The organism is Sphingomonas sp. NFR15 (genome assembly GCF_900103265.1).
GTDB classification, from domain to species: Bacteria; Pseudomonadota; Alphaproteobacteria; order Sphingomonadales; family Sphingomonadaceae; genus Sphingomonas; species Sphingomonas pollutisoli.
In genome coordinates this window covers 1-57,113 of the sequence record NZ_FMWX01000001.1, presented here as the reverse complement: position 1 = coordinate 57,113, position 57,113 = coordinate 1, and the positions used below count along the sequence as shown (strand labels likewise).

The following is a 57,113-nucleotide window of genomic DNA, read 5'->3' as shown; positions in this document are numbered from 1 at the left end:
GCTGCTTCGGCATAGATCGGCAACGGCTTTCCGTCCGGCCCGACCAGCGAGCCGTGGAGTGTCTCCTGCCCGTTGAGCGCGTTGCGCCATTGCCAGAACAGCACCGCATCGGCGCCATGCCCCACCGTCTGCCACGCCAGCGCGCGCGTTTCGCCGGGATAGAGCATATTGCTGACCGGAGCCCAATTCACGAAGCCGGGCTGGGTTTCCATCACCCAGAAGTTCTGCCGCTTCCAGCCGCGCACCAGATCGTTGACCGCGCCGTTGCGCGCGGCGTCGAGATGGCCCGTGCCGACGTAATCGTCCCACGACGCGACATCGAGCCCGGTGTTGATCGCGTAGCGATCGAACCGGTTTGCCCAGCCGAGTCCGCCAAGATTGGTGGTGATGAACGCGCGCGCGGGCAGTTTGGCGCGCAGCACTTCGGCCTGGTTAGCCTGAAACGCGACCCACTGATCGGTGATGAAGCGCTTGAGATCGAGCATCAGTCCCGGATTGTTGATTCCGGCGTTGAACGGCACCTGATCCCACTCGCTGTACGTCTGGGACCAATACGCCGTCGCCCAGAGCGCGTTGAGCCTGTCGAGGCTGCCATATTTCGCCTTCAGCCACGCGTGCCAAGCGTCGCGCGCGGCGGGGTCGTAGCTCTCCTCGGTATGCTCGTTGCCGATCTGCCAGCCGATCACATTGGGTTCGCCCCCGACCGCATCGGCCATGCGCGCGACAACCTCGCGCGCCATCGCTCGATAGCGCGGCGACGTGATCGAGAACTGCCGCCGCCCGCCATGTCCCGCGCGCACGCCATTGGTATCGACCCGCAGCGTGTCGGGATACTTGCTGGTCAGCCACGCGGGCGGGGTGTCGGTCGGCGTGCCGACCACCACCTTGATGTCATACCGGGCGGCGAGCCGCACCGCGCGTTGGAGCCAGGCGAGATCGTACGCGCCCTCCGACGGTTCGATCCGGCTCCACGCATATTCGCCGATCCGCACGACATTGGCACCGTGCGCCTTCATCAGCCGCAGGTCTTCGGCCCAACGCTCCTCGGGCCATTGCTCGGGATACCAGGCCGAGCCCAGCCAGAGCCGCTCGGAGGCGGCCTTGGGGGCAGGCGCCTGCGCGAGCGCCGGAGTGGCGACGCAGACGAGCCAAAGTGCTGCCAGGCGCTTCATATCGTCCAGCCGCCGTCGATTATGTGGATCTGGCCGGTCGTGTAGGTCGCACCGGCGAGATAGACGACGAGGTCGGCGATCTCTTCGGGGGTGCCGATCCGGCCGATCGGCTGGCGCGCGATGAAGGTGGCGCGCGTCGCCGCATAGTCGCCGCCGGCGCCGAGCCGCTGGTTGAGCGACGGGGTCTCGACCGTGCCGGGGCAGATGGCGGTGACGCGGATGTTCTGGCCGACGAAGTCGGCGGCGATCGCCTTGGTGAGCCCGATCACCGCGGCCTTGGTGACACCATAGGCGAACCGATCGGGCACGCCCTTTACGCTGGAGGCGACCGACGCCATGTTGATGATCGCGCCGCCGCCGCGCGCGACCATGCCGGGCAGCACCGCGCGGCACGTTCTGGTCATCGCCTTGACGTTGAGCGCCCAGGCGAAATCGAGATCGTCTTCGCTGGTGGTGAGCACGGTGCCGCCATGCACGACGCCAGCACAGTTGAAGAGAATGTCGATCGCCTCGCCAGCATAGGCGGCGACCGCGTGCGGATCGAGCACGTCGAGCGCGCGTGTCTCGATCCGCTCGCCGGCAAGCCCGTCCAGCGCGGCGGCGTTGATGTCGGTAGCGATCACGCGCGCGCCGGCGGCGGCGAGTGCGAGCACCGCCGCGCGGCCGATGCCCTGTGCGGCGGCGGTGACGAGGGCGGTCTGTCCGGTCAGGTCGGTCAACGGTCTGTCCTTTGGGTCGGCAGCGGCGTGCCGGGTTGGTCGTTCGATCGGTACAGCGCCTCGACGAGCGCCATCGTCTGCCAAGCATCATCGACGGCGGTGGCGAGCACCGCGTCCTGGCCGGCGGCGAAGCGTTGCAGGTTGGCCATCGGGCCGATGAAGGCGTCGGGGAACCACGCGCCGGCAAGCGGCACCCGCGCCCACGGGCCGCGGCGCGGTGTGATCCACAGTTCGTCGCCTTCGCCTGTGGGATAGTCGAGCAGCGCGCCCAGCTTGGCGGTCGCGGCGCCGGTGACGCCCTCGACGCGGAAGCGCGCGTCCTGAAACCGCCGACCGAAATCATGGTGATGGTTGATCGACAGCAGCACCCGTAGCATGTCGCCATAATCGAGGATCATCGAGGTACGCGTGTCTGCCAAGGCGCTGGTCGGGTGGCCGAAACTGCGCGCGAACACGCCGCGCGGATCGCCAACCAACGCCCGGATCGCGTCGAGATAATGGATCGAATGGCTGACGATCTCGACGCGCGGGTTTGGCTTGAGGTGGGGAAAAAGCTGCCACGGCGTGACGAGGTTGATGTGGACCTCGATCTCGGTCAGCGTGCCGAGCCGCCCCTGCCGGATGGCGTCGGCGATCGCCAGCATCATCGCCGAGTAGCGCAACTGGAAGTTGACCGAGGCAATCAGCCCGCGCGCGTGACAGAGATCGCGGATCGCGGTCGCGCCGGCGAGATCGAGCCCCATCGGTTTCTGGAGCAGCACCGTCGCGCCCTTCGGGAGCGCGGCGAGGATGCTGGCGTGCGCCACGGGCGGCGCGGCGATGTCGAAGACGGCATCTTGCGCGGCAGCCTCGGTGAGCGAGCCGAACACGCGCAGGCCACCCCATCCGCGCGCGAGTGTGTCCGCCCTGACCAGATCGGGATCGTACAGCCCGGCGACGGTGAAGCCTGCTTTTCGATAGGCGGGCAGGTGCGCGTCGCGGACGATTCCGCCAGTGCCGATGATGACGATCGGGCGGGGCGCCGACGGCATCGGCCAGGCTTGTTGCAGGTCGGTCATTGCGTCGCCTCCGCTTGCGCTTGCGCCAGCAGTTCCGCGGTGCCGCGATCGGTGGTGACGGCGGCGGTGGTCATCCGATCGACGATGTGGCTGATCCGGGCGAGGTCGGGCGTGATCGGCATCGCGCGGGCATGGTCGTGCAGCCAGCCGAGCCGGTGGTAATAAGGAATGGCGGCGTTGATCGCGGCATCGTCCCACGTCGAGCGGCGCACCCCGATCGCGCCCTCGGTGGTGGTGCGCCGGTCCATCGGCGCGGTCGCGCAGTGCCGCAGGAAATCCCACGCGAGGGGCTTGTTGCGAGACCCGGCGCCGATCGCGAGCACCCAGAAGACATTGAGCGACACGCTCGTCCCGCCCGGACCCGCCGGCAGCGGCGCCACATCGACCAGGCCCTTCACCTTACTGTCGGGCGCAGTGTCGCAATAGGCGGCGAACCCGAACCAGTTGGGCATCAACGCGACCTTGCCCTGCGCGAACAGCATCCCCGACGCGACGCTGTCGAGCGCGGCGCAATTCGGTGCGATCGCGCGCGTGTCGCGTGCGAGCGCGCGCAGGAAATCGAGCGCGTCGTGCGCGTGCCGGGTTGTGAAAGCTGGGCGGCCGGCGCCGTCGAACGGTTCGCCACCACGCGACCAGATCTGGATGCAGAAATCGTAGAGGCCGTTGTGCCCATCGGGGTACAGCGCCAATACCGTACCGAAACGCCCCGCCGCCGGATCGTGGTGCGCGCGCGCGCAGGCCTGGAACGCCTCCCATGTCGTCGGCGGGGTCGCGATCAGATCCTTGCGGTAGATCAGGCATTCGGGGCCGTCATGATACGGCATGCCCCAGAAGCCGCCGCCGAAGCGCTGCAAACCGGTGAGCGAAGGGCTCCACGCCTGTGGGAAATCGTCGATCGGTGCGCGGGCAAGGTGCGGCCCGAGATCTTCGAGCAGCCCGCGAGCGACGGCTTCGGCGAGCCAATCGGTGTTGAGGAACGCGATATCCCATTCGCCCGAGGCAAGGCCACCATGCCCGATCAGCGTTGCATGGAGTGGGTTTAGGTCCATTTCGACCGCATCGAGCGTGGCGTCGCTGCCGGTTGCGCGCACGAAGTCGGCGAATTGCGCGGCGATGGCGCGCGCGAACGGGTCGAAGCGGCGAACGGCGATGCGCAAGCGGGTCATGCCGCGGCTCCGGCGGGGCGCGTGCGGCGGCGGTCGCCGCCGACGGTGTAGATCGCCGCCGCGGCGATCACCACGACGCCTTCGATGAGCCCCTGATAGCTTGCACCGAGGTTGAGCACGTTGAAGCCGTTGGTGAGCGTGAACAGCAGCAGCGCGCCCGCGACGGTCTTGATGACGCTGCCCGCGCCGCCGAACAGCGAGGTGCCGCCGAGGATCGCCGCCGCGATCACCGTCAGTTCGGTGCCTTGCAGCGCGGTCGGGTTGATCGCGCCGAGGCGGCAGCCGAAGAGCACGCCGGCAAAGCCCGCCGCAAGGCTCGACAGCACGAACGCGCCGAGCTTGTAGGCGTGGACGTTGATACCGGACAGCCGCGCGGCTTCGGCATTGCCGCCGACCGCATAGACACGGCGGCCGATCACGGTGAAGCGCAGCACCGCCCATACGACCGTGGTGAAGATCGCGAGATACACCACCGGTGCGGCAACCGCGACGCCTGGCCCGGCCAGCAGCGCAAGCGCTGCGACCACCAGCGCCGCGCCGATCTGGAGGAGGGAACGGCGGAAGACGCCGAGCGCGAGCAGCGCGGCGGCGATCCCCAGCACCGGCCAGAACAGCGCGACGCGCGTGCTTTCGAAGGCGAGCATCTGCGCGAGCGTATCGGCGCGCTCGACCATCAGCGAGCGCCCGTCGGTCAGAACCAGCACCAGCCCACGCACCGCCGTAAGCGTGCCGAGCGTGACGATGAACGCGTTGATGCCGACGAACTGAACGATCGCGCCATTGAGCAATCCGATCGCGGCGGCGGTGATGAGCGCCGCCAACGCGGCGAGCGGGAAGCCCACCTGCGGCGCCAGCCCGACCAGCACCGCCGCCGCCAGCGCCGCCACGGAGGCAACCGACAGGTCGAACGCGCCGGTGATCAGCATTAACGTCATCGCCACGCCCATGATCCCGACCAGCGACGCCTGATAGGCGATGTTGCCGAGGTTCTGCGGGGTCAGATAGCCGGGCAGGCCATGCGCGTGCGCGAGCGTCGCCAGCACGCCGAGCAGGATCAGCAGCGCGTAATAGACGCCCGCCTCGCGCAGCCCGAAATGCCGCCGCCAGTCGATCCGGTTCATGCGGCCACTCCCATTTCCGCCTGTGCGCCCCCGGTCATCCGGATCAGAGCGGCCTCGTTGAGCGCGCCGGGGTCGGTGATCTCGCGCACCACCGCACCGTCGCGCAGGACGAGGATGCGATCGGCGATGGCGAGCAACTCCTCGAACTCGGAGCTGACCAGCATGACGGCCAAGCCGTCGTCGGCGAGCGCGCGGACGGCGCGGAGGATGTCGATCCGCGCGCCGATATCGATCCCGGCGGTCGGCTCGTCGAGCAGCAGCACGCGCGTGTCCGGTGTCAGCCATTTGGCGAGCACGACCTTCTGCGCGTTGCCGCCCGAGAGTTCGCTGACCAGCGCGTCGGGACCATCGGCCTTGATGGCGAGCCGCGCGATTGCGTCGCGTGCGGCGGCGGCTTCGGTGGCGCGATCGAGCAGGCGGTGACGCTGCGGCAGCGCGATGTTCTCGGCGATCGTCATCTGTGGCACAAAGCCTTGGCGCGCACGATCCTCGGGCACCAGCGCGATGCCGGCGGCGACGCTCTCGTCCGCGAACAGGCCGATGCGTCGCCCGTTCACCCAAACCTCGCCGCGCGCGGTGGGGTCCGCGCCGAAGATCGCGTGGAGCAATTCGCTGCGGCCTGACCCAAGCACGCCGGCGATGCCGACGATCTCGCCGGCACGGACGCTGAGGCTGGTCGGCGCCAGCCGGCCGGGAGCGCGCAAACCGCGCACGTCGAGCAGGACGTCGCCGGGTGGCGATAGGCGCGGGGTACGCGTGAGCGCCGCCACCGAACGGCCGGCGATGGCGGCCGCAATCGTGGCTTCGTCGAGCGTCGCGGTCTCGGCGTGCAGCACCGCGCGGCCGTCGCGCAGCACGGTCACCGCGTCGGTCAGTGCGAGGATCTCGTCGAGGAAGTGCGACACGAACAGCACCGCGCGTCCGGCGTCGGCGAGCTGTCGGATCGTGCGATAGACGGTCTCGCGCTCGTGCCCGGCGAGCGCGGCGGTGGGTTCGTCCATGATGACCAGCGCCGGATCACCGACCAGCGCCTGCGCGATGGCGACCATTTGCCTCGCGCCGATCGGCAGATCGCCGACGATGGCGTCGAGCGCGAACGGATCGCCGAGCATCGCCGTGACCGCCACCGCGCGCGCCCTTGCCGCAGCGGCGTGGCGCAGCCAGCCGCGCTGTTCGAGCAGGATGTTGTCGGCGGCGCTCAGCGTCGGCACGAGCGGGATGTGCTGGTACAAGGTGGCGACGCCCGCGGCGCGAGCCGACCGCGGCGAGGTCCAGCGTGCGCTCTGGCCGCGCCAGATGATGTCACCGCCGGTCGCCGGGATCGCGCCTGACAGAATCTTGATGAGGGTGGACTTGCCCGCGCCATTCGCGCCCAGCAACCCGTGGACCCGCCCCGGAACGACGGTGAGGTCGACCCCGCGCAGCGCGACGGTGCCGTTCGGCCAGGTCTTCGTCACCCCGGCGAGCGTCAACAGCGGCGTTACCATTGCCCGACACACTCCCCAACGGTGGCGCGCGTTACCGCCGGAATGGGATAGGTGCGGAAGCGCGGACCACGATCCCCCCGCAAGGCCGCGAAGGCGAGCGCCCCCAGCGCTTCGGGCTTGAAGCACACCGTGCCATCGACCGCGCCCGCCTTGATCGAGGCGATCGCCAGCTTAGACCCGCCGACGCCGATCAGCCGGGCGTGCGACCCGGCGGCCCGCACCGCGCGCGCGCAACCGATCACCATGTCGTCGGCTTCGTTGTAGAAGAGGTCGATGTTCGGATGCGCGGCGAGGATGTTCTGGCATGCGGCCTCGCCGCCCTCGCTCGTCCAGTTGCCCGGTTGCGTCGCGACCACGCTGTAGCGCATGCCAGCCGAATCGAGCGCTTCGCGAAATCCGCGCGCGCGCTGCTCGACCTCGGGAAACCCGGCCGCGCCCTCGATGATCGCGATCCGCGCCGGGCGTGTGGCGGGGAGCAGACGCGCCGCCAAGCCACCGGCGGCGCGCCCGGCCGCGACTTCATCCTGTGAGGCCAGCGCGACCAGCCCGGGATACACATCGTCCACGCGTCGTGTGCGCGGATCGCCGACCAGCGCCGCGACCGCCGCGATCGGAACGCCGCCCTTGTCCGCACGCGCGACCCAGCCTTGTGCTACCACCGAATCGAGCGGCATCACCGCGATGCCCGCGACATGCTGCGCGATCAGATCGTCGATATCGTTGGCTTGCTTCTGCACGTCGCCCTTGGCGTCGAGCACGATCGCGGTCGCGCCGGCGCGCGCAGCCGCGTCGCTGAAACCCTTGGCGATCGCGGCAGCGAACGGGAAGCTGAGCCCGACGGTCGAGAGTCCGTAGCGCTTTCCGCCGCCGGGGCCGGTCGCGTTCACGCCATTCCCCGCGCGAGCGGCGCTGCGCACGCCGACCAGCGAGGCGATCGCGACGATCGCGACCAGCAGCGTCAGTGCGAGGGGCAGGGGGCGCCAGCGCATCGGATCAGCCGGCCGGGCGGCGATCGACGAGGTAGAGGTGTTCGCATGCCAGCACGGTCTCGCCATGCTGGTTGCGGATATCGACGTTCTCGGTGACCACGCCTTGGGCGGCGCGCTTGGGGTGATCGCGTTTGTCGGCGATGCGCGTGATCGTGGTCAGCGTGTCGCCGATATGCACCGGTCGGACGAAGCGGAGCCGGTCGTAGCCGTAGGACATGGCATGCGGATTGATCGTCGTCGCGGTCAAGCCGATGCCGATCGCGAACACCATCGTGCCATGCGCGATGCGTTGGCCGATCGGCTGCGTGGCGCACCATGCCGCATCCATGTGATGCGGGAAGAAGTCGCCGGTGTGCCCGGCATGGACGACGAAATCGGTCTCGGTGATGGTGCGGCCGAAGCTGGTCCGCTCCGATCCGATCTCAATATCCTCATAATATTGCGCGACGATCATAACGTCATGTCCTCATCGATCCGCTGCTGGTCCGCGCCGAGCCGCGATGCCGGCCGCGACGACCGCAGGATCGCGCCGTCGATCCGGATCGGGCAGCGGGTCGTCATCATGCTCGCGCCGCCCGGCGCGACGATGCGCTGCGTGGCGTCGAGTGCGGCGAAGGCCGGCTCCGCCAGCAATGCCGGCCAGTCGAGCACCGGCGCGCACCAGATGCCGGCCGGCTCGAGCGCGGCAAGCCAATCGGCGGTGCCGCGCGTCAGCAGATGGTCCCGCAGCAGCGCCTTGATCGTGTCGCGTTCGGGGTACCAGCTCTCGGGCGGGAAGGCGTCAAGCGCGCTCATTCCGAGCAGAGTGCCAAGCTGATCGACCGGCGCCATCGCCAGCGCGAGATGCCCGTCCGCCGTCGCGTACAGCCCGTAAGGCGCGGCGAGATAGACGTTTCCGCCCGCCACGCTGCTGCGCGGCGGCATCGGCTCCTCCTGATTGAGATGGACCGACAAATGCTCGAACTGCAGATCGATCGCGGCCTCCATCAGGCTGACGTCGACACGGCCGCCGCGTCCGCTCACGCCGCGCCGTAACAGCAGCGCGAGGATGCCCTGGCAGAGTTGCGCGCCAGCCATCATATCGGTGACCGAAAACCCGGCCGGGATCGGGGGATCGTCGGCGTCGCCGGACAACCATGCCATTCCCGACAGCGATTGAACGAGCAGATCCTGTCCCGGCCGATCGCGCCACGGACCATCCGGGCCATAGCCGCTGACACCGGCATAGACGAGCCGGGGATTGAGCGCGCGGACCGCATCCCAGCCGAGACCGAGCCGGTCCATGATGCCGGGCCTGAAATTGTGGATCAGCACGTCGGCGCGCGCCACCAGCCGCTTGACCGCGGCGAGATCGTCCGCATCCTTGAGGTCGGCCGCGTAGCTCTCCTTGCCGCGGTTGATTGCATGGAACAGAGCGCTGGTGTCGTCGAACGTCGTGCCGGCCAGCAACAGGCTGCGGCTCGCGTCGCCACCTGCGCGACGCTCGACCTTGATGACGCGCGCGCCGAGGTCGGCCAGTCGCAGCGCGCACGAGGGGCCGGCGAGAAACTGGCTGAAATCCAAGATCATCAGGCCGGACAGCGGCAGCCCGTCATGGGCGTCCAGGTCGGCCTGCGGCTCCGTCTCCAAGCGCTTATCCTTACTGCATTATGTTTATCGAGGGATATTCCCACACGCTATTGTTGCCGCTATGGGGTGTCAACCGGATTTTATATATGAACCGGATATTTGTAGAGGAATAAATATGCGCGGTATGACGTGGGACCACCCAAGAGGTTTCGACCCGCTTGCCGCAGCATCCGCGCTCTGGGAACAGCAGACCGGCGAAACGATCGCTTGGGACCGCCGTTCGCTGCAGGACTTCGAAACCTACCCGGTAGAGGATCTCGCGCAGCGCTACGATCTGATCGTGATCGATCATCCGCATGTCGGTGAAATCGCCGAATCGGGGTGCCTTATCGCGCTCGACGAGGCGGTCGAGCCAGCGGCGCTGGCCGCGATCGCGGCGGGATCGATCGGAGGATCGTATGAAAGTTACCGTTGGGCGAGGCACCAATGGGCGCTGCCGATCGACGCGGCCGCGCAGGTGCAGGCATGGGTGCCGAGCCGCATCGCAGCGCCAGTTGCCGACTGGACCGATCTAACCGCGCTGGCGCTGGCGGGGCGGGCGGCGTTGCCGTTGCGTCCGCCACACAGCCTGATGAGCCTTTTCACGCTTTGCGGGCTGACCGGCGTGCGCCTCGACGCGACGGGCGAGACGCTTTTCCCGCCGGAAGCCGCGCGCGCCTTCGCGCTTCTCGAAAGGTTCGCCGCCGCGCTGGACCCCTGTGTTTACGACATGGACCCGATTGCGCTGCTGGAGGAGATGGCCCGTCCCGGCGCGACGCTCGCTGTGGCGCCGTTGATCTACGGTTACGTCAGCTATGCGATGCCTGGGTTCCGATCGGAGACCATTGGCTTCGCCGACGTTCCAACGCTTGAACACGGCCCAAGCGGATCGGCGCTTGGCGGAACCGGGATCGCCGTTTCGGCCCGAGGCCGCGATCCGGCCGCGGCGGTGCGCTTCGCCACGTGGATCGCAGGAGGCGCGGTGCAGCGCGATGTCATCGCGACGCATGGCGGTCAGCCCGCGCATGCGGCCGCGTGGGACGCGGATGCGGCCAACGCCGCGACGCGGGAATTCTACCGCGCGACGCGAGCGACGCTCGATGCCGCTTGGCTGCGTCCGCGCCACCGGGGTTACATGGCGTTCCAGCACCTCGCGTCGCAACGTCTCAACCTCGCGCTGCAACGGCAAGAGAGCGCAGACGAGGCCATCATGGCGCTTAACCGTCTGCACGCCGCGAGCCGGTGATCCATCAGCCCGTATCGGGGAGAATCCTCATGATCCGTCATCTTATCGCGCTTTCCTCCGGCTTCGCGCTTGCCGCGCTTTGCGCCACCGCCGCCCCGGCCGATATTCTGCCGAGCGAAGCCGCGTTTCGCACCCCGCCCGCCGAGGCGCGGCCTAAGACATTGTATTTCTGGATGAACGGCAACGTCACGCGCGAGGGGATCGACGCCGATCTCGCCGCGATGCGAGAGGCTGGGCTGGGCGGACTGCTCGCGTTCGACGGCAGCAGCGACATTCCCAAAGGACCGGTCGATTATCTCAGCCCGAAGTGGCTCGACCTGATGACCCATATGATGAAGCGCGGTGACGAACTGGGGCTGACGGTGGCGATGCAGAACGCGCCGGGCTGGTCGTCGAGCGGCGGCCCCTGGATCAGCCCCGCGCAGGCGATGCAGCAGATCGTCTGGACCGAAACGACTGTGGAGGGTGGCCGGCGCCTCATGACGCGGCTGTCGCAACCCTATACCAAGCTCGGCTTCTATCGCGATGCGATCGTCGTGGCCTATCCGGCTTCCACCAGTGACGAAAGCGTGTGGCGCGAGGCGGTGACGGTGATGTCCGTCGGCGGGCGCAGCGTCCCGGCCGCGACGCTGGTCGATCGCGATCTGCATTCGACCGTCGAGATCGGCCCGGAAGCGCCGCTCGTCATCACGACCAAGGGCGCCTTTACCGCGCAGGCGGTGACGCTCTACGCCGACAAGGACCAGCCTGCGTTCTCCGCCGTGATCGAGGCCTCGGATGATGGCCGCGCCTGGCGTCCGGTCACGCGGGTGGCGGTGGGCGCCGAACGCGGGATCGAGGCGCCCGGAACGGCGAATTTCGCGGGTGTCTCGGGACGCTACTTCAGGGTGACGCCTTCCGCCAAGGCGAAGCTCGCCGAGGCGCTGTTCTACGCAACGCCGCGCCTCGCCGATTGGGACATCAAGGCGGAACATGGATTCCGTGCCTTGCCCGCGAACGGTGCGGGCGCGGCGGGGGCGCCCGTGAGCCCGCCGGCGATCGACCCGGCCACCGTGATCGACCTCACCGGCAAGGTCGCGGCGGACGGTTCGCTCGACTGGCGCGCGCCGAAAGGGCGCTGGACGATCCTGCGGCTCGGACACACGCCCACCGGCAAGCTCAACGTCGCCGCATCGGATTCCGGGCGCGGTCTCGAGGTCGACAAGTTCGATGTCGCCGCGGTCGATCACCAGTTCGACAGCAGCATCGGGCGCGTTCTCGCCGCTGCCGATGGCCAAGCGCGCAAGGCGTTCAAGCGCATCGAGATCGACAGCTACGAGGCCGGGCTGCAAAACTGGAGCGAGGGCGTGCCCCCCGCATTCGCCAAGCGCAACGGCTATCCGCTGACCACCTTCGCGCCCGCGCTGATCGGTCGTGTAGTGGGCGACCGCGAGACATCCGACCGGTTCCTGTTCGATTTCCGCCGCACGCTCGCCGATCTGATGGCGGACAATTACTACGGACGGATGGAGCAGCGCGTCCGCGCCGCTGGGCTCGAGTTCACCGTCGAGGGCTATGGACCGGGGCCATTCGACGAGTTGCAGGTGTCCGGGCGCGTGCAGTTCCCGATGACCGAATTCTGGACCCGTACGCCGTGGACCGACAATCGCTCGGTCAAGATGGTGAGTTCCGCCGCGCACGTCTACGGCAAGGATCTCGTCGCAGCGGAGGCGTTCACCGGCGAGGCGCAGACCAGCCGCTGGTCCGATTACCCCTATGCGATGAAGGCGCTGGGCGACCTGATGTTCTCCCAGGGGGTCAATCGCCTCTATTTCCACCGCTACGCGATGCAGCCTGACCCGAAGGCCGCGCCCGGCATGACGATGGGCCCGTGGGGGATCAACCTGGAGGCAAGCAACACCTGGTTCAAATCGGCCAAGCCTTGGCTCGATACGCTGGCGCGCAGCCAGTATCTGCTCGGCCTCGGCCACCATGCCGCCGACGTGCTGTATTTCGTCGGCGAGGACAGCCCCAACCAGGCCGAATATCTCCGGCCCGACATTTCGCCCGACAGCAATCCGCGGATCGGCACGCATTTCACACCAGCGATGCCTGCCGGCTATCAATATGACTTCGTCAATGCCGAGGTGCTGCTGACCTCGGCAGAGGTGCGGGACGGGCGCATCGTTCTGCCCAATGGCGCCAGTTATCGGATGCTGGTGCTGCCGGACGGGTTGACCGGTATGACGGGCGCGCTCGCGGCACGGTTGCGCGATCTGGTTTCGCGCGGGCTGGTCGTGCTGGGCGAGCGCCCGCGCGGGTTGCTGTCGCTTGCCGGCGGCGCGCGCGCCGAGGCGGCGTTTCGCGCCGACGTCGATGCCCTGTGGGGCGCGGGGAATGGCGCGCACACGCTCGGTAAAGGCAAGGTCTACACGACCGGCACGATCGCGGGGGTGCTTCGCGATCTCGGCGCCGGGCCGGACGCCGATTGCCGCACGGGCGCCCCGGACGGGCAGGTGGTGTGGCAGCATCGATCGCTGGCCGATGGCGACATGTATTTCGTCGCGAACCGCCAGCGCCGCGCCGAGACGGTGACGTGCAGCTTCCGTGTCGCCGGCAAGGCGCCCGAGCTCTGGAATCCAGAGACCGGTACGGTCGCCGCGCCAGCACTGTACGATGCCACGGGCGACCGCACGCGCGTATCCTTCACGCTCGACCCGGCGGGATCGACGTTCGTGATGTTGCGCAAGCCCGCAGCCGCCAGCGTGCGATGGGCAGCACGAGACGGGGTGCGGTTCGCCGATCTAGGCGCGGCGACGCCGCCCACCACCCCAGCGCCGTCCGACAGCTTCACGCTCTCGGTTTGGGCGAAGCCCGACATCGATCTGCGCCTGATGCCGCCGGAGCGCACGGAAGGGCGGATCAATGAGACGGGCAAATTCTACGTCATCCCGGCGCGCTCGGGCGCCGACATGCATGGCGCCGGAACGGCGGTGGCGGGGCTCGCGGTCGGACGGAACGGTGCGTATGTGATCGAGCGGGTGTCGCCCGACTCCGCGCCGGCGGTGCTGGTCTCGCACCAGCCGATCGCGGGCTGGACGCATTTCGCCTTGGTCTATGACCACGGCACACCCCGCCTTTACGTCAACGGCAAGCTCGCGCGGACCGGTCTCAAGAGCGGCCGCACAGTGTTCGCCGGCGGGAGCGATGCGCCGTCGCCGAGCGGCGTCACCTACTTCTTCGAAGGGGACAACAGCGCGATCGTCACCACGCCGCGCGTGCTGTCTGCGGCCGAGATCGCGGTCATCACTGCCAAAGGGCCGCCAGCGCCGGACATCGCCGCACAGCCGGCGCAGATCGAGCGCACCGCTACCGGGCTGCGCGCGCTGGCGTTCGAGAGCGGCCGGTACACGCTCGATACCGGCGCGGCGTTCACCGCGCAGGTGCCCACGCCGCTGACGGTCGAAGGTGGCTGGCAGGTCGCGTTCGAACCCGGCCGGGGGGCGGCGGCAATCGCCGCGCTGTCGAAGCTCGCCTCGCTCAGCCACAACGCGGATCCCGGTATCCGGTATTTCGCAGGCACCGCGACCTATACGCGGCAGATCACCGTGCCCGCGCAGGCACGGCGGGCGAGGCGCCGCACCTTCCTCGATCTCGGCCGCGTCGAAGTGCTCGCGCACGTCACCGTCAACGGGAGCGATCTCGGGACGGTGTGGAAGGCGCCGTACCGGGTCGATATCACTGACGCGCTGCGGGTGGGGCAAAACGACGTCGCCATCGCGGTCACCAGCCTGTGGCCGAACCGCCTGATTGGTGATGCGCAACAGCCCGATCCATACCCACGTGTCGACGCCGAATGGCCGATCGGCGAGCGGTTCGCGGCTGATGGCAGCAAGACCGACGTGATGGCGCGCAAGCTGGTCGCGTTGCCGGACTGGTACAAGGCGGGCCAACCCAAGCCCGATGATGGCCGCGTCGCCTTCTCGACCTGGACCTTCTTCCAGAAGGATGAGCCGTTGCTCGATTCGGGGTTGCTCGGCCCGGTACGGCTGGTGTTCGCGGATTCGATCGACGTGAAATAGCCCGCGAACCGCGCCCGAACGCCCGCCGCCCGCCTGCGCTACTTCAGCGCGGGCCGGAGGGCGAGGCGCTGCTCTTCACCAGGGGCGCGAACGCGCCACCGAGATCCCGCGTACGTCGTCGGGGTATCGCCCGCCGACCGCGCAGTAGAAATGGTACAAGTCGCCCCTATGCGAGATCAGTGCCGGCTTGTGGGCATAGTCGTCGTCGATCGAGCCGTGCGGGCCAGCATCGACCAATACCTCGTCGAGTTTGGTGAAGTGCAACGGGTCTGAACCCACCGCGACCAGATCACGCGCCTTGCGGTCGGCGGCGGAGAGGCCGAAGTAGAACATCGCCCATTGCCCGCGGTGCGTCACCACGAAGGGATCGCTCGCGAAACGGCTGTCGGGTGCGTCGGGCGCACCGTTGCGCAGCACCGGGTTGCCCGGATGCCGCCGCCACGTCTTGAGATCCTGCGAGATCGCCACGCCGGTTTGTTCACGCCACGTCTTCTCGGCGGTCTTGGCGTTGTAATAGAGGTAGAAGGTGTCGCCATCCTTGACCAAATACGGTTTGTAGAGCCCGCCGCGCTCCCAATCGGCGCCGTCCCGCGGGAACAGGATCGGCCGCTCGCGGCGCCAGGTCTTGAGGTCGCGGCTGAACGCGAGTCCAATCACCGCCGGGCCGGCCTCATACCCAGCGCTCGGATAGGCGTGCCACGCGCAGACATATTCGCCGCGGACGCGGATCAATCGACCGGGGGAATACAATTCGGTTTCGCGCAGGATCGAGGCGGAGGCGACATTGTAGCGCGTGACCGGATCGGCGGGGTCGCGCGCCAGCATGATGCCCTGCCGCTCCCAATGAACGAGATCGTCGGACACCGCGATGCCGGTTTGGTAGCCGTTGCCATCGAAGCCGACGTAGGTCAGATGGAAACGGCCTTCGTGCGAGAAGACGAACGGACAGTCGACGGCCTTCTCATCGAACGCACCAGCCACGCCTGAGCCGCCGAGGATCAGCTTGTTGTATTTATATGGTGTACGGAGCCATGCCGCCGGATCGCGGTGCCGCCTCGCAAACGCGCACGTCCCGATCGTGGCACTCATGGCCGCCGCGCCGCCCGCGAGTACGCCGCGACGTGAAACCTGCTTCAAGGCCATGCCCGTCTCCTGGTCTTTATACGGTCAATCGCGATCGAGCCCGAAAGCGTCGCGGATCGCGGCGCTATGCTGTCCGACATCGGGGGCGCCATTCGGGCTGAGCGGCCGCATGCCGTCGATCCGTAGTGGACTTGCCGTGGTATGGATCGAGCCGGACCTGGTGCCGATCCGCTGGAGCATATCGAGCGCGCGGAAGCTCTCCGCCTCAAGCAAGGCCGGCCAGTCGAGCACGGGCGCCGTCCAGATGCCGGCGGGCTCGAGGATCGTCAGCCATTCGTCGGTGGTACGTTCCCTCAGCCGGCGGCCGATGCGGTCGAGCAAGGCATCGCGGCCCGCGAAGCCGTCGCCGGCATCCGCCAACCCCGGCAGCTCGAGCAACGTTTCGATCCGCGCGAGCGGCGTCATCGCCAGCGCCAGATGCCCGTCCCGCGTCGCATATACGCCGTAAGGTGCCGCGAGATAGGCGTTGGCGCCGTGCGCGGCGGCGCGCTGCGGCGCACGACCGCCATCGTTGAGATGCGTCGTAAGCAACTCGAACTGGAAATCGACCAGCACTTCGAGCAAGCTGGTCTCAACCTGCCCGCCGACGCCGGTCAGCCCGCGCCGGACGAGCAGCGCCAGAATACCCTTGGCGAGTACATGGCTGGCGAGCATGTCGGCGACCGAGAGCCCGATCGGCATCGGTCCGCTTTCGGCCGTTCCCGTCAGCCACATCACGCCGGAGCGTGCCTGCGCGAGCAGATCCTGGCCGGGCAGCTTCGCCCACGGCCCCGCGCCGCCATAGCCCGACACGCTCGCATAGATGATGCGGCGGTTGATCCGCCTGACGACATCGTAGCCCAAGCCGAGCCGCTCGATCACACCGGGACGGAAGTTCTGGATGACGACATCGGCCTGTTCGATCAGCCGCTTCGCCGCCGCGAGGTCGTCCGCCGCTTTGAGATCGAGCGCGATGCTTTCCTTGTTGCGGTTGATGGCGTGAAACAAGGTCGAGTGGCTGTCGATATCGGTGTCGCTCAGATACATTCGTCGCGCGAGGTCGCCGCCGTCCGGCCGTTCGATCTTGATGACGCGCGCGCCGAGATCGCCGAGTTGCAACGCCGCCGCAGGCCCTGCGAGGAACTGCGCCATGTCGAGCACGACCAATCCAGCGAGCGGGCCGGATGGTTGCGCTGATTGTCTTGAAAATGCCTCAGCGTGCATTGCGCGGCCGCTTCACGAGATCACTCCGCCGAGAATATTTGTATATGAACATACAATGTCTATATGAATATACAACGGCGAACTGGCGGGTTCGCGCCGGGCCGTTGTCTGAGTGCCACATGTTGAGATACAAGGGCTTAGATATTCCGGTATAGGGAACACGATGTCCGAGAAGGCACTGTCGACCGATGAGCGTCGCCGCAAATATATGGTGCCGGCGCTCGAAAAGGGTCTCGATATCATCGAGTATCTCGCCGATCAGGCGGTGCCGCTCACGCAATCGCAACTCGCGCGCGCGCTCGAACGGCAACCCAATGAACTGTTCCGCATGCTCGCCTGTCTGGAGGGGCGCGGGTTCATCGCGCGCGAGCCGACCAGCGGGGGCTATTCGCTCACGCTCAAGCTGTTCCAACTGGCGCGCATTCATTCGCCTTATGAACGGCTGGTCGCAACCGCGCGCCCGTTCATGCGCGCGCTCGCGGACGAGGTCCGCGAAAGCTGCCATCTCACCGTATTGCAGAGCGACGCGGTGCTGGTGCTGGCACAGGAGGAAAGTCCGAACGCTTTCCGCCTCTCGGTCGAGGTCGGTTCGACCCATTCGCCGATCCACACCAATTCAGGCCGCCTGCTGCTCGCGGGCTTGCAGGCGCAGGCGCGCGACGGGGTGCTCGGCCGGTTGCCCGAATGGCGCGCGATGAGCGCCACCGCGCGCAAGCAGAAGCTGGAACGGATCGCGGCGATCACGCGCGACGGATATGCCGAGTCGGTCGGCGAGCGGTTTCTCGGCAGCGCCGACATGGGCGTGCTGGTCGGCAGCCCGGGTGCGCCGCTCAACGCGGCCTTGACGATCGCGACATTGATCGGTGCGGATGGAGACGCGCGCCACGAGCGGCTGTTGGAGCCGTTGCGGCGCGCGGCGGACGCGATTTCGCAAGCCGCCGGACTTACGCTGGGTCGGTCGAAGGGCGAGCCGTCAGACCGGTAGCGCCGTGGTTGATTTGATCTCCGACAGCGCCACGATCGAGTTGATCTCGTTCACGCCCGGCAACGTCGAGAGCTTTTCGAAGAAGAAACGTTCATAGGCCTCGATATCGGCGGCGACGACGCGCAGCATGAAGTCCATCGATCCCATCAGGACGTGGCATTCGAGCACTTCAGGGAAGTCGCGGATCGCGGAGGCGAATTCGTCGAGATGCGCGCGGCCGTGCGCGTTGAGCTTCACCTGCGCGAATATCTGTGCGTTCAGCCCGAGCTTCTTGCGATCCAGGATCGCGACGCGACGTTTGATGAAACCGTCGCGCTCAAGCCGGTCTATTCGTCGCCAGCAGGGTGAGGCGGAGAGGCCGACCGCCTCCGCCACCGCCGCAGTCGAAAGCGATGCGTCGGCCTGCAACACCCGCAGGATCTTCCGCTCGTAGCTGTCCAGCTTATCCAGCACGTTTTTTCCCGAGTCTGCGATATGTCGGGTCAATATATGTCGGATCGCGCCAGACGGAAGCGAAATAGGTCGGAATCGCCGCGAAATCTCGCGTAATGTTCTCTCGAAATTCCGAGGACGTATCCCGATGCCTGTGTCCCATTCGCTCGAACCCCTGCCGCCGCGCGAAATCGTTCGCTTGGACGATCCCGCTTCGGGGTTGGAGGGCGTCATCGTGATCCACTCGACGAGCCTGGGCGCAGCGGCAGGCGGCTGCCGATTCCAGTCATATCCGTCGATAAGCGAAGCGACGGCGGACGCGGTGCGGTTGGCCGAGGGCATGAGCTACAAGAACGCGCTGGCCGGGTTGCCGCTGGGCGGCGGCAAGGCGGTGATCCGAGCTCCGCGCGGGGCGTTCGACCGGTCGGCGCTGTTCCGCGCGTTCGGCCGTGCGGTCGAGTCGCTCGGCGGCCGCTACGTGACCGCGGAGGACGTCGGCACCAGCGTCGAGGATATGGGCGATGTCGCCGAAGCCACCCGCCACGTCGCCGGCCTGACCCAGCAGCCTGGCCGGGCAGGGGGCGATCCCTCGCCATGGACGGCGCGCGGCGTGCTGGGCGCGATGGAGGTCGCCGTGCGCCGCACGCTCGGCGCTCCCCTATCCGATGTCACGGTCGGGGTGCAGGGGCTTGGGCATGTCGGCTTCGCGCTATGTCGGTTGCTCCACGAAAGCGGCGCGCGCCTGATCGTCGCCGAATCGCGCGGCGAGATCGCGGCGCGAGCGGCGACGGCGTTCGGCGCGCACATCATGAGCTCGGCGGCGTTGCTGGAGGCGGAGATCGACGTGTTCGCGCCCTGCGCGCTTGGTGGCGTGCTCGATCCGGCGGCGGTTCGCCGGCTCCGGGCCAAGGTGGTGTGCGGCGCTGCCAACAACCAACTCGCCACGTCCGCGCAAGGCGATGAATTGGCGGAACGCGGCATCCTCTACGCGCCCGATTATCTGGTGAATGCAGGCGGCATCATCAACGTCGCCGCCGAGTATCTCGGCTGGAGCGAGGACGAGTCGCGCGCGCGTGTCGATCGCATCGGCACGCGGCTCGCGCAGGTGCTCGATCTCGCCGATGCGGATCAGGTGGCGCCGCATCTCGCGGCCGACCGGCTGGCCCGCGCGATCATCGCGGGCGAGGGGAGAACCGCAGCGCTCGCCGCCTGATCGCCATGCCGACCGCTCATACGAAGTCGCCCAGGCCGATCGCCTTCACCGTGGCGGCCTCGGCGGACGCCCAGCTTCTGTGCCGCGTCCTCGGCTTCGTCGCGCGTTTGGGGTGGGTGCCCGACAAGGTCGACGCCATTCGGCAGGGGGACGAGATGCGGATTTCGATCCGGCTTGGCGATATCGATGTCGATCGCGCGGAGCTGCTGGCGGAGAATATCCGCGCGATGATCGATGTGGAGGCGGTTCAACTCGTCCTGTGCTGACGTTCCGGGGGCTGAAGGGCGATCATCGAGGTCACGATTGCAGATCTCCCAAGCGCACAGCCATGCCGTTCTCGGCCGGATCGGTGCCGATGTCGAGGAAAGGGTGGACGTGGTCGGCACGACGGGCATTATCCGCTCGATGGAGGGACCGGGTATCAACGCCGGTTTCCAAGACGATCTGGATCGATCGCGAGGACCGCTTCCGCGTGGGGCTCTCGGTCGTTTGGGTCCGCGACAGCAAAGGGTGGCTAAATGAATCTTCTGGGGCCGATCAAGCCGATCGAACGCAGCATCGACCCTGACGACGGCCGTCGCCTCAAGCCGACCTTGTCCTGGCCGCACCTGATCGCGCTCGGCGTGGGGGCGATCGTCGGTACCGGCATTTATACGCTGACCGGCGTTGGCGCGGAGCGCGCGGGGCCGGCGGTGATCCTGGCCTTCGCTATCGCGGGTGCGGTTTGCGCGTGCGCGGCGCTTGCCTACGCCGAACTCGCCACGATGATCCCGACTGCGGGCAGCGCCTACACCTACACCTATTCGGTGGTCGGTGAGACGCTCGCCTGGGTGGTGGGATGGAGCCTCATCCTCGAATATTCGCTCGCCTGTTCAACGGTCGCGGTCGGTTGGTCGGGCTATCTGGTCGGCTGGCTCGGCGCGGTCGGCGTACATCTGCCCGCCCTGATCCTCAACGGCCCGCATGCCGGCGGGATCATCAACCTGCCGGCGGTGGTCGTATCGTTCGGCATCGCGGGTATGTTGATGGCGGGTACGCGCGAGAGCGCGACGTTCAACATCTTCCTGGTCGCCATCAAGCTGGTCGCGCTGAGCGCGTTCGTCATCCTTGCGATCCCCGCGTTCGATGCGCAGAATCTGCATCCGTTCATGCCCTATGGCTTCGCCAGCCATGTCGAGGGCGGCGGGACGCGCGGCGTGATGGCGGCGGCGGCGATCGTGTTCTTCGCCTTTTACGGGTTCGACGCGGTGGCGACCTCGGCCGAGGAGGCGCGCAATCCCGGTCGCGATCTGACGATCGGCATCATCGGATCGATGGCATTGTGCACGATCATCTACGTACTCGTGGCGGTGGCCGCGGTCGGCGCGATGCCGTTCACCGCGCTCGGACGGTCGTCCGAACCGCTCGCGCTGGTACTACGGACGTTGGGGCATCCGTTCGCATCCTGGGCGATCGCTGGCGCGGCGCTGATCGCGCTGCCATCGGTCATCCTGGTGATGATGTACGGGCAGAGCCGGATCTTCTTCGTGATGGCGCGAGACGGGCTGTTGCCGCGCGCGCTGTCCAACGTGTCGACGCGTACCGGCGCGCCCGTCCTGGTGACGGGTATGACGGGGGTGTTCGTCGCCGCGGTGGCGGGATTCTTCCGGCTCGATGAGATCGCGGAACTCGCCAATGCCGGCACGCTCATCGCCTTCATCGCGGTCGGCGCCTGCATGATGATCCTGCGCCGCCGCGCGCCCGACGCGCGCCGCGTGTTTCGCTGCCCGCAGCCGTATCTGGTCGGCACGGGGGCGATCCTTGGGTGTGTCTATCTGCTGTTCTCGCTGCCCGAGAAGACACTGGAGCGCTTCGCCATCTGGAACCTGATCGGCCTGGGCGTGTATTTCGCCTACGGCCGCTCGCGCAGCTTACTCGGGCGCGTGAAGGCGGCGCGCGCGTCGTAGGCAGGCCCGCGCAGCATCGCGGCTGGTGCGAGATGCTACAGCCTCGATGGCTGCACCTCGATCTCATCGAAGCGTTTCCAGCGATAGATCGCGAAGCTGATCGCCCAGGCGGCTGCGAACAGTCCGATGATGAAGAAACCGAGCAGGTTGAAGCGGCCCCCGAGATCGATCGCGACGTCCCACAGTCCCCCGGACAGTCCGAGCTTGTCGGCGAACAGAGCGGTCGCCTCGATCCCGCCGATCATCACCGCCACCAGCGCGGAAACCGCCGTGATGGTGATATTGTAGTAGAGCTTGCGGATCGGCCGCACGAACGCCCATTCGTAGGCGCCGAGCATAAGGATGCCGTCCGCGGTGTCGACCAGCGCCATCCCGGCGGCGAACAGCGCCGGAAACACCAGCACCGGCGCGAACGCGAACCCGCGCGCCGCCTGCGCGGCGGACAGGCCGAGAATGGCGACTTCGGTGGCGGTATCGAAGCCGAGACCGAACAGGAAGCCGAGCGGGGCCATGTGCCACGGTCGCGTCACCAGCCGGAACAGCGGGCGGAATAGACGTGAGATGGGGCCGCGCCCTGCCAGCAGCATGTCGAGATCGCCGTCGCGGTAGCTGGCGCCGGCGCGAACCCGCGCGAACGTCCGCCATACCGAGTGCAGGATGACGAGGTTGATGCCCGCGATGGCGAACAGAAAGCCGGCCGAGAAGATCGTCGCGGCGACGCCGCCGGCGGCCTTGAGCGCCTCAAAGCGGGTGAGCGCGCTGGCCGTCGCCGCGATCGCGACCGACGCGACCAGGATGACGGCGCTATGTCCTACCGCGAACCACAGGCCGACGGTAACGGGGCGCGATCCGCCGTGCATCAGCTTGCGGGTGACGTTGTCGATCGCGGCGATATGATCGGCATCGACGGCGTGGCGGAGGCCGAGCGTCCAGGCGAGCAGCGCGGTTCCGAGCATGGCGGGCGCGGCGTGGAACAGGCTGGCGGCCCATATCCAGCCTGCGGCGTTCGCGGTGACGAGGAGTGTCAGCAGCGGCACGATACGCCGCCGCAGGCGGGGGCGGGACGTGGGATCGGTCATCGTACGAGCCTCTTATAGCCTGGCCGAACGCCGCTCACCGACGTCACCAGCCCGATCAGGGAGAACAGCGAGATCAGAACACCCCACGCCGGTCGCCGAGAGGACATAGAGGTCCGCCCGCGCGGGATCGTCGATCGCGACCTTCCAGAGCGCGCGATGCCGATCCAGTGGTGTGTCAGGTGCAGCCAGCGCCGGGCGACGCGCATGAGGCTAGAAGCCGGCACGAAGCGACACGTCCACGGCGCGCGGCCTGCCGAGCACCCATTGCTGGTCGCTGTAGGCGTTGGTCGCATAATCCGTGCCGAACAGGTTGTAGACATGGATATCGACCGCGACCAAGCGCGTCAGCGCATGAGACAGCGTGGCGTCGACTGTCGCGTAACCCGGCAGTCGGAAACGATTGGCATTGTCCGAAAATCGGCGCCCGACATAGCGTAGCCCCGCGCGCGCTTGCAGTCGGCGGGTCGCATCCCAGCGCAACCACAGGTTCGCCATCCGTTCAGGTATGTCGGGCGGCGTGTTGCCGGCGAAATTGACGCCGCCCGAGAGGAAATCGTCGAACCGCGCGTCGAGAATGCTGCCGTTCGCGTCCAACCCGAAGCCGTGCGGAAGATCGAGCGATACCGCCGCCTCGATCCCCTTGGCCGATCTTTGGCCGATCTGTTCGACCGGGCTGGCGGGTGTGCGTTGCGACAGCAGACCCTTCTTGACGATCCGATAGGCGGCGAGGGTCGCGCTGCCGCGACCGCCGAGGAACACGGCCTTGGCGCCGATCTCGACCTGATCGCCGGTGGCGTTGCTGAACTGAACCTGCCCGGTCGAATAGGTGGTTAGCGTACCCAGCGGGTCCACGCCGGTGGCATATTGGGCATAGAGCGAGAGGGGTTTGGTGGGCTGGTACACGCCGCCGACCCGCCAGGTGGTATTGGATAGCGTCTTGTCGAGCGCGAAACTCTCGGCGCCCGATGGCGCGATCGTCCAGCGCTCGACGCGGTCCCGTTCATGGCGGACGCCGCCGATGACCGAGACATGATCGCCGACCTTGAGCCGATCCTCCGCGAAGATCGAAACTTCGCTGGTGCGTGTACGATAGCGCGGCGCGATACCTTGCGTATCGACGATCGATCCGGGATCGAACGCGATCGGGTCCACCACCGATATCTGTGGGTCCGAACCGAAATTGTGCGAATAGCGCATCTTGATGAGGTTCGCGTCGAACCCGACGACGAAATCGTTGCCGATGCTGTCAGCCAGCGTGGTCCGCCACGTCGCGCTGCCCTGATCGCCCCATTGCGTCTGGTCGTGGACGATGCCGGTCATGCCGGTGCGATAGATCTGCCCGGGTGGGGCAGGGTCTTCGTTGAGGCCATTCGGGCAGAAGCCGTCGGCGGCGATCCAACAATAGCTTTCCAGATTGAGCCAGAACCGCTTGCTCGTTAGCCGGTATGCCTGGTTGCTGAAGGACAGCGCGCCGCTCGGCGTCCAATCGACCTGTACGCTGGTGCGGCTGTCCCGATAGTGCGTGTGGCCATCGCGCGTATTGTAGTTGCGCTCGCGGATCGCGGGATCGAGGTGGCCGTCGATGAGCGGCGTGCCGAAATAGCGCATCGGCCGCTGATCGCCATAATCGCCGCGCGCGGTGACGACGATCGCGTCGGCCGGTGCCCAGCGCAAGGTGCCCGATAGCGCGTAGCCGCTTGACTGCCCGCGATCGACATAACCATCCGAACGCCGATAGCTGCCATCGACGCGGTAGGAGAGCCGGTCGTTCAGCGGCCCACCCATGCCGGCGGCGAGATGGAAACTGTTCTGTGATCCATAGCCGATTTCGCCCTCCACGGCGGTGCGCTTGGTATCCGGCTTGCGCATGACGACATTGACGGCGCCGCCGAGCGCACCCTGGCCGTAAAGTACGGACGCCGGGCCATTCAGGACGTCGATCCGCTGCACCATCCACGGATCGGTGGGGAAGGTGATCGTGCCGGCGACCGGAAACAGCCGAACGCCATCGATCAGGTGCAGCACCGAACCTTGGCCGCCGAACCCGCGCGCCGCGAGCGCGGTGCCGCCGTTGCCGAGATTGCCGACGTTGCTGATACCCGGAGCTCGGCTCACCGCCTCGACCACCGACATGTCGCCGCGCGCGCGGATCAGATCGCCCGCGATCGTCGAGAGCGTGGCGGGCGTTTCCAGTGCGGTGAGGCCGAGCCGGCTGCCGGTCGTGTTCGGCGTGGTCAGGCTCGAACGCTGACGCTCGCCCACTACCAGGATGCTATCCGCGTCGTCGCGGGTGGCAGGCGTCTGCGCGCCCGCCGTCGTGGCGACGACCGTGATGGCCCCCGCCGCAAAAGTCATGAGATTTCGCATTCATTACGGTCCCCCGGCGTCGGACGAACCGGTGGGCCTTCCCGCGCGAACGGCGGCAGCCGCGCCGGCCGGACGCCATCGCGACCGTCACGCCTGCCCGTGCGGCCCCCCGCACCTTCGTCGCTCGAACGGAGTTCACCGTGCCGCAGCCACCCCCTGGGCCGAAGCAAGAGCGACCCACGCTGGCAGGTCTCCTGGCTCACGGGTCAACGCTACGATGCACGACCTTCCCAGGCCTCGCGCATACGCGTTCGACCCAGTGGTTGCTTCCGCCCAAGTGGATGGAAGCGATGTGCATCGCGCTCGCCGCTTACAGTTGCAGGGACAGCCTCGGCCTTGGGACGAAATCCCGTACCGCGTTCCCTTTTAAGCCCCTCACGGGGCACCAGCGCGATCATGACGCGAGCGACCCTGCGATCGCTCGCCTCGTCCGTCTGGTACTGAAGCGACCAGCGCCACGCAAGCCGCGTCGTTCATCGCGCCGCGACGGAACAACTCGTCGAGGTGTGCGAGGAAGCGGGTCCGGTCATGCGAAGGCGCGCGTACGGCGAAGCAGATAGGTGTCCATGATCCAGCCGTGCTCGGCCCGCAGCGCGGCACGGCGGTTCACGATCTGCGGCGCGGCCTCCGCCAGCGGACCCGCGATCAGCGCCTGTTGCTGCATGCCGAGGTACGCGCCCCACCAGATCGTCAGGCCGTCGGACACGAGCGCGGTGAAGGCACACGCCCCATCCAGCATGACCGCGACGCTATCGACGCCGTCCGGCCAGCCGCCGTCACGCAGCCGCCGCCCGGTCGTGATGAGAACCGGCGCGCCGAGCGTGTTGAGCGGGATCGCATGCGCGCCGGTGAGCGCCTGCAGGCTGGTGATGCCTGGCACGACATGGACCCGCACCGCCATCCCGTTCGTCCGCAACCGGTCCGCGATGCGCAGCGTGCTGTCGTACAGCGAAGGGTCGCCCCAGACGAGCAGCGCCAGCCGACCGCCGTTCGGCAGGTGCATTGCCATCTGCGTCGCCCACGCCGCGGCGATCGCATCGTGCCAGTCGCCGACGGCGGCGAGATAGTCGCCATCCCGCGCGCGGACGGGAAGATCGAACGCGACGACGCGCACCGGCTTGGTGAGCACTTTGGCGCATAGCGCGCGCCGCAAGTCGATCAGGTCGGATTTGGCGTCGTCCTTGCGCGGCAGCAGAATCAGATCGGCCGCGTTCATCGCCGCCTCGGCCTCGCGGGTGAGGTGATCGGGGTTGCCGGTGCCGATGCCGATCAGGTGCAGGTCGATCATCGGTCTTCGGCCGGCGCGATCAGGTGGAAGAACGTGCCCGATACCTGTCCGCGATACGATCCGCTCTCCGCGACCCTGTTACCGTCCGCATCGCTCACGGACGCGAGCGGCGGGTCCGGCTGTTCGAGGATCGTCGAGTAGTGAAATTCATGGCCCCGCAGAGCGGCGCCTCGGGCGAGACCGGCTATCGGCGCCAGCAGGGTGGCGCGGCGATAGCCCAGGTGCATACGCCGCTGCGCGTAACTGGTGACGAGGCCGAGCAGTCCCGTCATGCGGTGCCGTGTGCCGTTGGCGTCGATCAGGCCCTCTCCCAGCGCCATGTAGCCGCCGCATTCGCCGTGGACGGGGCGGGTTCGGGCATGTTCGGCGAGGCCGGCCCGGAACGTGTCCGCCGCCGCCAACCGCGCGGCGTGAAGCTCGGGATAGCCCCCGGGCAGCCAGACGAAGTCGGCGGTCGCATCGGGCGGCTCGTCGGCGAGCGGCGAGAACGGCAGAATCTCCGCACCGGCGCTACGCCACGCGTCGAGCATATGCGGGTATGTGAAGGAGAATGCCGCATCCCGCGCCAGGGCGATACGCTGCGCGGGCGGCGCGAACCGCCACCGCCCGACCGGATCGCGCTGTGCGGCTGCGGCGGCATCGCGCAGCGCAGCGAGATCGACATGGGCGCGCAGGAACGCCGCATAGTCGGCGATGCGCGCGTCGAGATCGGGGTGTTCGGCCGCCTGTACGAGTCCGAGATGCCGTTCGGGCAGCTTGAGATCGCCGCGCCGGGGCAGCGCGCCGAATATGCGGATACCGACAGCCGCCATCCCGCCGCGCGCGAGCCGTTCGTGGCGCGGACTCGCCACCCGGTTGAGGATCACGCCCGCGACCGTGAGATCTGGATCGTAGCGTGCGAAGCCCAGGGCGGTGGCGGCGGCGGATTGCGCTTGCCCCGATACGTCAACGACAAGCACCACCGGCCAACCCATCCGCTTCGCGATATCCGCAGTCGCGCCGTTACCGGTGGCGCCTGGCTCGGCGACGCCGTCGAACAGCCCCATCGATCCTTCGGCGAGGACAAGATCCACGCCCTCCGCCTGCGCGGTGAGGCTGCTCAGCATCGCACGCGGCATCGCCCAGCTATCGAGATTGAACGATTGCCGTCCGCTCGCCGCGCGGTGGAAGGCCGGGTCGATATAATCGGGACCGCTCTTGAACGGCTGAACCGCCAGCCCGTCCTCGCGCAGCGCCCGCAGCAGACCGAGCATCACCGTGGTCTTGCCTGCGCCGGATGCAGGCGCGGCGATCATCAAACCGGGCGTCATTCGCCGGTCGCCGCGAAAGCAGACGCGGCGGTCCGCGGCCGGAAGCGGCGGTCATATTCCGGCGCGTACAGGCTGCTCTCGATGAAATCGGCGGCGGCGAGGACCGGACCGACGAGAATCAACGCGGTTCGCTCAGGGCCGCCCGCCGCCGCCTGCGCAATCGTGGACAAGGTGCCGCGCACGATCCGCGCGTCGGGCCAGCTTGCCCGCCAGACGATCGCGACCGGGCAATCGGGCCCGTAGCGGGGCGTCAGTTCGGCGATTACGCTGTCGAGCGCGTGGATCGACAAATGGATCGCCAACGTAGCGCCGGTGGCGGCGAAAGCCGCCAGGGTCTCCGCCGGCGGCATCGTGCTCGCGCGGCCCGGCGTGCGGGTAAGCACGACCGACTGCGTGAGGCCGGGCAGCGTCAGTTCGCTCTCCAGTGCGGCGGCCGCCGCGGCGAAGGCGGGGACGCCGGGGGTGATGGTGAACGGTATGTCGAGCGCGCGCAGCCGGCGAAGCTGCTCGCCCATCGCGGACCAGATCGAAAGGTCGCCCGAATGGAGCCGCGCCACGTCCTGCCCCCGCGTATGCGCGTCCGCGATTTCGGCGATGATCGCGTCGAGCGACAAGGGCGCAGTGTTGACGATCCGCGCGCCCGGCGGGCAATGGTCCAGAAGCGCGGAAGGCACCAGCGATCCCGCATAGAGGCAGACGGGGGATGCCGCGATCCGGTCGCGGCCCCGCAGCGTCAACAAATCGGGCGCGCCTGGGCCGGCGCCGATGAAATGCACGGTCATGCGAAAGATCCTTCGGCTATGGCGCAGGTCGCCATGCGATCCGGGGAGATGTGGCGCCGCGTGATGAGCAGCGCGCGCGGCCCTGCGGCGGCGAGCGCGGCGGCCTCCGCGACGCTGCCGATGCCACGTGCGATGAGGCTGAAGGCCGACCGGGTCGCCGTATCGGCCGAGCGCAAGGCTTCGGGTGTCACCGCGATCAGCGGCAGTGCCAATGCCCGGGCGAGGGGCGCCAGTAGCGCTGTCTTGTCCGCCGGTGCGGCGAGGGCGGTGACGGGCCGTCCACCCGCCTGCGCGAGCGCTAACGCCGCGCTCAAGGACGATGCTTCGGCGCCCGCGCGATGGCCAAACCCTGCGACGATCACAGCGTCACGCTCCACTGCACGATCGGATAGTGCGACCGCCAGCCACGCCGCGTGCCGATCGGTGCGGCATCGGCGACTTCGATCCGCATCAGTTCGCCACCCTTCTTGAGATGCCAGCGCGCCAGAACCGCCTCGGATTCGAGCGTCACGGCATTCGCGACGATCCGGGTGCCACGCGGCACAGCCTTGCAGAGCCACTCCACCATGCTGTCCGACAGCCCTCCGCCAATGAAGACCGCATCGGGCGGGCGCTCGCCAGCGAGGATGTCGGGCGCGCGTCCCACGACCACGCGCAGGCGATCGACGCCGAGCGCGTTCGCATTGTCGCGCGCGCGTGTCGCTCGGGCGGGATCGGCCTCGAACGCGGCTGCGTGATTGGCGGGATGCGCAAGCAGCCATTCGATTGCGATTGATCCCGATCCGGCGCCAATGTCCCACAGCGTCTCGCCAGGGCGCGGTGCGAGCGCGGATAGCGTTAGCGCGCGCACCGGGCGCTTGGTGATCTGTCCGTCATGCGCGAACCAGTCGTCCGGCCGCCCGGATGTCGCGGGTAAGACCGGACCGCGCCCGGCCGCCTCGATCGTGACCGCGACCGGGTGGAGAACATCCGCGAAATCATACCCCTCCGCCTGCGTCCGGCGAACGCGCTCGCGTGGGCCGCCGAGCGCCTCCAACACCCACATCGCGCTCTCGCCGAACCCGCACGCGACCAGATAGCGCGCCAGCGTCGCGACCGCAGCACCGTCCCGGACCAGCACGATCGCGCGCATGCCCGGAGCCAGGTGAGCGCGCAGGCGCTCGGAAGGTGCGGCATGAAGCCCGAGGCAGGCGGTCTCCTCGATCGCCCACCCCAAGCGCGCGGCGGCAAGCGTGAAGGTGGAGGGGGCGGGGTGGGCGATCCATTCGTCCGCCGCGAGATGGCGTGTCACCACCGTTCCGGCGCCGAACCAGAACGGATCGCCCGAGACCAGCATCACCACCCGGCGACCGCGCCGTGCGAGCAGCGGTGCGATGCCGTCGGCGAAGGGTACCGGCCACGGTGTCGCGGCGACGGTCAAATCGCCCAGCAGCGCGAGGTGACGCGCCGCGCCCGTCACCCACTCCGCGCGCGCGATCGCCTCACGGCTTGCGGCGGAGAGGCCCGCTGGTCCATCCTCGCCCAATCCGACGATCGTCAACCATGGATTTTCAGTAGCTTCAGCCATGCGGAACATCCTGATCCTCGGCGGCACCACCGAAGCGAGCGCGCTTGCGGCCGCGCTGGCGGCGCGTGAGCTCACCGCCACGCTCAGCTACGCGGGCCGTGTCGCGAATCCGAAGCCGCAGCCGGTCGCGGTGCGGATCGGCGGTTTCGGCGGGGTTGCTGGTCTCGCGGCGTATCTGAGCGGTGCCGGTGTCACGCATCTGGTGGACGCGACGCACCCGTTCGCCGCCCGGATGAGCGCGAACGCCGCCGCCGCCGCCGCGCGGACTGGCGTCGCGCATCTCGCACTCACGCGCCCCGCCTGGACCCCGCAGCCCGGCGATCGCTGGTACCACGTCGCCGACATCCCCGGCGCCGTCGCCGCCCTTGCTGGGCCGGCGCGCCGCGTGATGCTCGCGCTGGGAAGGATGCATGTCGATGCCTTCGCCGCGCAGCCGCAGCATCACTATCTGCTGCGCTTCGTCGATGCCCCGCGGGAAGCGCCCGGCTTGGCGCATCATCATGTCGCCGTCGATCGTGGACCCTTCACCGTCGATGCCGACATCGCCCTGATGCGCGCGCACGAGATCGATCTGGTCGTCAGCAAGAACGCGGGGGGGCGCGGCGCCGAGGCCAAGCTGATCGCCGCGCGCGCATTGGGCCTGCCCGTGCTGATGATCGACCGACCGCGTCTGCCGCCGCGAACCGAGGTCGATACCGTAGCCGCCGTGCTGCGCTGGATCGATCATACCGCCGACCTTGGCGTGTAGAGGAAGCGGGTTCCCGCGATCACGCGCGTCTGGCTCGAGCCGATGATGACGACGGTCCGCATGTCCGCCATCTCGGCGCGAGCCTCGGGGAGCGGCACGATCCGCAGATGTTCCTCGGGCGTCGAAACCGCGCGGGCGAACAGCACCGGGCGATCGTCCGCGCAGACCTCTCGCACGATTGCGAACGCTGCCGTCAGCCCGTCCGGGCGCGCCTTGGAGCGCGGATTGTAGCAGGCGATCACGAAGTCCGCTTCGGCCGCGAGCCGGATGCGCCGGTCGATCACCGCTTGCGGCTTGAGATTGTCCGACAGGTTGATCGCGCAGAAATCATGTCCGAGCGGTGCGCCTGCGCGCGCGGCCGCCGCGAACATCGCCGAGATGCCGGGCAGCACGCGGATGTCGAGCGCGCGCCATGCGGGCGGGCCATGTTCGACGCTTTCGAACACCGCCGCCGCCATCGCGAACACGCCGGGATCGCCCGACGACACCACCACCACCTTGTGACCCGCCGTCGCCAGATCGAGCGCATGGCGGGCACGATCGCGTTCGACGCGGTTGTCCGAAGGATGCAGCGTCAGCCCGGGGCGGGGCGCCACGCGCGCGACATAGGGGATGTAGCCGATCACGTCGGTCGCGTCGGCCAGCGCGGCGGTCACTTCGGGGGTGACCTGCGCGGCGGCGCCGGGACCGAGCCCGGCGATGGCGAGCCATCCGCTCACGGCCGCCGCCCTTGCCCGTGGATGAGCAGTATCGAGAAATAGGGCGCGACGCTGTCCGCATCGGCGAGGCGGGTGACGCGCTGGTCGGGCATTGCGGCATGTTCGACCAGCCATGCCGCCTCGTCGCGACCGGCGGCGGCGACGGCGCGGCGCAGCTTGTCGAGGTGGCGGCCGATCTTCATCACCACTAGCGCATCGGTATCGCGGATGCGGCGCACCAGGTCAGCCTCGGGCAAGGTCGCGGTCAGCACGGTCAGCACGTCGTCGCCCCAGGTGATCGGCGTGTCGGTAGCGGTCCACGCGCCCGACATGCCAGTCATCCCCGGCACCACCTGTACCGGCACGAGCCCGGTCAGCCGGCTGTGCAGATGCATGAACGATCCGTAGAAGAACGGATCGCCCTCGCACAGCACCACCACGTCCTCGCCGCCGCTCGCGAGCGCGACGAGGTGGCGCGCGCAATCGGCGTAGAAGCCGGCGAGCTGCGCGGCATAACGCGGGTCGATGGTGGCGATCTCGGTGGTGACGGGATATTCCATCGCGAATTCACTCGCGTCGGCGCGGAGCATCCCCTCGACGATCCGCCGCGCCTGCCCGAACCGGCCGGGCTTGCGGAAGAAGGCGATGTTGCGCGCGCCGCGCACCAGCCGGTCGGCGCGCACGCTCATCAGATCCTGCGCGCCGGGGCCGAGGCCGACGCCGTGGACGGTGCCGGGCGTCATTCGACCCGGCTCGCCAGTGCGTTGATCGCCGCGACGGTGATCGCGCTGCCACCCATCCGCCCATCGACGATCACGCACGGAGCGGGTTGTTCGGCCCAGAGCCCCGCCTTGGACTCGGCCGCGCCGATGAAGCCGACCGGGCAACCGACGATCGCGGCGGGACGCGGACATGCCGGATCTTCCAGCATATCGAGCAGGTGAAACAGCGCCGTCGGTGCGTTGCCGATCGCGACCAGCGCGCCGGCGAGATGCGGGCGCCAGAGTTCCAGCGCGGCGGCTGAGCGCGTGTTGTTCATCGCGCGCGCCCGGTCCCGCGTTTCCGGGGCGTGGAGCGTGCAGATCACCGGATTGTCGGCGGGCAGGCGGGCGCGGGTGATCCCCTCGCTCACCATGCGCGCGTCGCACAATATGGGGGCTCCGCGTTCAAGCGCGGCGCGCGCGGCAAGCGCAAAGCCTGGCGAGAAGCGGATGTGCTCCGCGAGACCCACCAAACCGGCGGCGTGGATCATGCGGACGGCGACCGGCTCCTCCTCCACGCCGAAGCGTGCAAGCGCTGCTTCGGCGCGGATGGTGGCGAAGGACCGGCGGTAGATCGCCGCGCCATCGGTCTCATAAACGTGCGGCATCAGGCGGTTCCGAAATAGGTGAGAAGTTGGGCCGCATCGAGCCCCGGTATTGTCGGCACCGACCCGGCGCGCGCGGCGAACGCCAGGTCGTAGCGGCCGTCCCGTCCGGTCAGGACCACGTCCGCCGGCGCAGCGCGGGCACATCCTTTCGCACATCCCGAGACGTGAAGCCGGCCATCGATCAGCGGCGCGAGCCGTATCGCGAGCGCGCGTGTTTCGACGCTGGCCTGCGGACAGGCGGGGGCGCCGACACAGGCATCGGCATCGAGGCGTACGCCCGTCGCGGTTGCATGCGTGACGCCTTCGAAGATGACGATCCGCCACGGCGTCGTGCGCATCGCTTCGGCGTCGGACTTACGCAGCGTTTCGGCATCAATCCGTCCGAACGGCAGGCCCTGCGCCGCTTCGACCGGGAGGCGCCGCGTGATCGGCTGCGCCATCGGCGGGGCAGGGTGTTCGGCCCCGGCCGCCCAGCGCGGGAGCGGCGCGTGGTGTCGCGCCATCCGCCCCGCATCGCGGCCACCGCTCGCCACGAACCATTCGGCAAAAGCGATCAGCGCATCGACCTCGCTACCGGGCACCAGCGCCGCCCCGCTGTCGCGCCCGTCCGCGCGCAGGATCAGGCCGCCGCTCGCGCCGCGCTCGACCCGGAAATCGGCGGGGTCGTCGCGCAGTACCGGCGCCTCGCCCGCGTCGATCGCGAAGCCGACCTTGCCGGGCAGATCGGGAAGCCAAGCCAGCCGGTGCTCGAGTTCGGAGGCGATGCGATGGGTATCGTCGCCCACCGCCCACTGCGGTGCCACCAGGATGGCGCGGCGCGCTTCCAATTCGGGATCGGGATCGACCAGGCCAAGCGCCACCAGCGCGGCGACGAGCGGCTCCCAGTTACTCTCGGCGACGCCGCGAATTTGCAGATTGGCGCGGTTGGTCATGTCGATCAGACCGCTCCCCCACGCGAGCGCGGCGTCACACACGCCGAGCATCTGCTCGCGCGTCAGCCGTCCGAGGCGCGGGCGCACGCGCACCAGCAGGCCGTCGCCCGCCGCCATCGGTCGCCACGCGGTCGGGCACCAGCCGCGGATCATGCCGCGCCATCCAGCGCCGCGAGGATCGAATTGCGCTGCGTCGACCATAAGCCTGCCGCAAGCAGCGCCGCGAAGCGGGCCTCCATCGCGGCCAGCGCGGCGGGGTTGGCCGTTGCCATGAACGCGCGGACATCATCTCGCGCCAGCGTCGCGTCATAATAGAGATCGAGCGATTCGGGCGCGACCACGCCGGCGAGATGCGCGAACGCACCAAGATGATCGAGCGTGGCCGCGATTTCCGCTGCGCCGCGGAAACCGTGGCGCATCATGCCGGCTATCCAGCCGGCGTGCGCGGCGCGGGCGCGGACCACGCGGGCGATCTCCTCGGTGAGTGGCCGGGCACGCGGACGATCGGGCACGGTCGCGTCCAGATGATACAATGCGGCGTTGCCACCGATCGCCGCCTGCGCCGCCGCGAACCCGGCCTCGTGCGCGGCGTAATCGGCCGCGAGCAGCAGGTCGGTCTCGGGCAGATCCTGGACATGAACGAACGTGTCGGCGGCGGCGATACGCTGGCGCAGGCCGGTCGGATCGGCCCGCCCCCCGTGATCGTCGAGAGCATGTGACGATGCGGCGAGCCAGGCCTCGCCCGCGCTCCGGCGTGCTTCGGACGTGTAGATGTCCGCGGTCTCGTCGATCCCGACGCCGTAGCGCCCCGGCGCGGGGCCGTAGACGCGGGGGCCGACGGTCGCGCCGATGAAGGGATTTCTCTCGCCCGGTTCGTCGCGGGCCGCGATCGCCCGGACGGCTTGTCCGAACATCGCGCATAATGGCGAGAAGGCATCGCGGAACAGTCCCGACACACGCAACGTCACGTCGATACGGGGGCGGTCGAGCATGGCGAGCGGGAGGATCTCGACCCCGGTCACACGCTCCGATCCCATGTCCCACACCGGTTCCGCGCCGAGCAGATGGAGCGCCATCGCGAACTCTTCGCCCGCCGTGCGCATCGTCGCCGAACCCCAGAGATCGACGACCAGCCCCTTCGGATATTCGCCATGATCCTGCAAATGGCGGCGGATCAACTCGTCGGCGAGCCGCACGCCTTGCGCGTGCGCCGAACGCGACGGCACCGCGCGCGGATCGGTCGTATAGAGGTTCCGCCCCGTCGGCAGCACATCGCGCCGCCCGCGCCACGGCGACCCAGCTGGACCTGGCGGCACCCGCCGCCCATCCAGCGCGCCGAGTAAGCCGGCGCGTTCCGCCGCGCCATGCTCGCCGCGTCCGAACACGTGAAGGCCATCGCTGAACTGGCTATCCTTGACGTCGCAGACGAAGGTGTCGATGCGGGTGATCGCCTCCGCATCGGACCGCACCCCCGTCAGACCGAGCGCGCTTTCCAGCCCGAGTGCCTTGGCCTCGTCGCGGATGTCGGCCCGCAGACGGGCGCGGCGCGGCGGATCGAGGCCGTCGGCGCTCGAGAACTCATCGAGCAACGCCTCCAGCCGCCCCAGTCCCGCGCCGCCGCCGGCGCGCTCGAGAGGCGGGGGCACATGACCGACCGTCACCGCGCCGATCCGCCGTTTGGCTTGTGCCGCCTCACCGGGATCGTTGACGATGAATGGGTAGACGACCGGGGTCGCACCCGTGAGCGCCTCGGGCCAGCACACGTCCGACAGCGCGACCGCCTTGCCCGGCAGCCATTCCAGCGTGCCGTGGGCGCCGACATGAATCAACGCGTCCATGCCGCGCTCGCGCAGCCACAGATAGAAAGCGACAAAGCCGTGGCGCGGACACCGCGAGAGATCGTGATAGTCCTCTGTCCGCGCCGCCGGGCGGCCGCGTTCGGGCTGAAGCGCGACGATGCTGTCGCCTATGGCGATGGCGGCGAACCGGAACGCTTCGTCCACGATGGCGGGATCGTCCTCGGGCGCCCCCCATGCGGACGCGAGATCGGCCTGCAACACCGCCGGCAAGCGCGTGAGCGCGACGCGATAGTCGGCGATCGGCCATTCGAGCCATCGCGATCGCAGCGCTTGGGCGAGGTCGGCAGCGGGAGGTGTCGCATAGCCCGCCTCCGTCAGATCGTGCAGCATCGCCTCGACTGAGGCGATCGCGTCCAGTCCCACCGCGTGCGCCATCTGATGCGCCTTGCCGGGATAGGTCGACAGGATGATGCCGAGGTGGCGTTCGGCGGCTTGCTTTGCCGCGAGGCTGACCCAGCCGTGGACGCGCGCGGCGATGGCATCGATCCGCGCCGGATCGGCGCGGTGTTCGCGGCGGGTATATTGAAGCTCGGGGTCGCGCGCCGCGTCGTCCTTGAAGCTCGCGACGCCCGCGAACACGCGCCCATCGACCTCGGGCAGCACCACGTGCATCGCCAGATCGGCGGGCGAGAGGCCACGCGGAGCTTCCATCCAAGCCGCTCGGCCGGATGTGGCGAGCGCGATCTGGAAGACCGGGACGCCTGCGACGTCCAGCGGCGTCGCCCCGTTCTCGTCGCGGGCGGAAAACGCCGTCGCGTTGACGATCGCGGCTGGCGCCAACGTGGCGACCCAGCGGCGTAGCCAGCCACGCGCCGCATCGTCCTTCAACGACGGCGCGAACATCCCCAGCACATCATACCCGCGCGCGGTGAACGCCGCATGTAACGCCGCGACCGGGTCGAGATCGGCGGCGGTCAGATATGACCGGTAAAAAACGATGAGGATACGCGGCCGCCATGCCGTCATCGCGAAGGCGGCGGCGCAGGCGACTCCCGGGTCGGGCCGCCAGCCGCCGACCGGCCCAATGGCGCCCACGCCCTCTCCAGGCCGAACGTGCAAACCCGCCGCCGACGCGAACTGGGCCAACGCCGCCCGCGCCGCCGCTGCGCCACCGATATCGCAAAGCTGCGCGAGCCTGCGCAATGTCTGGATCGGCAGGGTGGATGCGGCGTCGAGCCGGGCATCCGCTCGCCCGTCCGCCGGCACCACGGCCAGTGCGATGCCGTTCCGGCGGGCCAGCATCTCGATCTGCTGCAATCCATAAGACCAATAGGCCGCGCCACCGATCAGCCGGATCAATATGCCTTTCGCGGGCCCGAGCGTCCGATCGACATAGGTATCGACCGACAGGGGGTGCGTCAGCTCGGCGAGGTTCGCGAGCCGCAGGCTCGGCATGCCGCGGTCAGCGGCCTCAGCCACCGTCGCGCGCCATCCGGCCGCAAACGCGCCGAGATCGCTGTCCGAGAACGACAGCACCACGAGATCGGCGGCATCCTGCCACAGATCGCGCGGGGCGGCGGTCTCTTCCAGCCCATGCGTTTCGCGAAAGATGACGTGCATCGCCGGATCAAGCGGTCAGAGCGGCCCGGATCGCCGCCGGATCGAGCCGGTCGCGCTCCGCGATCACGACCAGACGGGTCAGGCGCGGCTCGTCGACGCCCCAGGGCCGGTCGTAGTGGGTGCGTACCCGCGCGCCGACCGCCTGCACCAGAAGCCGCATCGGCTTGCCCGCGACGGCGGCATAGCCCTTCACGCGCAGAACGTCGCCGCTCGCCCCGATCGCCTCGATGCGTCCGGCCAGGTCATCAGGCGCGACAATATCGCCCTGTTCGATGACGATGCTGTCGAAATCATCATGCTCGTGTTCCTCCTCGCCGTCATGATGCGAGGGCCGCGCCGCGATATCGTCCTCCGCCGCCGCACCGAGACCGAGCACGACGCGCGGATCGACCACGCCATCGACCAGTTCGATGACCGGCAGCGGCTTGCGTGTCTCAGCGGCGATCACCGCGCGCGCGGTGGCGATACCTTCGGCACCGGCGAGATCGCACTTGGTCAGCAGCACCAGGTCGGCGCAGCCGAGCTGGTCCTCGAATACCTCGGACAGCGGCGTCTCATGGTCGATGCTCGGGTCGGCGGCACGTTGCGCGTCGAGCGCGGTCACGTCGGGGGCGAAGCGCCCGGCCGCGACCGCCTCGGCGTCGGCCAGCGCGATCACGCCGTCCACGGTGATCCGCGAACGGATCGCGGGCCAATCGAAGGCTTTCAGCAGCGGCTTCGGCAGCGCGAGGCCCGATGTCTCGATGAGGATGTGATCCGGGCGTGGATCGAGCGCGAGCAACATCTCCACGGTGGGGATGAAATCGTCCGCGACGGTGCAGCAGATGCAGCCGTTGGCCAGTTCGACGATATTCTCGGCCGGGCAGTCGGGGATCGCGCAACCCTTCAGAATGTCGCCATCGACGCCAAGAGTACCGAATTCGTTGACGACGACCGCCAGCCGGCGCCCCCCCGCTTGGCGGATTAGATGGCTGATGAGCGTCGTCTTGCCGGCGCCCAGAAAGCCGGTGACGATGGTGACGGGCACCTTGGACAGATCGGACATGCTCTTCCCCGCGGCGCAAGCAACGACCGGGCGGGGCAACACTTCGTTCGGCACGCGACGACGGACGGGCGCCGAATGCCGCCCGTGCCACGCACCGGTGCAGCCCCAGCCGCACAGGCTCGTCGCTCAGACGGAGAACCGTGCCGCGGCCATCCCCTGGACCGAAGCAAGAGCGACCATATCGCCGGCAGGTCTCCTGGCTCGCGGGTCAACGCTGCGGCATCGCCTTCCCAGAGGGCACATCAGCGGATGCGCCGGTCCAGTGGCCGCTCCCGAAGGAGCATGATGCCCTCGCTCACCGCTCACAGTTGCAGGGACAGCCGCGGATTTGGGGAGAACCCCGCACCGCATTCCCATTCAAGCCCCTCGCGGGGCACCGGCGCGATCATCGAAGCCCGATCACGGGCTTCGCCGCTGCATCTAACCCAAGCCGCACGGCTTGCCAATTCTCGATTTCAGCGCGCGCCGTCGAGCAGAACCAACGCGACGCCCTGCCGCGCGAGCCGCAGGTCGAGCGTCGCCGCGCCGGCTGCGCCGGGGATGACGTCAACCATTTCGGGGTGCATCCGTGACGCGGCTTCCAGCGCGGCGTATTGCGCCGCGTCGGGCGACTGCGGCGAACCCATCGCGCGCCATGCCGCGAAGGCGTTCGCGTGGGTGGGGTCGACGCGCCACACCGTCGCCGACGCGGCTGCGCGGCGCAGGCCGGTCAGGCTGATGCGGACCTGCGCGTCGGCGCCGGCGACATCGTCGTCGTGATAGTGCCAGACCAGCACCGCGAGCTTGCCGTCGGCGGCGCGGGTGGCGAGAGTGCCGACGTCCGGCGTCCCCCGAACGCCGTTCGCCATCACGGCCTCAAGCGGGATTTGCGCGCTGCTGGTGCTGGCGAGCCGCGTCTCGCCGAGCTTCGCGAACAGGCGGAAGACGTTGAGCACGGGCAAATCGACGCCGTTGGTGGCAAGCTGGCGATAGCCCGCGAACCACGGCTGGCCCTCGAATTCGAACGACCAGGATATGATGCCTGCCAGGTTGACCTTGCGCTTGGCGGCGAGTTCCCAGATCCGCGCGAAACTGGCGGCGGTATAGCTCGAATACATCGTGCCGTTGCGATAGGCATTCTCCGGGCCGGGGCAGGCGGCGCAGCCTTCGGGATCGCTCTCGCCGATGACGACGGGCTTGCCGGCGAGGGTCGGGACGGAGAGGACTTTGGTGAAGCCCCCATCAGCCGCCATCAGGTGCGTGGCGATGCCCATCCGGACGTGCCCGTCGACGATGGTGGGCTTGCCCTTGGCGTGGAACGAAAGGAAGTCGGTCGGAGTGCCGATCCGGCCGGTCGCATAGTTCCTGCCCGTGGTGACGTGCTGAAGGAAACCGTCCATGAAAGCGCCGCCCGCGCCCGCCACGTCCGGGCCGCCGACGCGCGCGGTCGGCAAGGCGCGGCGTACTCCGGCGATGGCGTAATCGTGCATCTTGTAGAAATCTTGCGGGCTGCCGCGCCAGTAGAAGCCGAGATTGGGTTCATTCCAGACTTCGAAAAACCAGCGCTCGACTTCAGCGCGGCCATACCGTTCGACGTTATGGCGGGTCCATTGATAGACCAGTTCACCCCATTTCGCGTAGTCCTTCGGTGGATAGCTCCATCCAGTCGCGATCTTTCCGTAATCGACGCCAGGCTGCCAGGCGTGCCGGTACGGCACGCCCGTCGGCGCGCTCGACAGGGCCTCCGGCATGAAGCCGATCTGAAGATAGGGGTGGATGCCTTGCGCGCGGTACGTGTCGATGATGCCGTCGACGATCGTCCAGTCGTAAACCGGCTTGCCCGCCTTGTCCTCGGTATAGGCGTTGGTGCTGCCCCATTTGAACGCGGGCGTCCCGTCCCCGCTGATCAGCAGATTGTGCGCCCGGAAATAGACATCGCCCGATTTCAGCGCGCCGAGTTCGACCAGCAATTTGCGGCCGTCCTTCATCGTCGCGTAATTCGGCTCGTCGGCGCCGAAGAAGCGCCATGTCGGCGGTAAGCTGCCGACGCTGCGGCTGGCATCGACGGTGATGGAGACCTGACGCGGTGTACCGTCTTGCGCGAACGCCGGGAAGGTGAGGCCGGCCAGTGCCACTGTGGCCGCGATCGTCTTCCAGATCATCATTCGTCCTCTCCCGTCGCGCCGCGATTCCGGCTGCAAAGACGTGCGTGTAGAGCAGGATAGCGACGACACAACCCGCATCTACGCATCCGCAGCGCCTCCGGCGCGTTGGATGCTAGCATGACCATCCTCATTCCGATCCTCGGCGACCAGCTTTCGCATGATCTCGCGTCCTTGCAGGGCGTCGCGCGCGTCGATGCGGTGCTGCTGATGATGGAGGTGGCTGAAGAGACGACCTATGTGCGGCACCACAAGGCCAAGATCGCGCTGATCTTCTCCGCGATGCGTCATTTCGCGGAGGAGTTGCGTGCGGCCGGCTGGGCGGTCGACTATGTGCGGCTCGACGACCCCGCCAACAGCGGCAGCTTCACCGGCGAGATCGCGCGCGCGGTCGAGCGGCACCGGCCCAACGCGATCCGCACCGTCGAGCCGGGTGAATGGCGCGTGCTGACGATGATCCAGGGCTGGGCTAAGCGTTCCGGCGTGCCGGTCGAGCTGCTGATAGACGATCGCTTCATCTGTGGCATCCTCGAATTTCAGACCTGGGCGCAATCGCGCGACGATCTCGTGATGGAGTTCTTCTACCGCGAGATGCGCCGCAAGACGGGGTTGCTGATGACCGCGAACGGCCGGCCCGAGGGCGGTCAGTGGAACCTCGACAACGAAAACCGCGTGCCACCCAAGCGCGGGCTCAACTATCCCGAACCGATGGCGTTCGTTCCCGACGCGATCACCCGCGAGGTGATGACGCTGGTGGCGGAGCGGTTCGCCGGGCATTTCGGGCGGCTGGAAAGCTTCTCGCTGCCGGTCACGGCGGCGCAGGCGCGGCGCGCGCTCGAGCATTTCGTTCGCACCGCACTGCCCGATTTCGGCACCTATCAGGACGCGATGGTGACGGGGCAGGACTGGTTGTACCATAGCTGGCTCAGCCCCGCGCTCAACCTTGGGCTGCTCACCCCGATCGAGGTCGCGCGCGCCGCGGCGGACGCCTATGCGGCGGGGCATGTGCCGCTCAACGCAGCGGAGGGTTTCATCCGCCAGATCATCGGCTGGCGCGAATATGTGCGCGGCTATTATTGGCTGGAGATGCCCGATGTCGCCGATGCCAATGCATTGGCGGCGACGCGGCCGTTGCCCGGCTTCTACTGGACCGGGGAGACCGACATGCTGTGCCTCGCCGAAGCAATCCGCAACACGCGCGACAATGCCTATGCCCATCATATCCAGCGCCTCGTGGTGCTCGGCAATTTCGCGATGCTTGCGGGGGTGCGGCCGCAGGAGGTCGCGGACTGGTTCCTCGTCGTCTATGCCGATGCCTATGAATGGGTCGAACTGCCCAATGTGATCGGCATGAGCCAGCATGCCGACGGCGGACGGATGGCGACCAAGCCCTATGCCAGCGGCGGCGCGTATGTCGATCGCATGTCAGACCATTGCGGGCGGTGCCGTTACGATGTGAAGCAGAAGACCGGGCCGGATGCCTGCCCGTTCAATGCTTTGTACTGGGATTTTCTCGCTCGGCACGAAGGCCGCTTCCGGCGTAACCGGCGCATGGCCAATATGTACGGCACCTGGGACCGGATGAAGCCGGAGGTGCGGGAAGCGTATCGGGCGAGTGCGGAGGCGTTTCTCGATGCGCTGGAGCCGGCCGAAGCGGGCTGGGCGCGGTGAAGTGCTCTGTCTGGTAGATAGCATTTGAGCGAAAAGCCCTTGTCCGCAACCGTTCGTGTCCAGCGAAGTCGAGGCACCCGCGCGCCGGGCCGGTCCCTCGACTTCGCTCGGGACGAACGGAGGGGCGGGACCAACGGGGGGGCGGGACCAACGGGGGGGCGGGGTGGCGCCAAGACAAAAGGCCGCCCCTTGCGGGACGGCCTTTCCATTGCCAGCCACTGATGGCTTGGTCCGTTAGAGCCGGACAGCCCCGCGGGCGGGAGTCGTGCTCAGCAGGTCCGCCATGAGCGGCATGAAACAATGAGACATTCGACCACCTCCTTTCCGTCGTTGAACAATTACCTGAATATGGGGCAACCTACTGATGTTTCAAGGGAAGAGGCTCATTCGTACGGATGCGCCTTGATGAAGTCGACGAAGGCGCGCAGCGGCGCGGGCAGGTAGCGGCGGCCCGGATAATAGAGGATCGGGCCGGAGAACGGCTCGCACCAATCGTCGAGCACGGTCTCGAGCGCACCGCGCGCGATATGCGGCGCGAGCCAGTCCTCGAACAGATGGATGACACCCAGACCGGCGATCGCGCCCTCGATGAGCAGGTCGCAGGCGAGCCCCGGTTGCGCGACGAGCGGACCGGTCGGATCGACGCGGACGATCTCGCCGGCGCGCTCGAATTCCCACACCGGGCCGGCACCGCCCGAAAAGCGCCCGCGCAAACAGGCGTGTCCGAGCAGATCCTGCGGATGGCCGGGCCGGCCGCGCGCAGCGAGATAGGCGGGGGCGGCGGCGGTGAGAAAGCGCTGCGTGCGCGGGCCGATCGGGACCGCGATCATATCCTGTTCGAGCCGCTCCTCGTAGCGGATGCCGGCGTCCGCGCCCGACGCGAGGATGTCAACGAACCCGTCTTCGACGGTCACTTCGACGCGGATGTCCGGGTACGCGGTGAGGAAGGCGGGGAGAATCGCTGGCAGCACGGTGCGCCCGACGTTGGCGGGGACGTTAAGCCGCAGCGTGCCGGCGGGGCGATCCCTGAAGGTGTTGACCACGTCGAGCGCGGCGCGGACCTCGGCGAGCGCGGGCGATAGCCGCTCGAACAGGCGCGCGCCCGCCTCGGTCGGCGCGATGCTGCGCGTGGTGCGGTGGAGCAGACGCACGCCGAGCCGTGCTTCCAACCGCCTGACCGCTTCGCTCAGCCCCGAGGCCGAGCCGCCGCTCGCGCGCGCGGCATCGCGAAAGCCGCCCGCCCGCACGATCGCGACGAAGGTCGCGAGATCGTCGAGTTCCGTCGCCATTGTTCGATCCTTCGCACGGCCCGTTCCGATTGTGATGGCTTATCGGATGATCGAGCGAAGTCCATATCGCCGTCACCAACAAGGAGATGTGTCATGACCGATCTTGCCAAAGCCGGTACGTTCCGTTTGGGCGACCGCACCGTCAACCGCATGGGCTATGGCGCGATGCAACTTGCCGGGCCGGGCGTATTCGGACCGCCGAAGGATCGCGACGCGGCGCTCGCCGTGCTGCGCACCGCCGTCGAGGCGGGTGTCGACCATATCGACACGAGCGATTTCTACGGCCCGCACGTCACCAACCAGATCATCCGCGAAGCGCTTCACCCGTATCGTGATGGCCTCACGATCGTCACCAAGGTCGGCGCGGTGCGCGGCGACGATGCCTCGTGGCTGCCCGCGCAAAGCCCGGCCGAACTGACGCAGGCGGTGCACGACAATCTGCGCAACCTTGGGCTCGATGTACTCGACGTGGTCAATTTGCGGGTGATGGGCGATATACATGTCCCCTCGGAAGGTTCGATCGAGCCACAATTCTCGACGCTCGCGCGGTTGCGCGAACAGGGGCTGATCCGACACCTCGGTGTAAGCAACGTGACCGCCGCGCAGGTTGCCGAGGCACAGACGATCGCGCCGGTGGTGTGCGTGCAGAACCAGTATAACCTCGTCCATCGCGAGGACGACGCTTTGGTCGATACGCTCGCCGCGCAGGGCATCGCCTATGTGCCGTTCTTCCCGCTTGGCGGCTTCACACCGATCCAGTCGGACGGGCTGGCGACGGTGGCGGAGCGGCTCGGCGCGACGTCGATGCAGGTTGCGCTCGCCTGGTTGCTGGCGCGCGCGCCGAACATCCTGCTGATCCCCGGCACGTCGAGCGTGGCGCATCTGGCCGAGAACCTCGCGGCCGCCGATCTCGACCTGTCGGAGGCGGTACTGATCGAGCTGGACGCGGTGGCGAGCGTCGTCGCCTGATCCGCTCAGTCCCCGACGCTGCGGCGTCGGGGATGTCGGCTATTGCTGGTTCTCGGTGCCGAGATCCTGCGGACCGCGCTTGGCGGAATCGGGCGCGTCCTGGCCGTTCTGCTGCTGCTGAAGCGACCTGTAGTGCGATGCGTTCAGCCCGATGAAGACTGCGACGATCACCGCGACGACGATCGCGACGACGACGATGGCGGCCTTGCCGGCATTGCGGGGCGGGGGCTGGTCGGTCACGGGCGTTTCCCTGTTGTGGTCACAGAGAAATGCCCCGGCGTCGGCGATGTTCCGAAACGCGTTCACACCATCTGCACGATCAGCCACAGATTGGCCGCGACGATCACCGCGAACACGCCCCAGGCGGCGACACGCACAGCCGCGCCGCTGGCATGGACGCCCATGATGCCACGATCGCTGGTGAAGCGTATCAGCGGGTAGATCGCGAACGGCAGTTGCAGCGACAGCACCACCTGCGTCAGCACCAGCAGCTTGCCGACCGCGTGATCGCCCAGCCACAGCACGCCAGCAAGCGCCGGCACCAGCGCCAGCCCGCGCGTGATGATGCGGCGCTGCCAGCAGGGAATCTTGAGATCGAGGAAGCCTTCGAGGATGACCTGGCCCGCGATCGTCCCGGTGAAGGTCGCGCTCTGCCCGGAGGCGAACAGCGCGATGCCGAACAGGATCGCCGCCGCCGCCGCGCCGGTCAGCGGCGCGAGCAGATGATAGGCTTCCTCGATTTCCGCGACATTGGCATAGCCGCTGTCGTGGAAGGTCGCCGCCGCCAGCGTCAGGATCGCTCCGTTGACCAATGTCGCGAGCAGCAGCGAAACGACGATATCGACGGTTGCGAAACGCAGCGATTGCTTGAGCGCGGCTTCGCCGGGCGCGGTCACGCGCGTCTGGACGATCGACGAATGCAGGTAGAGGTTGTGCGGCATCACCGTCGCGCCGAGAATGCCGACCGCGAGATAGATCGCCTGCGGATCGGAGAACACGTCGAGTTTGGGGACGGCACCATGCAGGATGCCTGACAGGCTCGGGCCGGCGATGACGAGTTGCACGGCGAAGCACACCGCGATCGTCGTCACCAGCCCGAGGATGATCGCCTCCACCTGGCGGAAGCCGTTGCCTTTCAGCCCGAGCACGACGATCGTATCCAGCGCCGTCAACAACACGCCGAGCCAGAGGGGCACGCCGAGCAGCAGGTTGAAGGCGAGCGCGCTGCCCAGCACTTCCGCCACGTCGGTCGCGACGATCGCCAGTTCCGCAAGCAGCCAGAGCCCCACGGTCGCGCCGCGCGAATATCGCTCGCGTGCCATTCGCGCGAGATCATGCCCGGCCACGAGGCCCAGCCGCATCGCCAGCGATTGCAACAGGATCGCAGCGAGGCTGGTGAGCAGCACGACGAAAAGCAGATCATAGCCGAAGCGCGACCCCGCCGCGATATCGGTCGCCCAATTGCCTGGGTCCATATAGCCGACCGCGACGAGCAAACCCGGCCCGGCCGCGCGGAGCAGCTTGCGCCACAGCGGCAAGCCGGCGGGAACCGCGACCGCGCCACGAACTTCGGACGGGCAGAAAGGAGCGGTCGCGACGGCGGGCAGTTTGTAGGACATGGGGGGCCCGTAGCAAGCGCTGCGCCGCACGACCATTGATCTCGCGTAATGAGACTGATCGAAGCGCACGATCAGAGAAGCAGACGCCTTTACCGCGCGGGCTGGCCGGCGAACGTCACCACGCTTTCCGCACCGTCGGTCCCCACCGCGCTCACGCCGAAGAAACAGTCATCCACGACCACGTTCTTCAGGAGATGCGTCGTCTCGGCGGCGGGCACGTCGAGCGCCCGCTGCCAGTCCTGTGCATCCGTACGGCGCCAATGGATGCGATAGCGTGTCGCGCCCGGAACGGCTTGCCACGCGACGGTCGTGTCGTCGGTGCCGCCGCCCGTGATCGTGGCGCTGTTCGGCGCGGGCGGGGCGGCGGCGAGGCGGCGGATCGTCGCGACGTTGATCGCGGCCACCTTGGCGAGATAGTCGAAATCCATCTTGTCGACCGTGTCGCCGTAGCTGACGCCGTTTTCGGTTCGGATATCCTGATGCTGCTGATCCCAATTCTCCGCGCCGACCGTGAAGCGGATCGCCGGGTACCCGAGTTTGAGGAATGGTTCATGATCGCCACCGCGTCCGAGCCGGTCGGGCCGACGGTCGACGAACACGTCGAGGCCGCCCGGTAGCGAGGTTGCGATGTCGCGGACCGCTTTGGCGAGGCTGCGCGACGGCGAATCGTCTTCGCCGCCGTTACCGCGCGCCGCGAGGTACGCGGGCAGGTCGTCAGCGGCGCGCAAGCCTTCGGAGAACACCCGTACGCGATCCGCCACGCGCGCGCCGTTCTGGCCGATCGTGTTGCCGACGATATCGTTGTTGAGCATCGCGGTGACGGTCCAGTTCTTCGCCTTGGCCGTCTCGGCGAGCAACTGGCTGCCCCACAATCCCTGCTCTTCACCGGAGAAGATCGCGTAGACGATCGTGGCGCGGAACTTCTCCTTCGAGAGGATGCGCGCCGCTTCCAGCACCAGCGCGACGCCCGAGCCGTCGTCATTGGCGCCCGGAGCATCGGCGGTGGCGTTCATCACGTCGGTGACGCGGCTGTCGATATGCGCGCCCACGATGACGACTCGCTTGGGCTCGGTGCCTTGCTGGAACCCCAGCACATCGACGATCTCCGCGCCTTGCGGCGCACGCGGGCCGGTGAAGGTGCGGGCGATGTTCGCGACGGTGATGCAGCCACCGCAAGCATCGGCGAGGTGGGTCAACTCCGCTCCCGCCCAGCGCCGCGCCGCGCCGATGCCGCGCACGGGGTCATCGGGCGAGGAAAGCGTGTGGCGGGTGCCGAAGCTCACCAGCTTCTCGACGGTCGCCTTCAGACGCGCCGGGTCGGGCGCTTCCGCCACTGCAGGCGAGGCGGACAGGATGGCGGCCGAAAGGACCGGTGGGAGCAGGATACGCATGCGCCGACCGTGGCGCGATTGCCGACAACCTTCAACCGCCAAGCGCGACCGCCTGCTGGCGGGGTCACCCAGGCAATCAGGCGATCCGGTGAGGCTTATCTTGCATCGGTGCCGGAGGGGGCACCTTGGGGAAGGAATCGTCGTCCCCCGCAGTTATCCTCGCGATGAGGGCTGCCCGGCGCTGGTGTAGCGCGGTCAAACGCGCTTCAAGGTGGCGCGTCCGGGACGCGCAGTTCAGCCCCGCCAAAGACGATCGCTGGCGCTGGGCGTTCCACTGCAAGATGTCACGTTCGGCGTCGATGATCGCTATTCTGACGGCGTGCAGTTCATTTTGCAATGAACCTCGCCGGTTTATCATAGCTAACTCCTGAGTCGAAATTTGAACGGTTTCCGACCGGAAGGTAATCAGGGGTACTCGGCGACGTATGTTCGAATCCAACATAGATCAGATCGAAGCGATCAACTGCGACGAATCGTCCGCCCCATAGAGTACGGCGATCGCATTTCTTGTCTCAAAATAGCACTCACACGCCAGTGATTCAAGCGCGTCGCGATCCAGCACGGTCAGGCGGCCTCGCACGTAATCGATGCAGCCCGCGCGCTGAAGCACTTTCGCCGTGAGCGACACGCTAGAACGTGGACCGCCGAGCATCATCCCCAAGAACTCGTGGGTTAGGTTGAACGTGTCTGATCCCGCGCAATATTGGCCGGTGAGAATCCAGCGGCAGCACCGCTCTTCGAGCGTGTGGAGCCGATTGCACGCTGCGGTTTGCGCGAACTGGCCGATCGCGAAGCGGGTATATTGCTGCATCACCCGCGAAAGCGCGGGGTCGGTTGCCATCTCCTCCACCAGAATCCTCCGGTCGATGCGAAAGGCGTCCCCGGGAATCTGGACCATCGTCTCGACGATCGCCTCATCGATGCCGAAGAGGGCGGTCGGGTCGGTCACCCCTTCGATTCCAACGGCACCGACCTCCACCGTCCGGCCATCCCGCATCACTTTCACCAGCGAAACGAGGCCGCGGTTGATGAAGTACATCTGCGTGATGGGGCCATCGATGTGGTCGATCGTCATTCCGCTCAGCATGACCGCTGGCCGCAGATGCGGCAGCAGGCGCTCGAGCGTGTCGGCTGGCATCAGCTTCAGCAGGCGGTTACGGATTGTCGATGCGTCGATCACCATCGTGCCTACCTCGTGCGCCAGCCCCCGCCGATGCCGCGCGCGCTTCATAGATCTTGGCAAGCTCAAGATATTGTCGACGTAGCGCCACATTCTGAATGCTCGCCGCGCGCTGGCGAATTTCAGCGGCCCGGCGACGATCATAAGCATTTGGATCGCTCATACGATCCTCCTTGGCATGTCCGTCCATATAGACCCGGGCGTCTCGACGGCGACACACGTAGTTTTCCCAAGATCGTTTCGGCGCCGTTGGTAGCGTGTTTACCGTCGCCGAGACGAGGGGTTCTTCAGTAATAACCCGAATATCTACCCCGCCGACCAAAGCTGTATTTGCGCGACGACCACAGATCGTTCTCGATGACGGACGGCACCCCCGCAAGGACACGACATCGATGTCATACACCGCCGCCAACCCCGATAGCGACGCGTTCGCGAGGGCGCTCCCCGGTGTCGCCGATGACGGGGCGACGGTCGCGAGCGGCAGAGCGGCTCGAGTCCTCCGGCGTGAGGCGGGCGTTGGCGCGCGCATTTTGGCCATGCGGGGGCCGGCGCATATCTCGCGCCAGAAGGTCGAACGTCATGCCGGGTGAACGCAAGATCGTCGTCATCGGCGCCGGCATCGCCGGGCTGTGCGCGGCGGTGTATGCGCGCAAGTGCGGGTACGCCGTCGAACTCGTCGAGCAGCATGATCGTGCCGGTGGCCTCGCCACGAGCTGGCGACGCGGCGACTATGTTTTCGAAACGTGTATGCACTGGCTCGTGGGCTCGCGGCCCGGGGGCGTTTTGCACGCCGAATGGCAGGAGGTCTGCGAAATCGACTCGCTCCGCTTCGTCGACCATGACGAATTCCTGAGAATTGAGGATGAGCGTGGCGCGCAGTTGTGCATCTACACCGATGTCGGGCGGCTCGAGGCGGAACTCCTGTCCGTGGGACCGGAGGACGAAAACGAAATCCGGCATCTGACCAAGGCAGTCCGCCAACTCGTCGATCTGCCGATGCCGCCGATCGGCGAATCCGGGCTCGCGAGGCTAGCGAGCATGTTCAGGATGCTGCCCGATCTGCCACTCGTCTGGCGTCTCGCGCATATCAGCCTCGGTGACTACGGCCTGCGCTTCCGCAACCCCCTGTTGCGCTCCTTCTTTCGGGATGGGGCGACGCCGAACCTCTCGGCGCTTGCGCTGATCCTGTCGCTGGCCTGGATGAGCGGGCGAAACGCCGGCTATGCGATCGGCGGCTCGCAGGCCCTCATCCGATCGGTCGTCGATCGTCTGCAGGCGCTCGGCGGTACGATCCGCTATGAGATCCGCGTCGAACGCATCCTCGTCGAAAACGATACCGCCTGTGGCGTTGTGCTCGATTCTGGCGAGATCGTCCCGGCCGATTGGGTGATCTCGGCGGCCGACGGTCACGCGACTTTGCACGCGCTTCTTGGCGGCCGCTATCACGATCCGGCGTTCGATAAGGCCTTCGCCCACTACGAGGCCTTTCCCTCCTATGTGCAAGTTTCCCTCGGCTTGGCACGCCCATTGTCCGGTGAGCCGGGCTATCTCACGCTCCGCGCCGAGTCGCCGTTCGAGGTCGATCCGCTGACCCGCCTGGACGCGCTGGCGTTCCGCATCTTCAACTACGATCCGACCTTTGCTCCCGCGGGCAAGACGGCGGTCGCCTGCTTCCTGCCGACACGGAACAGCGCATGGTGGGCCGGCCTGCGCCATGACGATGCCACCGCCTACCAAGCGGCGAAACACCGCGCCGCCGAAGCCGTGATCGAGGTTCTCGGTCGGCGCCTTCCCGGTGTCCGTGACGATATCGAGATCGTTGACGTCTCCACGCCGGCTACCGTCATCCGCTTCACCGGAAACTGGCAGGGCAGCATGGAAGGCTGGCTGATGACCCCGGAGACCGGCTTTGGCACTCTTCCACAGACGCTGCCGCACCTGAAGCGCTTCCTGATGGCTGGCCATTGGGTTCAACCCGGCGGCGGCCTTCCAAGCGGCCTGATGACGGCACGATCGGCGGTGCAGGCAATCTGTCGGGAAGACCATGTCGTCTTCGCGTAGCGACGTCTCGTTCTCGTCGGGCACGATGATGATGAACCGCCGCCAGATGCTTGTCGGCGGGGGCTTGGTCGTGGCGGGAGCCGGCGGTGCGGCGGCGCTGGATGCGTCGCGTACCGGCTCGATGGCGGATTACACTGCGGCGGTCGCGGCCGAGCGTGCGCCGCTCGGCGACCGCGCCGGACTGTTGGACCTCGTACGATACGCCGCGCTGGCGCCGAGCGGCCACAACGTGCAGCCGTGGCGTTTCCAGCTCGATCCACACCGTATCGGAATCCGTCCAGACTACAGCCGTCGCACCCCAGCGGTCGATCCCGACGACCATCATCTCTTCGTGAGCCTCGGCTGCGCGCTGGAGAACCTCGTGCTGGCGGCTGCCGCGCGAGGCCGGGGAGGGGCCGTGTGGTCTGATCTCGCCGGCTCCGGTCAGATCCTTCTCGAGTTCGCGCCGGGCCGACCGGAATCGTCGCCATTGTTCGAGGCGATCCCGCGCCGCCAATCAACGCGGGCGGAATATGACGGTCACCCTGCCGCCGTCTCCGACCTGAAGGCGCTAGAGGTTGCAGCGGAAGTGCGCGGCGTCGATGTAATCATCGCGACCGCTCGCGCGCAGATCGAAAGCGTGCTGGACCTCGTGGTCGCCGGCAATCGCGCGCAAATGGCCGATCGCGCATTCCTGCGTGAACTGAGGGGCTGGCTCCGCTTCAATCCTCGTTCGGCGCTTGCGAGCGGGGATGGCTTGTTCAGCGTCCTGAGCGGAAACCCGATCGCGCCGACGTGGCTGGGTCGGCTGATGTTCGATCTGGCGTTCCGCGTCGATGCCGAAAACGACAAATATGCCAGGCAGCTACGCTCATCGGCGGGCATCGCCATTTTCGTAGCGCGAGGCGCCACCCGCGAATCCTGGGTACAGGCAGGGCGGGCCTGCCAGCGCTTCGCGCTTCAGGCGACCGCGCTCGGCATGAAATGCGCCTTCGTCAATCAACCCGTCGAAGTTCCCGCGCTGCGCGGCGAACTCGCGCGCTGGGCTGGCTTGCCCGATCGCAGACCGGATATCGTGATGCGGTTCGGCCATGGGTCCGCCATGCCGTTCTCGGCCCGGCGGCCGGTGAGCGCGATCGTCTCTGGCGCCGCTTCCCTGTAGAAGCGCGAGCCGTGGCGGATATTGGAACGCGCATGCGGGGGGATCGTTTAGAATGCGGGAGTCCGCTATGCTCGGCAATCGAGAAGAAGGAGCGCTCAGCGTCGCGCGCGACGGCGAGGTGGGTGGCGGGAGCGGTGCTGCGGCGCCGTTGATGTCCACTGCTGGAACCTGGACCTGTCCGATGCACCCGCAGGTCCGGCGAGATGGTCCAGGTGCTTGCCCGATCTGCGGCATGGCGCTGGAACCTGTCGAGCCGAGCACGGATCAGGACCGAAGCCCCGAACTGCTCGATTTCACGCGTCGCCTCTCGGTGAGCGCGGCCCTGTGCGTGCCGTTGCTCCTGCTCTCGATGGGCGGAGAGATGCTGGGGCTGCACCTGGTCCCGGCAGCGGTGTCGCCTTGGTTCCAGCTCGCGCTTACGGCGCCGATCGTGCTTTGGGCGGGGCTGCCGTTCTTCGAGCGAGGTTGGGGGTCGGTTCGTTCCGGCCACTATAATATGTTCACCCTCATCGCCCTCGGGGTCGGAGCGGCGTTCCTCTACAGTCTGGGCGCGACGATCGCGCCCGGTGCATTCCGGGGGACCGCGCATACACACGGCGGCATGCCGCCCGTTTACTATGAAGCCGCGGGTGTGGTGGTGGCGCTGGTCCTGGCAGGGCAGGTGCTGGAGCTTCGGGCGCGCGCCGCCACCGGCCGCGCGGTTCGCGCGCTCCTTGATCTCGCGCCCAAGACGGCGCGCCGCATCGACGCGAGCGGCGAACGGGACGTGCCGCTCGCGGACGTCGCGGTGGGGGATCGGCTGCGCGTCCGACCGGGTGAGGCAATTCCGGTGGATGGCACGGTGATCGACGGGCGGTCATCGGTGGACGAGGCGATGCTAACCGGAGAACCGGCGCCCGTGTCCAAGGCGCCGGGCGATCGGCTCACCGGCGGCACCATCAACGATACGGGCAGCCTGATCATGGAGGCGCAGGCCGTCGGCGCCGACACCATGCTGGCGCGCATCGTCGCGATGGTAGCCGAGGCGCAGCGCAGCCGCGCCCCGATCCAGGCAGTGGCCGACCGTGTCGCGAGCTGGTTCGTTCCGGCCGTGGTGATGATCGCCGTCGTCACGTTTCTCGTCTGGAGCTTGATCGGGCCAGAGCCGCGCATCGGCCACGCCCTGTTGAATGCGGTCGCGGTGCTGGTCATCGCCTGCCCTTGCGCGCTCGGGCTCGCCACGCCCATGTCGATCATGGTCGGCACCGGGCGCGGCGCGCGGGCGGGCGTGCTCGTCAAGAACGCCGAAGCGCTCCAGGCGCTCGACACGGTGGATACGCTGGTGATCGACAAGACGGGTACGCTCACCGAAGGTAAGCCGAAGCTGATCGCGGTCGAACCGGTTGGCGACATACCGGCGGACGCGTTGCTGGCGCTGGCCGCTGCGGTCGAGGTCGGCTCCGAACATCCGCTGGCGCGCGCCATCGTCGCGGGCGCGAAGCAGCGTGGCCTGGCGCTTGGGCGGGCGGAAGGCTTCGAGTCTCAGACGGGGCTTGGCGTCCGCGCCACTGTCGATGGACGCGTCGTGGCGGTCGGTAACGATGCCCAGATGCGTGGCGTCGGCGCGGATCCACGGCTTCTGTTGGATGCCGCCGAGCGGCACCGCGTCGCTGGCGCGGGCGTGATGATGGTCGCGGTCGATGGGCGCGCGGCGGGATTGCTCGCGGTCGCTGATCCGATCCGCGAGTCCGCGCAGGCGGCGATTACGGCGCTTCGCGCCGAAGGGCTGCGGATCGTCATGCTAACCGGCGATGGCCAAGCCACGGCGGAGGCGGTCGCGCGGGCCCTCGGCGGGATCGACGAGGTACGCGCCGATCTGCGGCCCGCCGACAAGGCACGCGTCGTCGCGGCGCTGCGATCGGGGGGAGCGCGCGTCGCCATGGCCGGCGATGGTATCAACGACGCGCCCGCGCTCGCCACCGCCGATGTCGGCGTGGCGATGGGGACCGGCACCGATGTCGCGATCGAGAGCGCCGGCCTGACGCTCACCAAGGGTGATCTCGCGGCGATGGTGCGCGCCCGCCGACTGGCCCGCGCGACAATGGCGAATATCCGCCAGAACCTTTTCTTTTCCTTTTTGTTCAATGGCATCGGCGTTCCGATCGCTGCCGGCGTGCTCTATCCCGGCTTTGGTATTCTGCTCTCGCCGATGTTCGCGGGCGCCGCGATGGCGCTATCCTCGCTGACGGTCGTGCTGAACGCCCTACGGCTCGACAGGGTCAGGCTCGAACCCGGACGATAATTCGGGGCTTTGGGCATCGCGGCGGGGCAGGATCACGGCGGCCCCGGTGATCGCGCCCGCGCGCAGCCGCTCGAGCGCGACGTTGGCGTCGTCGAGCGCGAAGGTCTCCGTGATGATCTTGAGCGGCATGGCGCCGATCGCCGCGAAGAAGGTTTCGCCGTCCTCGCGGGTGAGGTTAGCGACCGAGAGGATCTCCCGCTCTTCCCAGAGATCGGCATAGGGAAAGCTTGGGATGTCGCTCATGTGGATGCCAGCACACACCACCCGGCCGCCCTTCTTCACGGCTTTGAGCGCGAGCGGCACGAGCGCGCCCACGGGCGCGAAGATCAGCGCGGCGTCGAGGGGAGCCGGCGTCGCGGTCGAAGAGCCGCCGGCCCAGACGCAACCCAGCGAGCGAGCGAAGGTTTGCGTGTCCGTGTCGTCGTCGCGTGTGAACGCATAGACATCCCGCCCTTGTGCGATCGCGATCTGCGCCAGCAGATGCGCGGCGGCGCCGAACCCATAGAGCCCGATACGGCGGCCCGGCCCGGCCAGCCGGAGCGCGCGCCAGCCGATAAGGCCCGCGCAAAGCAATGGCGCGGCTTCGACATCGGAAAAGCGCGCGGGCAGGGCGAAGCAGAAGCGCGCGTCGGCTATGACATGGGTCGCATAGCCGCCATCGCGTGTCGCGCCGGTGAACTGCGGGTGATCGCAAAGGTTCTCGCGGCCGCCGCGACAATAGGGACAGCGCCCGCAGGTGGAGCCGAGCCACGGCACGCCTACGCGATCATCATCCGCAAAGCCTTTCACGTCCGCCCCCATCGTCACCACGCGACCGACGATTTCGTGGCCGGGGACAATCGGATATTGCGCGGCGATCTCGCCGTCGGCGACATGCAGATCGGTGCGGCAGACTCCGCAGGCGCTGACCTCGATCAGCAATTCGCCTGGGCCGGGGCGGGGAACCGGACTCTCCCGCGCATGAAGCGGTTGGCCCGGCCCGTCGAAGACCATGGCGCGCATCACCGGCATGGGGCCGCCCCCTCGCGCGATCATCAGGTCGTCCGCCGGCTCCTGAGTGCAAACCCGACCAGCATCAGCATCGATCCCTGGAAGAGCAGATCGATCGCGAGGATGAAACCGAGCACCCAGATCGCATTGGCGGGCCAACCGATCGCGATGAGCACCGCCGCCGCGATGCTGATGAGGCCAGAGGCCAGCATCCAGCCCCAGCCATGCCCCCGCGCGCCCAGAGCGACGCCGACCCGAACCAGACCGGAGGCGCCGATCGAAGCGGCCAGGACAAGCACGATCAGTCCCGCGGCAAGCAACGGCTGGTAGAGTATCGCGGCGGCGGCGGAGAGGTATAGCAGGCCCGACAGCGCCCAGAAGGCGGCCCAGCCCCAGCGCCGCACACCAAAGGCGTGGACCAGCATCAGAATGCCGCCCGCGAACATCGCCGCGCCCACCACATAGGTCGCGGCGATCGCCGCCAGAAGCAGGTTTGCCGAGGCGATGAACCCCAGCAGGGCCAAGGCGGCGCCGGTCCCGACGAACCAGCCCCAACTTTCGGTATCGAGCGATTTGACGCGCAGTTGCGCCTCGAATGCATGCGTTGCCATTTGATCCTCCGTGTTCGACGATTGCGACTGCCACCGGGCGAGCGTTCCGACGATCAAGAGCGCGGCGCGGTGCGACTTGTGACGATCGCGGGGCCCTGCGGCGGGATCGAGATGAGGTGTGGAACCCGGTCCTCACACGTCACCCGCCACTGCTGCGCCCCGCCTTCGGGGGCGAGCTGCTCGACGGTCTTGATCTCCTGGCAGTCGAGATCCGCGTCGCGGATCGCGCGGAAGAACACGCCCTCGCGCTGACCCGGCGGCAACGCGATGACCGCCGCGACTTGGTTCACGGGCGCTTGCGTCGTCTGCTTTTCGGGTTGCTCCGGTGCGTGCGGTTCGCACGATGCGAGCGCGGCGATGGGAATGATCCAGATCCAGCAACCGCGCATGGCCTGTCCTTTCACGTCGGTATCACCGGACGGCGCCCTCGCGGCCCGGCGGCTTGGCGTCACGATAGGCGCACGCGCCGCCCATCTCTGTCCGTAAATCTCCCGATATGGCTGGTCGTCGCCCGCCCGATTGTTACCGGCGGCGCGGCGTTCGGCATGCTGGGATCGGTACCATATGGCCTTGCCCGTACGGTGGATTGCGAATGGGGCGGGCGTGACGCCTGACCCACAAGGGACTCGAACCAGACACCGGAGGGCCCCACGATGTACCACAAGAGCAACCCACAGGCACGAGCCACGCCGGTTTCGTTCGCGTCGTCGCCGCCGCAACGGCAGGCGATCCACGACCTGCGCAACCTCTTCGGCATCGTCGTCGCCGCGAAGAACATCCTGGCCCGTGACCCCGCGCAGACGCAGCGGATCACGCTGCTCGAAGCCATCGAGCATGCCGCCATTCAAGGTGGCCGCCTGACCAGCGATCTTCTTCGCGCCGGGGATCATCCGCCGTCCTGCCAGGCAATCGATGTGGGCGTGCGGCTCGCGGGCCTCGCACCGATGATGAACGCCCTCGCGGGGTCGAGAATCGAGTTCGATCTGGAGATCGGCGTGCCCGAATCGCGGTCGCGGATCGACCCGGCCGCGTTCGACGCGAGCGTCCTCGAACTCATCGCCAATGCGCATGCTGCCCATGCGCGCACGATCCTGGTGCGCAGCGCCCGTGTCGGTGCGCGGCTCTGGATACTGATCTGCGATGACGGGCGCGGCATGGCGCCGGACGTGCGGGAACGCGCCCGGCGCGGCGCGGACACTGGCAGCGCGCGTGGCGCCGGCCTCTCTCGCGTCCATGACTTCGTCCGCGCGAGCCACGGGCATTTGCATATCCGCAGCCGCACCGGCAGGGGGACCGCCGTCGCGATCATTCTGCCGACCTTGCTTTCGATCCCCTCGATCGATCGTCGCGCTCGGCCGTTTGGCGCGCTTTCCGAATCCAGACGCGGAGAAACCGTCCAGCAGAGGGTCGCTCGCGCCGCTACGGCCTGACGGCGTGCCCGAACCCGGGCGGGTCCGAGCTTCGCGCAGTGTCTGACGTGACCCCCGTTTTTTCCTCCAGTTGGAGCTAGAGTCCGACCCCGAAGTGAGCCGCTACCCGTTCTTGGACCACCCAGCCGGGTGTCATCCAGCTTCTACCGGCAGCGGCGGGCCATGTGCCGCTGACCGGTTCACCAG

The 57,113-nt window shown here is 67.9% G+C and carries 47 protein-coding genes, 1 pseudogene and 2 riboswitches (1 of these 50 running past the window's edge); of the genes and pseudogenes, 13 read left to right on the top strand and 35 right to left on the bottom strand.

Going from position 1 to position 57,113, the window contains the following annotated elements; genetic code table 11:
• The 9 genes in view from BLS81_RS00250 to BLS81_RS00210 are tightly spaced (at most 4 nt apart) and all read right to left on the bottom strand, a layout consistent with a single transcriptional unit that may run on beyond the window.
• Positions 1 to 1,172: the 5' portion of a beta-galactosidase gene (locus tag BLS81_RS00250; RefSeq protein ID WP_093219285.1), read on the bottom strand. The gene continues 874 nt to the left of window position 1, outside the view; only the first 1,172 of its 2,046 coding nucleotides appear in the window; its start codon is at positions 1,170 to 1,172; the stop codon falls past the left edge of the window.
• Complete coding sequence (locus BLS81_RS00245) at positions 1,169 to 1,891, bottom strand: SDR family oxidoreductase (protein ID WP_093219283.1); 723 nt, start codon at positions 1,889 to 1,891, stop codon at positions 1,169 to 1,171. The genes BLS81_RS00250 and BLS81_RS00245 overlap by 4 nt, the downstream gene beginning before the upstream one ends.
• Positions 1,888 to 2,949: a Gfo/Idh/MocA family protein gene (locus BLS81_RS00240; RefSeq protein WP_093219280.1), complete on the bottom strand. Its 1,062-nt coding sequence runs from the start codon at positions 2,947 to 2,949 to the stop codon at positions 1,888 to 1,890. The genes BLS81_RS00245 and BLS81_RS00240 overlap by 4 nt, the downstream gene beginning before the upstream one ends.
• Entirely contained in the window at positions 2,946 to 4,115 is a 1,170-nt protein-coding gene (locus BLS81_RS00235) for an extracellular solute-binding protein (RefSeq protein ID WP_093219278.1), read from the bottom strand. Before BLS81_RS00235 ends, BLS81_RS00240 begins: the two co-directional genes overlap by 4 nt.
• Positions 4,112 to 5,236 carry an ABC transporter permease gene (locus BLS81_RS00230; RefSeq protein WP_093219275.1) on the bottom strand — a complete coding sequence of 375 codons (1,125 nt, stop codon included), beginning with the start codon at positions 5,234 to 5,236 and terminating at the stop codon, positions 4,112 to 4,114. Before BLS81_RS00230 ends, BLS81_RS00235 begins: the two co-directional genes overlap by 4 nt.
• Positions 5,233 to 6,723 carry a sugar ABC transporter ATP-binding protein gene (locus BLS81_RS00225; RefSeq protein ID WP_256326004.1) on the bottom strand — a complete coding sequence of 497 codons (1,491 nt, stop codon included), beginning with the start codon at positions 6,721 to 6,723 and terminating at the stop codon, positions 5,233 to 5,235. The genes BLS81_RS00230 and BLS81_RS00225 overlap by 4 nt, the downstream gene beginning before the upstream one ends.
• The gene (locus BLS81_RS00220; RefSeq protein WP_093219273.1) at positions 6,717 to 7,712 is read right to left on the bottom strand and encodes a sugar ABC transporter substrate-binding protein; all 996 of its coding nucleotides are present in this window, start codon (positions 7,710 to 7,712) and stop codon (positions 6,717 to 6,719) included. Before BLS81_RS00220 ends, BLS81_RS00225 begins: the two co-directional genes overlap by 7 nt.
• A gap of 4 nt (positions 7,713 to 7,716) precedes the next feature.
• On the bottom strand, positions 7,717 to 8,166 hold the full coding sequence (locus BLS81_RS00215; protein WP_093219269.1) for a MaoC family dehydratase: 450 nt from the start codon (positions 8,164 to 8,166) through the stop codon (positions 7,717 to 7,719).
• Positions 8,163 to 9,341, bottom strand: coding sequence for a CaiB/BaiF CoA transferase family protein (locus BLS81_RS00210; RefSeq protein ID WP_256326003.1), 1,179 nt, complete (start codon positions 9,339 to 9,341; stop codon positions 8,163 to 8,165). Before BLS81_RS00210 ends, BLS81_RS00215 begins: the two co-directional genes overlap by 4 nt.
• Positions 9,342 to 9,465: 124 nt before the next feature.
• Here BLS81_RS00210 and BLS81_RS00205 point away from each other — a divergent pair, with 124 nt between their 5' ends.
• Together BLS81_RS00205 and BLS81_RS00200 are read left to right on the top strand one after the other, a co-directional pair.
• The gene (locus BLS81_RS00205; protein WP_256326002.1) at positions 9,466 to 10,566 is read left to right on the top strand and encodes a type 2 periplasmic-binding domain-containing protein; all 1,101 of its coding nucleotides are present in this window, start codon (positions 9,466 to 9,468) and stop codon (positions 10,564 to 10,566) included.
• Between the two features lie 29 nt (positions 10,567 to 10,595).
• Positions 10,596 to 14,627 carry a glycosyl hydrolase gene (locus tag BLS81_RS00200; RefSeq protein ID WP_093219263.1) on the top strand — a complete coding sequence of 1,344 codons (4,032 nt, stop codon included), beginning with the start codon at positions 10,596 to 10,598 and terminating at the stop codon, positions 14,625 to 14,627.
• 75 nt (positions 14,628 to 14,702) lie between these two features.
• On the opposite strand, the gene BLS81_RS00195 is transcribed toward BLS81_RS00200, so the two are convergent.
• Both BLS81_RS00195 and BLS81_RS00190 read right to left on the bottom strand, forming a co-directional pair.
• Positions 14,703 to 15,770, bottom strand: a complete 1,068-nt coding sequence (locus tag BLS81_RS00195) for a glycoside hydrolase family protein (RefSeq protein ID WP_093219261.1) — start codon at positions 15,768 to 15,770, stop codon at positions 14,703 to 14,705.
• Between the two features lie 24 nt (positions 15,771 to 15,794).
• A complete protein-coding gene (locus tag BLS81_RS00190; RefSeq protein ID WP_093219258.1) occupies positions 15,795 to 16,973 on the bottom strand; it encodes a CaiB/BaiF CoA transferase family protein in 1,179 nt (392 codons plus the stop codon).
• A 163-nt stretch (positions 16,974 to 17,136) separates the two neighbouring features.
• On the opposite strand from BLS81_RS00190, the gene BLS81_RS00185 reads away from it, so the two are divergent.
• A complete protein-coding gene (locus BLS81_RS00185; RefSeq protein ID WP_093219255.1) occupies positions 17,137 to 17,958 on the top strand; it encodes an IclR family transcriptional regulator in 822 nt (273 codons plus the stop codon).
• Here BLS81_RS00185 and BLS81_RS00180 read toward each other — a convergent pair.
• Entirely contained in the window at positions 17,947 to 18,408 is a 462-nt protein-coding gene (locus tag BLS81_RS00180; protein WP_093221604.1) for an Lrp/AsnC family transcriptional regulator, read from the bottom strand. The two genes, BLS81_RS00185 and BLS81_RS00180, sit on opposite strands and share 12 nt — an antisense overlap.
• Before the next feature lie 130 nt (positions 18,409 to 18,538).
• Between BLS81_RS00180 and BLS81_RS00175 the strand changes: the two genes are divergently transcribed.
• From BLS81_RS00175 to BLS81_RS00160, 3 genes are all read left to right on the top strand, one after another.
• Entirely contained in the window at positions 18,539 to 19,603 is a 1,065-nt protein-coding gene (locus BLS81_RS00175) for a Glu/Leu/Phe/Val family dehydrogenase (RefSeq protein ID WP_093219252.1), read from the top strand.
• A 5-nt stretch (positions 19,604 to 19,608) separates the two neighbouring features.
• A complete protein-coding gene (locus BLS81_RS00170) occupies positions 19,609 to 19,869 on the top strand; it encodes a hypothetical protein (RefSeq protein ID WP_093219248.1) in 261 nt (86 codons plus the stop codon).
• A gap of 252 nt (positions 19,870 to 20,121) precedes the next feature.
• Positions 20,122 to 21,549, top strand: a complete 1,428-nt coding sequence (locus tag BLS81_RS00160; protein ID WP_093219243.1) for an amino acid permease — start codon at positions 20,122 to 20,124, stop codon at positions 21,547 to 21,549.
• A gap of 35 nt (positions 21,550 to 21,584) precedes the next feature.
• On the opposite strand, the gene BLS81_RS00155 is transcribed toward BLS81_RS00160, so the two are convergent.
• From BLS81_RS00155 to cbiE, 7 genes are all read right to left on the bottom strand, one after another.
• Positions 21,585 to 22,628 carry a HoxN/HupN/NixA family nickel/cobalt transporter gene (locus tag BLS81_RS00155; protein WP_093219239.1) on the bottom strand — a complete coding sequence of 348 codons (1,044 nt, stop codon included), beginning with the start codon at positions 22,626 to 22,628 and terminating at the stop codon, positions 21,585 to 21,587.
• A gap of 210 nt (positions 22,629 to 22,838) precedes the next feature.
• Positions 22,839 to 24,995, bottom strand: coding sequence for a TonB-dependent receptor (locus tag BLS81_RS00150; protein ID WP_256326001.1), 2,157 nt, complete (start codon positions 24,993 to 24,995; stop codon positions 22,839 to 22,841).
• Between the two features lie 166 nt (positions 24,996 to 25,161).
• Positions 25,162 to 25,400: riboswitch (cobalamin riboswitch) on the bottom strand.
• Between the two features lie 121 nt (positions 25,401 to 25,521).
• The gene (cobF, locus tag BLS81_RS00145) at positions 25,522 to 26,283 is read right to left on the bottom strand and encodes a precorrin-6A synthase (deacetylating) (protein ID WP_093219234.1); all 762 of its coding nucleotides are present in this window, start codon (positions 26,281 to 26,283) and stop codon (positions 25,522 to 25,524) included.
• Positions 26,280 to 27,593, bottom strand: a complete 1,314-nt coding sequence (locus BLS81_RS00140) for a cobyrinic acid a,c-diamide synthase CobB (protein WP_093219231.1) — start codon at positions 27,591 to 27,593, stop codon at positions 26,280 to 26,282. The genes cobF and BLS81_RS00140 overlap by 4 nt, the downstream gene beginning before the upstream one ends.
• Complete coding sequence (gene cobM, locus BLS81_RS00135; RefSeq protein ID WP_093219227.1) at positions 27,590 to 28,375, bottom strand: precorrin-4 C(11)-methyltransferase; 786 nt, start codon at positions 28,373 to 28,375, stop codon at positions 27,590 to 27,592. The genes BLS81_RS00140 and cobM overlap by 4 nt, the downstream gene beginning before the upstream one ends.
• Positions 28,372 to 28,737 (bottom strand): cobalamin biosynthesis protein, encoded by a 366-nt coding sequence (locus BLS81_RS00130; protein WP_093219225.1) that lies wholly within the window; start codon positions 28,735 to 28,737, stop codon positions 28,372 to 28,374. Before BLS81_RS00130 ends, cobM begins: the two co-directional genes overlap by 4 nt.
• Positions 28,734 to 29,942 (bottom strand): precorrin-6y C5,15-methyltransferase (decarboxylating) subunit CbiE, encoded by a 1,209-nt coding sequence (cbiE, locus tag BLS81_RS00125; protein ID WP_093219222.1) that lies wholly within the window; start codon positions 29,940 to 29,942, stop codon positions 28,734 to 28,736. The genes BLS81_RS00130 and cbiE overlap by 4 nt, the downstream gene beginning before the upstream one ends.
• Here cbiE and BLS81_RS00120 point away from each other — a divergent pair.
• The gene (locus tag BLS81_RS00120) at positions 29,941 to 30,690 is read left to right on the top strand and encodes a cobalt-precorrin-6A reductase (RefSeq protein WP_093219219.1); all 750 of its coding nucleotides are present in this window, start codon (positions 29,941 to 29,943) and stop codon (positions 30,688 to 30,690) included. The genes cbiE and BLS81_RS00120 overlap by 2 nt on opposite strands.
• On the opposite strand, the gene cobJ is transcribed toward BLS81_RS00120, so the two are convergent.
• The 7 genes from cobJ to BLS81_RS00085 all read right to left on the bottom strand — a co-directional run bounded on the left by cobJ (position 30,666) and on the right by BLS81_RS00085 (position 40,297).
• The gene (gene cobJ / locus BLS81_RS00115) at positions 30,666 to 31,409 is read right to left on the bottom strand and encodes a precorrin-3B C(17)-methyltransferase (protein WP_093219216.1); all 744 of its coding nucleotides are present in this window, start codon (positions 31,407 to 31,409) and stop codon (positions 30,666 to 30,668) included. The two genes, BLS81_RS00120 and cobJ, sit on opposite strands and share 25 nt — an antisense overlap.
• Complete coding sequence (cobI, locus tag BLS81_RS00110; RefSeq protein ID WP_093219214.1) at positions 31,406 to 32,131, bottom strand: precorrin-2 C(20)-methyltransferase; 726 nt, start codon at positions 32,129 to 32,131, stop codon at positions 31,406 to 31,408. Before cobI ends, cobJ begins: the two co-directional genes overlap by 4 nt.
• Positions 32,128 to 32,757 carry a precorrin-8X methylmutase gene (locus BLS81_RS00105; protein ID WP_093219212.1) on the bottom strand — a complete coding sequence of 210 codons (630 nt, stop codon included), beginning with the start codon at positions 32,755 to 32,757 and terminating at the stop codon, positions 32,128 to 32,130. The genes cobI and BLS81_RS00105 overlap by 4 nt, the downstream gene beginning before the upstream one ends.
• Entirely contained in the window at positions 32,757 to 33,842 is a 1,086-nt protein-coding gene (locus BLS81_RS00100) for a cobalamin biosynthesis protein CobG (RefSeq protein ID WP_256326000.1), read from the bottom strand. Before BLS81_RS00100 ends, BLS81_RS00105 begins: the two co-directional genes overlap by 1 nt.
• Entirely contained in the window at positions 33,839 to 37,108 is a 3,270-nt protein-coding gene (cobN, locus tag BLS81_RS00095; RefSeq protein WP_093219207.1) for a cobaltochelatase subunit CobN, read from the bottom strand. Before cobN ends, BLS81_RS00100 begins: the two co-directional genes overlap by 4 nt.
• Before the next feature lie 7 nt (positions 37,109 to 37,115).
• The gene (gene cobW / locus BLS81_RS00090) at positions 37,116 to 38,153 is read right to left on the bottom strand and encodes a cobalamin biosynthesis protein CobW (protein WP_093219204.1); all 1,038 of its coding nucleotides are present in this window, start codon (positions 38,151 to 38,153) and stop codon (positions 37,116 to 37,118) included.
• A gap of 168 nt (positions 38,154 to 38,321) precedes the next feature.
• Positions 38,322 to 38,549, bottom strand: a riboswitch (cobalamin riboswitch).
• Between the two features lie 59 nt (positions 38,550 to 38,608).
• Positions 38,609 to 40,297: a GH39 family glycosyl hydrolase gene (locus tag BLS81_RS00085; RefSeq protein ID WP_093219202.1), complete on the bottom strand. Its 1,689-nt coding sequence runs from the start codon at positions 40,295 to 40,297 to the stop codon at positions 38,609 to 38,611.
• Positions 40,298 to 40,414: 117 nt separating this feature from the next.
• Between BLS81_RS00085 and BLS81_RS00080 the strand changes: the two genes are divergently transcribed.
• Positions 40,415 to 41,965, top strand: coding sequence for a cryptochrome/photolyase family protein (locus BLS81_RS00080; protein ID WP_093219199.1), 1,551 nt, complete (start codon positions 40,415 to 40,417; stop codon positions 41,963 to 41,965).
• 383 nt (positions 41,966 to 42,348) lie between these two features.
• Here the strand turns inward: BLS81_RS00080 and BLS81_RS00075 are convergent, their stop codons facing one another.
• Positions 42,349 to 43,254 (bottom strand): LysR family transcriptional regulator, encoded by a 906-nt coding sequence (locus BLS81_RS00075; RefSeq protein WP_093219197.1) that lies wholly within the window; start codon positions 43,252 to 43,254, stop codon positions 42,349 to 42,351.
• Between the two features lie 93 nt (positions 43,255 to 43,347).
• On the opposite strand from BLS81_RS00075, the gene BLS81_RS00070 reads away from it, so the two are divergent.
• A complete protein-coding gene (locus tag BLS81_RS00070) occupies positions 43,348 to 44,223 on the top strand; it encodes an aldo/keto reductase family oxidoreductase (RefSeq protein WP_093219194.1) in 876 nt (291 codons plus the stop codon).
• Positions 44,224 to 44,262: 39 nt separating this feature from the next.
• On the opposite strand, the gene BLS81_RS00065 is transcribed toward BLS81_RS00070, so the two are convergent.
• The 5 genes from BLS81_RS00065 to BLS81_RS20580 all read right to left on the bottom strand — a co-directional run bounded on the left by BLS81_RS00065 (position 44,263) and on the right by BLS81_RS20580 (position 48,576).
• Complete coding sequence (locus BLS81_RS00065) at positions 44,263 to 44,463, bottom strand: hypothetical protein (RefSeq protein ID WP_143023257.1); 201 nt, start codon at positions 44,461 to 44,463, stop codon at positions 44,263 to 44,265.
• Between the two features lie 62 nt (positions 44,464 to 44,525).
• Positions 44,526 to 45,842 (bottom strand): Nramp family divalent metal transporter, encoded by a 1,317-nt coding sequence (locus BLS81_RS00060; RefSeq protein ID WP_093221601.1) that lies wholly within the window; start codon positions 45,840 to 45,842, stop codon positions 44,526 to 44,528.
• Between the two features lie 89 nt (positions 45,843 to 45,931).
• The gene (locus BLS81_RS00055) at positions 45,932 to 47,233 is read right to left on the bottom strand and encodes a M28 family metallopeptidase (RefSeq protein ID WP_093219189.1); all 1,302 of its coding nucleotides are present in this window, start codon (positions 47,231 to 47,233) and stop codon (positions 45,932 to 45,934) included.
• Between the two features lie 445 nt (positions 47,234 to 47,678).
• Positions 47,679 to 48,416 (bottom strand): Crp/Fnr family transcriptional regulator, encoded by a 738-nt coding sequence (locus tag BLS81_RS00045; protein WP_176786960.1) that lies wholly within the window; start codon positions 48,414 to 48,416, stop codon positions 47,679 to 47,681.
• Positions 48,388 to 48,576 carry a hypothetical protein gene (locus tag BLS81_RS20580; protein WP_176786959.1) on the bottom strand — a complete coding sequence of 63 codons (189 nt, stop codon included), beginning with the start codon at positions 48,574 to 48,576 and terminating at the stop codon, positions 48,388 to 48,390. The genes BLS81_RS00045 and BLS81_RS20580 overlap by 29 nt, the downstream gene beginning before the upstream one ends.
• A gap of 416 nt (positions 48,577 to 48,992) precedes the next feature.
• Here BLS81_RS20580 and BLS81_RS00035 point away from each other — a divergent pair, with 416 nt between their 5' ends.
• From BLS81_RS00035 to BLS81_RS00025, 3 genes and pseudogenes are all read left to right on the top strand, one after another.
• Positions 48,993 to 50,474 carry a phytoene desaturase family protein gene (locus BLS81_RS00035; protein WP_093219179.1) on the top strand — a complete coding sequence of 494 codons (1,482 nt, stop codon included), beginning with the start codon at positions 48,993 to 48,995 and terminating at the stop codon, positions 50,472 to 50,474.
• Entirely contained in the window at positions 50,458 to 51,615 is a 1,158-nt protein-coding gene (locus BLS81_RS00030) for an Acg family FMN-binding oxidoreductase (RefSeq protein WP_256325999.1), read from the top strand. The genes BLS81_RS00035 and BLS81_RS00030 overlap by 17 nt, the downstream gene beginning before the upstream one ends.
• 169 nt (positions 51,616 to 51,784) lie before the next feature.
• A pseudogene (locus BLS81_RS00025) lies at positions 51,785 to 53,896 on the top strand (copper-translocating P-type ATPase); the annotation flags it as partial.
• Here the strand turns inward: BLS81_RS00025 and BLS81_RS00020 are convergent.
• From BLS81_RS00020 to BLS81_RS00010, 3 genes are read right to left on the bottom strand one after another with little or no spacing between them, the layout of a single operon-like run.
• Entirely contained in the window at positions 53,858 to 54,898 is a 1,041-nt protein-coding gene (locus BLS81_RS00020; protein ID WP_176786958.1) for a zinc-dependent alcohol dehydrogenase family protein, read from the bottom strand. The pseudogene BLS81_RS00025 and the gene BLS81_RS00020 overlap by 39 nt on opposite strands.
• Before the next feature lie 32 nt (positions 54,899 to 54,930).
• A complete protein-coding gene (locus BLS81_RS00015) occupies positions 54,931 to 55,497 on the bottom strand; it encodes an HdeD family acid-resistance protein (protein ID WP_093221596.1) in 567 nt (188 codons plus the stop codon).
• Positions 55,498 to 55,550: 53 nt separating this feature from the next.
• Positions 55,551 to 55,886, bottom strand: a complete 336-nt coding sequence (locus tag BLS81_RS00010) for a hypothetical protein (protein ID WP_093219171.1) — start codon at positions 55,884 to 55,886, stop codon at positions 55,551 to 55,553.
• Between the two features lie 264 nt (positions 55,887 to 56,150).
• Between BLS81_RS00010 and BLS81_RS00005 the strand changes: the two genes are divergently transcribed.
• On the top strand, positions 56,151 to 56,927 hold the full coding sequence (locus BLS81_RS00005; RefSeq protein ID WP_093219168.1) for a sensor histidine kinase: 777 nt from the start codon (positions 56,151 to 56,153) through the stop codon (positions 56,925 to 56,927).
• Positions 56,928 to 57,113 lie beyond the last annotated feature (186 nt).

Excerpts from the sequence above, each read along its gene's own strand:
- BLS81_RS00240 (WP_093219280.1), bottom strand. The coding sequence starts at position 2,949 with ATGACCGACCTGCAACAAGCCTGGCCGATGCCGTCGGCGCCCCGCCCG.
- BLS81_RS00235 (WP_093219278.1), bottom strand. The coding sequence starts at position 4,115 with ATGACCCGCTTGCGCATCGCCGTTCGCCGCTTCGACCCGTTCGCGCGC.
- BLS81_RS00230 (WP_093219275.1), bottom strand. The coding sequence starts at position 5,236 with ATGAACCGGATCGACTGGCGGCGGCATTTCGGGCTGCGCGAGGCGGGC.
- BLS81_RS00225 (WP_256326004.1), bottom strand. The coding sequence starts at position 6,723 with ATGGTAACGCCGCTGTTGACGCTCGCCGGGGTGACGAAGACCTGGCCG.
- BLS81_RS00220 (WP_093219273.1), bottom strand. The coding sequence starts at position 7,712 with ATGCGCTGGCGCCCCCTGCCCCTCGCACTGACGCTGCTGGTCGCGATC.
- BLS81_RS00215 (WP_093219269.1), bottom strand. The coding sequence starts at position 8,166 with ATGATCGTCGCGCAATATTATGAGGATATTGAGATCGGATCGGAGCGG.
- BLS81_RS00205 (WP_256326002.1), top strand. The coding sequence starts at position 9,466 with ATGACGTGGGACCACCCAAGAGGTTTCGACCCGCTTGCCGCAGCATCC.
- BLS81_RS00200 (WP_093219263.1), top strand. The coding sequence starts at position 10,596 with ATGATCCGTCATCTTATCGCGCTTTCCTCCGGCTTCGCGCTTGCCGCG.
- BLS81_RS00195 (WP_093219261.1), bottom strand. The coding sequence starts at position 15,770 with ATGGCCTTGAAGCAGGTTTCACGTCGCGGCGTACTCGCGGGCGGCGCG.
- BLS81_RS00190 (WP_093219258.1), bottom strand. The coding sequence starts at position 16,973 with ATGCACGCTGAGGCATTTTCAAGACAATCAGCGCAACCATCCGGCCCG.
- BLS81_RS00185 (WP_093219255.1), top strand. The coding sequence starts at position 17,137 with ATGTCCGAGAAGGCACTGTCGACCGATGAGCGTCGCCGCAAATATATG.
- BLS81_RS00175 (WP_093219252.1), top strand. The coding sequence starts at position 18,539 with ATGCCTGTGTCCCATTCGCTCGAACCCCTGCCGCCGCGCGAAATCGTT.
- BLS81_RS00170 (WP_093219248.1), top strand. The coding sequence starts at position 19,609 with ATGCCGACCGCTCATACGAAGTCGCCCAGGCCGATCGCCTTCACCGTG.
- BLS81_RS00160 (WP_093219243.1), top strand. The coding sequence starts at position 20,122 with ATGAATCTTCTGGGGCCGATCAAGCCGATCGAACGCAGCATCGACCCT.
- BLS81_RS00155 (WP_093219239.1), bottom strand. The coding sequence starts at position 22,628 with ATGACCGATCCCACGTCCCGCCCCCGCCTGCGGCGGCGTATCGTGCCG.
- BLS81_RS00150 (WP_256326001.1), bottom strand. The coding sequence starts at position 24,995 with ATGCGAAATCTCATGACTTTTGCGGCGGGGGCCATCACGGTCGTCGCC.
- cobF (WP_093219234.1), bottom strand. The coding sequence starts at position 26,283 with ATGATCGACCTGCACCTGATCGGCATCGGCACCGGCAACCCCGATCAC.
- BLS81_RS00140 (WP_093219231.1), bottom strand. The coding sequence starts at position 27,593 with ATGACGCCCGGTTTGATGATCGCCGCGCCTGCATCCGGCGCAGGCAAG.
- cobM (WP_093219227.1), bottom strand. The coding sequence starts at position 28,375 with ATGACCGTGCATTTCATCGGCGCCGGCCCAGGCGCGCCCGATTTGTTG.
- BLS81_RS00120 (WP_093219219.1), top strand. The coding sequence starts at position 29,941 with ATGCGGAACATCCTGATCCTCGGCGGCACCACCGAAGCGAGCGCGCTT.
- cbiE (WP_093219222.1), bottom strand. The coding sequence starts at position 29,942 with ATGGCTGAAGCTACTGAAAATCCATGGTTGACGATCGTCGGATTGGGC.
- cobI (WP_093219214.1), bottom strand. The coding sequence starts at position 32,131 with ATGACGCCCGGCACCGTCCACGGCGTCGGCCTCGGCCCCGGCGCGCAG.
- BLS81_RS00105 (WP_093219212.1), bottom strand. The coding sequence starts at position 32,757 with ATGCCGCACGTTTATGAGACCGATGGCGCGGCGATCTACCGCCGGTCC.
- BLS81_RS00100 (WP_256326000.1), bottom strand. The coding sequence starts at position 33,842 with ATGATCCGCGGCTGGTGCCCGACCGCGTGGCGACCGATGGCGGCGGGC.
- cobN (WP_093219207.1), bottom strand. The coding sequence starts at position 37,108 with ATGCACGTCATCTTTCGCGAAACGCATGGGCTGGAAGAGACCGCCGCC.
- cobW (WP_093219204.1), bottom strand. The coding sequence starts at position 38,153 with ATGTCCGATCTGTCCAAGGTGCCCGTCACCATCGTCACCGGCTTTCTG.
- BLS81_RS00085 (WP_093219202.1), bottom strand. The coding sequence starts at position 40,297 with ATGATGATCTGGAAGACGATCGCGGCCACAGTGGCACTGGCCGGCCTC.
- BLS81_RS00080 (WP_093219199.1), top strand. The coding sequence starts at position 40,415 with ATGACCATCCTCATTCCGATCCTCGGCGACCAGCTTTCGCATGATCTC.
- BLS81_RS00075 (WP_093219197.1), bottom strand. The coding sequence starts at position 43,254 with ATGGCGACGGAACTCGACGATCTCGCGACCTTCGTCGCGATCGTGCGG.
- BLS81_RS00070 (WP_093219194.1), top strand. The coding sequence starts at position 43,348 with ATGACCGATCTTGCCAAAGCCGGTACGTTCCGTTTGGGCGACCGCACC.
- BLS81_RS00060 (WP_093221601.1), bottom strand. The coding sequence starts at position 45,842 with ATGTCCTACAAACTGCCCGCCGTCGCGACCGCTCCTTTCTGCCCGTCC.
- BLS81_RS00055 (WP_093219189.1), bottom strand. The coding sequence starts at position 47,233 with ATGCGTATCCTGCTCCCACCGGTCCTTTCGGCCGCCATCCTGTCCGCC.
- BLS81_RS00045 (WP_176786960.1), bottom strand. The coding sequence starts at position 48,416 with ATGGTGATCGACGCATCGACAATCCGTAACCGCCTGCTGAAGCTGATG.
- BLS81_RS20580 (WP_176786959.1), bottom strand. The coding sequence starts at position 48,576 with ATGAGCGATCCAAATGCTTATGATCGTCGCCGGGCCGCTGAAATTCGC.
- BLS81_RS00035 (WP_093219179.1), top strand. The coding sequence starts at position 48,993 with ATGCCGGGTGAACGCAAGATCGTCGTCATCGGCGCCGGCATCGCCGGG.
- BLS81_RS00030 (WP_256325999.1), top strand. The coding sequence starts at position 50,458 with ATGTCGTCTTCGCGTAGCGACGTCTCGTTCTCGTCGGGCACGATGATG.
- BLS81_RS00020 (WP_176786958.1), bottom strand. The coding sequence starts at position 54,898 with ATGCGCGCCATGGTCTTCGACGGGCCGGGCCAACCGCTTCATGCGCGG.
- BLS81_RS00015 (WP_093221596.1), bottom strand. The coding sequence starts at position 55,497 with ATGGCAACGCATGCATTCGAGGCGCAACTGCGCGTCAAATCGCTCGAT.
- BLS81_RS00010 (WP_093219171.1), bottom strand. The coding sequence starts at position 55,886 with ATGCGCGGTTGCTGGATCTGGATCATTCCCATCGCCGCGCTCGCATCG.
- BLS81_RS00005 (WP_093219168.1), top strand. The coding sequence starts at position 56,151 with ATGTACCACAAGAGCAACCCACAGGCACGAGCCACGCCGGTTTCGTTC.